The sequence below is a fragment of the Candidatus Methanoprimaticola sp. MG2 genome (genome assembly GCF_047501175.1).
Taxonomy (GTDB): Archaea; Thermoplasmatota; Thermoplasmata; order Methanomassiliicoccales; family Methanomethylophilaceae; genus Methanoprimaticola.
Map to the genome: position 1 here is coordinate 1 of NZ_JBEQWH010000009.1, position 57,671 is coordinate 57,671.

Sequence of the window (57,671 nt, forward strand, 5' to 3'; positions counted from 1 at the left end):
TTTTGAAGAAACAACCAGATTGAATTACAGAATCGAGGAATTAGGAAACACACTATACTGATAGGAAAGTTTTTTATATAAGCCCCTCATTCACGCAATCCTACAAGCCGCCGTAGCTCAGCAGGTAGAGCGTGTGACTGTTAATCACAAGGTCCTCGGTTCAAATCCGTGTGGCGGCGCCATTTCTTCTTTTCAACTGCACACCCATCATGTTCGGCCTTCGATCATCCGACATGTTTTTATGGTCCTCTGCATTGGGAGGGAACATCGGGCTCGTAGCTTAGGCAGGTAGAGCGTCTGGCTCATAACCAGATGGCCGTCGGTTCAAATCCGGCCGGGCCCACCATCCTTCTGACATCAACTGTGAGCGTCATCCGATCCCGAACGGACGTACCTCGCGGACTTCGTGTTCCCGTCCGCCTTCTCGATCAGCCCCTTCTTCCTCATGGTCTGAAGAAGATTCGTCGCCTTCACACGCAACTGTTCGGGCGACAGCTCCTTGGAGTCCCTGGCCGAGAGGATGTCCGCGACGTCGGCCCTCGTGACGGAGCCGTTCCTGTCCAGAAGGGACAGAACCGAATCCTCCTCCGTTCCGGTGACGAACGCGGACAGCACATCCTGTCCGGCACCCGAGGCTATGCAAGGAACGCCTCCGACCACCTCCACGAGACTCCGCCTCACGAGGGACCTGATCCTCTTCTCCGGCACGAATCTCTGCCGGGACAGACGGTCCAGGTCCATTATCGTCCTCAAATCCAGGTCCTCCCTTAGGTCCAGGACCCTGAAGTACGCCCCTGCCCTGATGCCCGAGAACCGGACGGCCACGCGATCGTCCAGGATGTCGAAGTCGGGCATAGAGAACCTGCGGGATGCCTGGGAGACGTACATCGAACGGATGCCCGTGCCCGATGCCGGGATGACCCCCAGACCGGCCATGGCCCCGACCAGGAACTGATTCCTGACAGGACGTGGCTGCGGAGCACCGGCGATGAACGACTCCGGCGACCTGGGCGGGAACGATCCCCTGCTGACCACGGTAACGGACTCGGCCTCCCTCTCGACTATGTCCACGGTCCCGCCGAGCGCGTAGTCCTGATGGGCGATGGCGTTGCGGACCGCCTCCAACAGGGAGGCGTTGCGATACGCGCTGACATGCCTGACATCGTCCCCGGACCCTATCGTGCAGGTCCAGTTGCGGACCATGGACACCGCCTGCGAGGAGGCCAGCAGCATAGGTCCGGCGAACGTCCTCGAATCCTGGACGTTCCCCTCCTGGTCCACGAGCCTCCAGCGCAGGGATACGGTCTGAGGGAGATACCCCACATCCTTCTTCCCCATCAGGATCAGCGATGCCACGGTCACCTTTCCCCTCTTGAAGACCCCGGCACGCGTGAGGAAGGTCTGATCGTCCCAGTCCTGGCTCTCGGCCGCCCGGTCGGGGAACCTCTCGCGGAACACGGCCCGGGCCGCCCGGATGGCACCCAGGTCCAGGGACCTGATGTTCAGATTGTTCACGACGTTCCCCGTCCAATCGTCGTACAGCCCAGGAGCATCCATGGACATACAACGCCACACACAGATATAATCTCATTCCATCTCATTAACTGATACCATCATGGCACCGAAACCCCCGTCCCATCCGTCAATGATTAAATACGAACGCACTCTGGACACACCAAAGGGTGGCCTTGGAGCCACCGGAGAACACGGAGGAAAGATTCGTGCCTGAAATCAAGATCGACATCAAATCACCGGAGTTCATCAGACTCCCTCGTGTACAGAAAGTCCTGACCGCATGCCTTCAGTGCGGATACTGCATCGATGTGTGCGAAGCGCACAACCAGACGCCGTGGGAGTCCGTCACCCCCAGGGGAAAGATCTACTACGTCAAACAGCTCGACGTCTCCGGAGTCGGTGCCATGGACGCGCTCCTCGGAAGGGAGGTCACCCTCAGCCCCGAGTTCGTCGATGCCATGTACAAGTGCACTGGATGCGGGAACTGTGAGGTCGTCTGCCACGCGAAGATCCACCTCGTGGACTTCTGGGAGGACATGAGGGCCTGGATCGTCAAGAACGGTGCCGGACCCCTCTCCGCGCACAAGGGGATGGCCGAGAAGGTCCGCAAGTACCACAACCCCTATGGGGAGTCCCCCGCCAAGAGGGACGCATGGTGGCCCGCGGATGTCGAGAGGGCCAAGGTCCCCGACGTCATATTCTTCGCCGGATGCACCGGATCGTACAGGATGCAGCACATCGCACAGGCGGGAGTCACCGTCCTGTCCCGTGCCGGCGTCAAGATGAACTGCCTCGGCGAGAAGGAGTGGTGCTGCTCGTCGCCCCTCATAAGGACCGGGAACCACGATGCATCCCTCGGATGCGCCGAGACCGTCGTCGAGAAGGCGGACGGGATGGGCGCGAAGGACATGGTCATGACCTGCTCCGGATGCTACAAGACCGTCAGCTCCGACTTCGGAAAGTACTACTCCAAGGTCGGTCAGAACGTCTACCACTTCTCCCAGTACGTCGAGCAGCTGATCAACGACAGGAAGCTTCCCCTGAACAACGAGTTCAACCACAAGGTCACCTACCACGACCCCTGCCACCTCGGAAGGCACTCCGGGGTCTACGACTCCCCCAGGAACGTCATCAAGAAGATCAAGGGGATCGAGTTCGTCGAGATGGAGAGGTCCAGGGAGAACTCCAGGTGCTGCGGAGCAGGCGGAGGATACAAGAGCCAGTTCAACGACTTCGCCACCGCTGTCGCCGTCGAGAGGATCCACGATGCCGAGGAGACGGGGGCCGACGTGCTCATCACCTGCTGCCCGTTCTGCGTCCTCAACCTGACCCAGGGGGCCAAGAAGTGCGGATCCAGCATCAAGGTCATGGACCTGTCCCAGGTCCTCCTCGAGGTCACCGCCCCCAAACAGGCGGAGCCCAAGCCCGCAGAGTGATCTGAATCAAAAGCCGGGGGATGCCCCCGGCACCATTTCTCATTCTCACATGCCCTTTCCAGACCTCTGCCCCGAACTCGTGTCGGCGTTGAATGAGAGGGGCATCACCGAGCCCACCCCGCCGCAGGCGGACGTCATACCGCGCATCCTGAAGGGAGGGAACATCCTGCTGGTGGCACCCACCGGCATAGGGAAGACGGAAGCCGCGATGCTCCCCATACTGAACACCATCCGTTCGACAAAGGGCAGCAGGACAGGTTTCAGGTGCATATACATCACCCCTCTGCGCGCCCTGAACAGGGACATGCTCCGGAGGATGGAGGAATACGGGAAGGCGCTGGGCATAACCGTGGGCGTGAGGCACGGGGACACGTCCCAGGCCGAGAGGAACGCACAGTCCCAGCATCCGCCCGAGATCCTTATCACCACCCCCGAGACACTGCAGGTCCTGTTCACGGGGAAGAGACTCCTGCAGCACCTGAAGGCCGTCGAATGGGTGGTCATCGACGAGATCCATGAGCTCTCCAACACCGAACGCGGGGCCCAGCTGAGCGTCGCACTCGAGAGACTGGCCCTGGTGGCAGGGGAATACCAGAGGATCGGCCTCTCGGCAACGGTCGGGGACCCCCAGCACGTCGCCAACTTCCTGGTTGGCCCCAGGAGACGGGTGGAGATCAGGAAGCACGACACGTTCCGCGAGTTCGACATCCATGTGGAGAGCCCGCCCGCGATGGACGACCCGAAGATCATCGACCGCCTGCAGGGGGATGCGGACATAATCGGGGTCATGGCACATGCCAGGAGGATAATCGAGGCGGGACAGTCCACACTGTTCTTCGTCAATACGAGGGAGACCGCAGAGTGGCTATCGGCGCGCTATCACCTATGGGACGAATCGTTCCCGATAGAGGTCCATCACGGGTCCCTCTCCAAGGAGACGAGGATGGAGGTGGAGGACCGTTTCAAGAGGGAGGACCTCAGAGCGCTGATCTGCACATCGTCCCTGGAGCTCGGGATCGACGTCGGGTCCACGGACATGGTCATCCAATACAACTCGCCGAGGCAGGTCTCGCGCATGATCCAGAGGGCCGGGAGGGCCGGACACCGCGTAGGGGAGAAGATACGCGCGAGGATCCTGGCGACTGCACCGGACGAGGTCGCAGAAGCGATGGTCATAGCCCGGAGATGCGACTCGAAGGAGTTGGAGTTCTGGGAGGGGCGCCCGTGCCCGCTTTCCGTCGTCGCCAACCAGCTGATAGCCATGACCATGTCCGGACAGACGGACATGGACACCGCGTTCCGCATATTCTCGGGCGCATGGCCTTTCAGGGACATATCCAGACAGGAGATCGGAGAGGTCCTGGAACAGCTCCGGTCCATCAAGCTGGTGTTCGTGGACGAAGGTGACACGTTCAAGAGGAGCCGCAAGGGGATGTCGTACTTCTACGAGAACATCTCGATGATACCCGATGAGCGCAGCTATCTCGTGCGCGACATCGGGACCAGGGCGATAATCGGGACCCTGGACGAGAGCTTCGTCGCATCGTTCGCCGAGGAGTACGCCATGTTCATCGCCAAGGGACGCACGTGGCGGATCGTGGAGATGCGCGAGGACGAGCTCCTCGTGGAGGAGGCCAGAGAGGTCGGGTCCGTGCCCAACTGGGTCGGTTCGGACATCCCCGTCCCCTATGAGGTCGCCATGGAGGTGGGCAGGATGCGCAGGCTGAGGAACTTCTCCGACTATCCGTGCGACGACGGATGCGTCTCGGTGGTGAGGAAGTACCTCGACGACCAGGACGAACGCTATGCCATGCCGACCGACAAGAGGGTCACGATCGAGGTCGGGGACCGTCTCGCGATAGTCAACTGCTGCTTCGGGAGCAGGGTGAACGAGACCCTCGGGAAGATATACTCGGCACTCCTGACCGCCCGTTTCGGGGAATCCGTCGGAATGACGGCCGACCCGTACAGGATAATACTCGAACTGCCCCGCAACATGAAGCGCGACGACATCGTCCAGACCATCACATCGGTGAAACCTGGGACCATAGAGGCGCTGTCGAGGATGACCATACTTAACTCGTCCTTCCTCAGATGGAGGTTCGTGTTCGTGGCCAAGAAGTTCGGGATCATCGAGAAGAATGCGGACCACCGCTTCATGAACTTCAGCAGACTGTTCGACCTGCACAGGGACACCCCTGCATACCGCGAGGCCGTCAGCAAGGTCCTGTGGGAGGACCTGGACATACCGAACACCGAGAAGGTGGTCTCTATGATGTCGTCCGGCGACATAGAGGTCGTCCCCGGAGGGATATCGTCCATAGGCCTCGAGGGGATAACCAGGTCCAAGGAGCTCATGCAGCCGGTGCGTGCGGACCACTCCATACTGATGGCCCTGAAGAAGAGACTGGAGGGCGAGACCCTTTTCGCCTCCTGCCTGAACTGCGGGTCTCAGACCAGGTTCAGGGTGGAGGATGCGCCGAAGAGGTTCGTATGCCCCCATTGCGGGGGGAACATGATCGCCGTCCTGAAAGGGTACGAGAGGGAGAACATAAAGCTCGTGAAGCACCAGGAGCTGTCCGAGCAGGAGAGGAAGGACCGTCTCCGCCTGTCCAGGAACGCGAACCTCGTGAACGAGCACGGGAAGCGTGCGGTGATCTGCCTGGCAGGCAGGGGCATAGGCCCGGATGCCGCGTCCAGGATCCTGAGGAGCATCCATGTCGACGAGGACGACTTCTATCGCGACATAATGAATGCCGAGATCCTCTATGCCAAGAACAAGAGGTTCTGGGACTGACCCGGGAACCCGAACCATCTACAGGCATGCTGCGAGATACCGTACGGAACCGGTCGACGGACCGCACGGGACGGAATTCATTTTATCTCGAACGAGCGCATCCGATTACCATGACCCCGAGATACGGACACATGCTTGTCCTATCCGCGAGCTTGATTGCGATGACGCTCATCGTCTCCTTGCCGGTATCCGCATCAGAGGACGCTTTCACGGTGGATGGCGTGGGATATTCGCAGACGGGACCTGCGGAAGTCACCGTGACCGGGGGCGACGGGATCAGAGACCTGGTCCTGACGGATGTCGTGACGCATGATGGCGTGTCGTACGACGTCATCTCCATCGAGGAAGGCGCGTTCTCTGGCGATACGGGACTGCGGTCCGTCACCGTGACCGGGATCCGCACCATAGGCGGAGGCGCGTTCGAAGGATGCACATCGTTGACAACGGCCGAGCTTGGAGAGGGGCTCGTATCGATACAATCGTACGCGTTCGCAAACACCGGCCTCAGGCAAGTATCGTTGCCATCCACGTTGGAGACCCTGGGAGATGCTGTGTTCGGCAACACGGACCATCTCCATACCATCTCCGTGGGGCCATCCAATCCGAACTACAGCTCCGAATCCGGTGCCCTGTATGACATGCGCGATCGGTCTCTGGTCAGATATCCGGTGGCCTCTCCTGCCACATCCTATGCGGTCCCCGCCGGTGCATTGTTCATATCGAACGGTGCGTTCCAGGGAGCTTCGAACCTTGTCTCGATAGACATACCGGGGAGCGTGGTACAGATCGGGGATTCGGCGATGTCCGACTGCCGGTCCCTGTTGGGCCTCGACCTTCCATCCGACCTTGCCGTCATAGGGCACATGGCATTCTCGAACAACGAATCCCTGCGCTCCGTCACCGTACCCGGGTCACTGATGGATGTCGGCGACATGCTGTTCTACCAATGCCCTTCGCTCACGGACGTCGTACTGGGCGAAGGCCTCACGGTCATAACGGCGGACATGTTCGGCGAGTGCCCGTCCCTGACGGGTGTGACCCTGCCTGGGTCCCTGACGATGATCATGGACGGTGCATTCTCATACTGCTCGGCCATGACGGACATCATCATACCTGCCAACGTGTTCGCGATAGGGGAGTCCGTGTTCACCGGATGCCGGAGCCTCCAGTCGATAGACGTGGACCCTGCCAACCAATCGTTCCACTCGGAACAGGGGTCGCTGATCGGTACCCTGGACGGTAGATTCGTCCAATACCCCCTCGGCAACGACGCCGAGGACTACACTGTCCCGTCCGGGGTGAAAACGATCGGGAGCCATGCGTTCTCGGGATCAGCCCTTCGGACGGTGACACTGCCCGAGGGTGTGCTGAACATGGAATCTGGAGCGTTCAGCCAATCTGCGATAGAGAACATCGCCCTTCCGCACAGCCTGTCCGCGATAGGCCCCTACGCGTTCGAACACTGCGAGGGACTGTCCACGATAATAATCCCGGCCGCGGTGTCGAGCATAGGACAGTCTGCGTTCCTCGGATGCTCGTCCCTGGGATCCATCCATGTGGAATGGGCCAACAGGCACTACATGTCCGAGGACGGCGTGCTCTTCACCGAGGACGGCAAGACCCTCGTCCAATTCCCGGGCGGCAAGTCCGAGAAGGTGTATTTCGTCCCGGCGGAGACCGAGGCGATCGAACCATATGCGTTCTCCATGTGCTACGGTCTGATGGCCATCGACGTGGAGGAGGGGAATCCCAAATACTCATCGGCGAACGGCGTCCTCACCGACAAGAGCGGCAGCACCCTCATCCAGATACCTTCGGGAATGGTCGGGGAATACCGCGTACCCGAAGCCATAGGGCACATCCAGAGCCTTGCCATCTACGGATGCTACGACATAAGTCTGACATTCTACAGGGCGGATGTGCAATTCGACGTCATGTCCCTCTGCGTAGGCAACGACATCCGCCAGGCGACGCTCGAGATCCGCGGGCCTTCCGGACTGCAGATCCCGGAATCGGCATACGATGTCAACACGACCGTGGAGCTCAACAAGGATGTCGAACGTGACGATACCGTGAGCATCGCCCTCGGCATAGCCGTCACGCTGTTCGCCCTGGTGACATCCGTGATGCTATTCTCCAGGAGAAGGACATGAGCCTCAACTCCGTTGAAGGGATCATCGGACTGAGACAGTCCTTCCGTAACATCAGGGACAACATCCCGTTCCTTCGCTCCATGGTCATAAGGGACCTCAAAGGGAGATACCAGAGCACCAAGATCGGACTGCTGTGGCACATAGTGGCACCGGCGATTACGGTCGTGCTCATCTACGTCCTGTTCACATCCCTCCGCACGTATCTGGACCCGGACTATTGGGTGTTCATCGTGTCCGGACTGATCCCGTTCATGTTCTTCAGGAACGGTCCCTCCAGGGGATCTACGGCCATCCTGTCCAGATCGGGGATGGTCAAGAAGATGGCGTTCCCGAGGGAATTGGTGGTCATGGCGCAACTCATCGACTCCCTGATATCGCTCTCGATATCCTACGCCATCATGCTCATCGTGGTCCTGATGACCGGACACGATGTGCCCCTGCGCTGCATGCTGTACAGTGTCCCCGTGATCTACCTGTCCGCGGTCTTCGTGGCGGGTACGATGCTCATCGTATCCTCCCTGGCGGTGTACTTCCGCGACTTCCAGTTCCTGATAAACAGCATGGCCAGGGTAATGTTCTGGGTGACACCGGTCATGTTCGCGGCAGAATCCGTCAGCGGGATCATGTCCACGCTCCTGGCGATAAATCCCGTGACATACTACGTCGAATGCTTCCATGCGCTCGTATACTACGGTCGCCTGCCCCAGCCCGAGACCGTTCTGATGTGCATACTGTTCTCGGCGGCGATATTCCTGGTCGGCCTGTTCGTATTCAACCGCCTGAAGGGAAGATTCGCGGAGGTGCTGTGAGATGCGGGACCATATGTCTGATCGGGCGATAGAGGTCGAAGGACTGGTGAAGTCGTTCAGGATCGCGGACCCCGATGGAGACCGTCGTGTCCTGAGCGGTCGGAAGACCGCGGAACACAGGGTCATAGACGGCATGGACCTGTCGGTGGGCAAAGGCGGGATCCTGGGCATCATCGGCGGCAATGGGGCTGGGAAGAGCACCTTTCTGAAGCTTCTGACCGGGATATTGGAACCCGACGAGGGTTCCATACGCATGGACGGGAAGGTCGCGAGCATACTGGAGCTCGGCATGGGCTTCCACCAGGACCTCTCCGGAAGGGAGAACATAGCGCTGAAATGCGGATACTACGGGATGGGGCGGAATGAGACCACCGAGGCCGTAGACAGGATAATCGAATACTCGGAGCTTGGAACGTTCATAGACAGCCCCGTGAAGACATACTCGTCCGGAATGAACGCCCGCCTGGCATTCTCGGTCATGATGTGCGTGGATGCGGAGATCATGATCGTTGACGAGATAATGAGCGTCGGCGACCTCACGTTCTCGATGAAGTCCAAGGGACATTTCAGAAGGATGAAGGATGCCGGTAAGACCGTGGTCCTCACCTCCCACAACATGAGGACCATAGAGACCCTCTGCGACAGAGTGGTCTGGCTCGAATCGGGGAAGGTGAGGATGGACGGGGACCCGACAACGGTGTGCTCCTCATACAGGTTCTTCATGTCCGAAAGCGACGATGTCATCGAGAAGATGGCCCATGCAGGGGTAGCCGATGCGGAATATCGCCATGGGCACACACTCCTCTATCGCGACGGCGATGAGACCTCATACCGTGAATACCTCCAGAGGGCCTCCAAGGGAGGGTGCGCCCCTGCGATGCGCGAGTACGGGGACATCCGCCTGTCCGAGGGGGATGTCGAAGAGGCCGTCCGTCATTACGCCTCTGCGGCATCCCTCAGGGACGCCGATGCGGCCCGCAGACACGCTGTTCTCGAAGGCGGGATGATCGAGGATATCCGCAGACTCGACGGGTTGTATGATGGCCTGGACGGTAGATACGGCCCGTTCCTGAAGTACAACCATGCCCTGCTCCTGCTGAGGGCCGGTACAGGCGGCATGGACGTTGCCAAAGCACTGCAGCTGTTGGAGGATGCGTATGCCCACGGAAGCCTGGATGCAGGCCATCAACTGGCACAGATGCACCTTCGCGGCACGGGCGTACCCCGGTCCATGGACAGGGCCGTATCCATCATGGAGGACGTTGCAAGGAAGGGACACACACGGTCGCAGACGCAACTGGCGCAGATGTTCATGGATGGGGATGCGGTCAGACGTGACACCGCGCATTCTTTCGAGTTCTATCTCATGGCGGCCGAGAACGGGGACCGCAATGCACAATGCAAGGTGGCGGACATGTACCGCGAAGGGATCGGCACCGACAAGGACATGGATTCCGCACGCGAATGGTACCGGATTTACGCCTGCTCCTGTATAGTGGACCAGATCATCTCAGCTGCAAAGGCGGTCGAAGCACCGGGATCGGGATTCGACATGACTGCCGATGAACTGTACGACATGGCGGCGATCACATCCAACAGGAGAGCGGCGAGGCAGATCCGTCAGGCGAGGGCCGGGCCCGTCAGGACGTCCCTGATGAAGGACGAATCCCTCCGGAAGGATCCTGAAAAGGCGTTCAGACTGTTCTCCGAGCTGGCAGCGTCAGGAGATGCGGAGGCCACCCTGGCCCTGGCCATGATGTACAAGGACGGGATCTACGTCGAACCGGACACAGAGATGTACCGCTCCAATGTCAGAACTGCCGCGATGCTCGGCAACAAGGATGCCAAGGCGATGGTGGAGAGATGGGAGAGGCGGAAGGACAGGCGCAAGGCCGCCAAAGCCAACCGCTCTGCGAACGGGAATGACGGGAACCGATCGATCAGACGACCCTGTTGGTCACCGAACCGACGCCTTTGACCGTGGCCGTGACGACATCCCCCGGCCTGATCTCCGAGACTCCCTCCGGGGTGCCGGTTATGAGGATGTCCCCCTCGTCCATCGTCATGTAACCTGTGACATAGGATATCAGAGCAGGTATCGGGAAGATCATGTCGCGGGTATTGCCGCTCTGCCTTACCTCGCCGTTCACGGTCAGTTCCAGGTCGAGGTCCTGCAGGTCGCCGACAGAGCCCACGGACACGGGCTCGGACATCGGCCCGAATGTGTCCATTCCCTTGCTGAGGTCCCATGAGTTCCCTTCGGAACGGGCCTGGGACTGCATGTCCCTGGCGGACACGTCGTTGAAGACGGCGACATGCGAGACATAGGACAACGCATCCTCCTCGGATGCGCCCTTGCAGCGTCTCCCGAAGACCAGTGCGAGCTCGATCTCGTGCTGGACGTTCGTCACGCCCTCCGGGATGACGATCTCGTCTCTGTCCCCGACGATGCAGCTGGACGGCTTCAGGAACACGGTAGGGACCTTCGGCAGGGAAGATCCGAGCTCATTGACGTGAGAACAGTAGTTCCATCCTATGCAGACGATCTTGCCGCACTTCATGTGCGGTCAATCCGTGATCGCCGATATCAAATGAGCGTTGCCGCCCGACAACGGGCCTGGGACATCGGACATCCGGGTCAGAAGTTCCCGCCCTTCGCGACGAAATCGGGCTTCTTCTCTTCCACTTCCGGCTTCTTCAGCGTCTTCCCGGACCTGCCGTAATACCCCTGGCAGACGACATACACCTCGGAGGAAGTGGGCCTGGATGCATCCGGGGAATGGACCTTGACGGACTGGAACCTTGGCTTCAGCTCATCCATGAGTGACTGGAAGAGGTCGCCCATGAACACCTTCATCACGAGCTTCCCCTCTTTCTTCAGGACACGGTCGCACACGTCGACAGCGAACATGCACAGATTGATGGACCTCGCATGGTCCATGGAGTATTGGCCGGCTATGTTCGGGGCCATGTCGGACAGGACGACATCCGCCTTGCCTCCGAACCTGTCCATGAGCTCGATCATGGTGGAATCCTCGGTTATGTCGCCGATGAAGGTCTCGACGCCCTCGATCGGTTTGATGTACCTGAGATCCACCCCGATGACCTTCCCGTTCGGCCATGTGCGCTCCTGAGCCACCTGGAGCCATCCTCCCGGGCAGGCCCCGAGGTCGACGACGCGGTCCCCCTCCTTGAAGATGCCGAAACGGTTGTCGATCTGGATGAGCTTGAAGGATGCCCTGGAGCGGTAGTTCAGCTTCTTGGCGAGCTTGTAGTAGTGCTCGTTCCTCCTCTCGGACACCCAACGGTCATGCAGATCGGCCATGGTGACCTCCATGAATGTTGCGGATATCTATCTTTTGGGTAGCGCCCCGCGGATGGCGGAACGGTAGCCATAATTACGGTGTGGCCATCGCACCTTCGGATGTGGAGCATCGGTAGGATCAGATTCGACAGCAGGACCGTCCTGGGACCCATGTCGGGGTTCACGTCCAGGAGCTACAGGGAGTTCATGGCCGGCTTCGGTCCGGCCGTGGCCGTGACCGAGATGGTCTCGTCCAAGGGCCTGCTCCACGACCCGGTCGCATCCGAGAGGTTCGTCTCCTCCCCCAAGGGGTGCCCGACCGGCGTCCAGGTCTTTGGCGGGGAGCCTGACATCGTGGCCAAGGGGGCTGCGAAGGCCATGGAGATTAATCCGGACCTTCTCTTCGTGGATGTCAATATGGGATGTCCGGTCCCGAAGGTCATCCGCAGCGGATCCGGATCGGCGCTGATGAGGGACCCGCGCAAGTGCGGGGATGTCGTGAAGGCCGTGAAGGATGCCGTAGACGTCCCGGTCACGGCCAAGATCCGTCTTGGCGGGACGGATGAGACGATGAACTTCAGAGAGGTCATAGACGAGCTGCTGAAGGCGGACGTGGATGCCGTCACGGTGCATGCCAGGACGGTGGACCAGCGCTATGCCGGCAGGTCCAGACCGGAATTCATCAGGAACCTTGGCAGGGAGATCCCCGTCCCCCTGATCGTGTCCGGGGACATCTACTCGGCGGACGACGCGCTCAGAGCCATCGAGGTCACGGATGCGGAAGGGATCATGATCGCCCGCGGAGGCGTCGGCAACCCGTTCCTGATCGCACAGGTCAACAGTCTCCTGGACCGCGGGATCGAGCTCCCTGACCCGACGATGAGGGAGCAGTCCGAATGGTGCCTCCACCTCATGGACATGACCATCGACGAGCTAGGCGACAAGATGGGCCTTGCAAGGCTCAGGAGCCTCGTCCCGAAGTTCCTGGCGGGATGCAGATACAGCCGCGAGTACCGCAGGGCGGTGACCGACCCGGGGACGGACTACGAGGGGATGCGTGGATTCGTCGTGAGGATGGCCGACGAGCTAGGCGACGAACGGCGCAGATGCGAAGGCACCGGCCTCCGTCTGGAGGACCGAACGGCGATGAAACCTGCTTAATATCACGCTCTCGCTACACCTGTCAGATGGACCTGTTCGAGATAACCCGCAAGAACATGCTGGAGAGGGAGGCCCCTCTCGCGAGCAGGATGCGCCCCCGGACCCTTGACGAGGTCGTCGGCCAGGAGCACATCATCGGTCCGGACAGACTTCTTTCCCGGGCGATACGCGCGGACCGCATCGGATCCCTGATCTTCTACGGGCCCCCCGGCACCGGGAAGACCACCCTGGCGCAGGTCATCGCCAACACCACCCACGCCCGGTTCGTGCAGATCAATGCGACGACCGCAGGCAAGAAGGACATGGAGGAGGCCGTGCAGAAGGCCAAGGATGCCCTCGGCATGGACGAAAGGAAGACCATCCTCTTCGTCGACGAGATCCATCGCTTCAACAAGGCCCAACAGGACTTCCTGCTCCCGTTCGTGGAGGATGGGACACTCACGTTGATCGGCGCGACCACCGAGAACCCATATTTCGAGGTCAACCGCGCACTGGTGTCCCGGTCCAGGGTGTTCGAGCTCAGACCGCTGACCCAGACGGGTCTGGAAAAGCTCCTCAGAAGGGCCATCATGGATGAACGCGGCCTGGGGAAGATGGACGTGAGGGTGGACGAGGACGCGATATCGTTCCTGTCCGACATGGCCAACGGCGACGCCCGCGCCGCGCTGAACGCCCTGGAGCTGGGTGCCCTCACGACCTCCCCGGGCGAGGACGGCGCCATCGTCATCACCAAGGACATCGCCGCGGAATGCATCCAGAGACGCGTCCTGAACTACGACAAGGACGGGGACAACCACTACGACACCGTGTCCGCATTCATCAAGAGCATGCGCGGGTCGGACCCGGATGCTGCCGTGTACTATCTCGCGAGGATGCTCTATGCGGGAGAGGATGTGAAGTTCATCGCACGCAGGATAATGATCTGTGCCGCAGAGGATGTAGGGAATGCGGACCCACAGGCGCTGGTCGTGGCCGTCGCCGCGTCCGAGGCGGTCGAGCGCATAGGCATGCCGGAGTCCCAGATCATCCTGTCCCAGGCGGCGTCGTATGTCGCCTGCGCCCCCAAGAGCAACTCCGCCTGCAAGGCGATATTCGATGCCATGGACTCCGTCAGGACGGAGCCGACCGGCGGGGTCCCCCTGCATCTGAGGGACTCCCACTACTCCGGTGCGAAGGACCTCGGCAGAGGCGTGACATACAGATACCCGCATGACTACGGGAATCATTACGTAGAGCAACAGTACCTCCCCGATGAGCTGAAGGACAGGAGATTCTACGTACCGTCCGACAACGGATACGAGCGCGGGATCAGGATGTGGCTGGAGAGAATCGGGAAGTACTCCAAGAAGGACTGAGATGAGCACGGCCGAAGCCACCAGGGACCTCAAGGTGATGCTGGGTGACCCGAAGAAGGCCATCCTGGCGATGTCGGGTCCGCTCATAGTCTCGTTCCTGGTGGTGCAGCTGAACAGTTTCGCCGACACCACATGGTGCTCCCTCCTGGGCGTGGCGCCCAACTCCGCCGTGTCGACGATCGCACCGATATACTGGATAATCGCAGGGATAGGGACCGGACTGGGGGTGGGAGCGTCCACTGCCATAGCCAGGCATCTGGGCAGAGGGGAGAAGGACACCGCGGACAGCCTGGTGACCCAGACCATCGCCACCGGGGCGATCGTGTCCTTGATCGCCATCCCGATCATCTATGTCCTGATCGACCTCTCGATATCATTCATGGGCGCCGATGACGTCAGGGACCTCTGCAGGGAATACATAGACCCCATCGTGATCCTTGGGATGCCCATAATCATGAGCGAGGTCATGGCAGGGATACTAAGGGCGGAGGGCGCGGCCAGGAGGAGCACAGTCATGCTACTCGTCGCCGCCCTGCTGAACATCGCGCTGGACCCGATATTCATGTTCGGCCTGGACCTGGGCATAGCGGGCGCAGGCTGGGCCACGTCCATATCCGCACTAGTCTCGACGATGGTCGGACTGTGGTGGTTCGCAAGGGGGACCGTGTACCTGAACATGTCCTTCAAAGGGTTCAGGTTCAAGCCAGACCAGATCCGCGAAATCCTGTTCGTCGGCATCCCCAAGGCCACGGAGTCCTTCCTGATCAGCCTCATGTCCATGGTGCAGAGGATATTCGTCGTCCTCTGTGCGGGAACGGTCGGGGTCCTGCTCTACAACAGCCCGTGGAGGTTCGTATCGCTGGCACAGGTCGTGTCCCAGGCGACGGGCTCTGCGCTCATACCCATCGCATCCGCGGCATTGGGTCAGGACGATGTCGGAAGGGCGGCCGTCGCGAACAGGTACACGGTCAGGCTCACGATGGCGATAATGGTCGTGATATCCGCACTGCTCTTCGTCTTCGCGGACTATGCGGTCATACCGTTCACGCTGTCGGAGTCCATGGCCGAGCTCCGTCCGATGCTCGCGCATGTCCTGAGGATATACGCCCTGGTGATACCGTTCATGGGATTGATCGACATCGGGTCATCGATACTGCAGTCCCTGCGCCTGGCCCAGATGTCCATGGTTCTCGCGTTCCTGAGGAACCTGTTCCTGGTCGTCATGCTGTTCTTCTCCTACACCGTATCGCTCGACGCGCTGTTCTACAGCGTCCTGGCAACCGAGGTGTTCGGGGGACTGTCGATGATCGCCGTCGCGGCGTATGAGTTCAAAAAGAAGACCCGGACGCCTGCCTGAGAGGGGACATCCTAATATCCCCCCTCGGCATTGCTCAGGACGGTTAGTCAGATGAGCGGATGGACGTACGCCAAATCAGGAGTTAACATCGATCAGAAGTCAGAGGCGATCAAGGCTCTGGTGGACGAGGTCAGCTACAAGAGGACGGGACTGGGACAGATGGTCCGCATCCCCGGACTCTTCGCAAGCCTCATAGACTTCGGCGACAGGTACATCACCCTTGCCACCGACGGGGTCGGTTCCAAGCTCATGATAGCGGAGGAGCTCGACAAATGGGACACGGTCGGAATCGACTGCATCGCCATGAACGTCAACGACACCATCTGCGTCAATTCGGAACCCACGTCGTTCGTGGACTACATCGCCATCGATAAGCCCAACCCCCGCATAACCGAGGAGATCGGTAAGGGACTCCAGAAAGGGGCCGAGCTGTCCGATATGGAGATCGTCGGGGGCGAGATCGCGGTCCTGCCCGAGATCATCAACGGAGTGGACCTGTCCGGCACCTGCATGGGATACGTCGAGAAGGACAGGGTCATCACCGGGGAGAACTGCGCCGAAGGGGATCTCATCATCGGACTCGAGTCCTCCGGAGTGCACTCCAATGGGCTCACCCTATGCAGGAAGGTCCTCGAAGGCAACAACATCGCGCTCACGGACCATGTCCCCGGAGTAGACAAGACCGTCGGATTGGAACTCCTCACACCCACGGAGATCTATGTCAGACAGGTCCTGGACATCACCAGGAACCACGAGGTCCATGGACTCATAGACATCACCGGCGGCGGACTCAGGAACATCCTCAGGATGAGGAAAGGATTGAAGTACATCATCTCCGACCCCATCAGGCCCGCGCCCATATTCACCGCGCTGCAGGAGATCGGCGAGATAACCACACAGGAGATCTACCAGACCCTCAACATGAGCATGGGATTCACCATCGTCGCACCCGCCGATGACGCCGAGGAGATCGTCAAGGAGAGCTCCAACGCCAAGATCGTCGGAAGGGTCGAGAAGGGGACCGGCGTCCTATTGGAACCGGACAACATCCTGTACGACCACTATTGATCACAAAGGGGCCTCGGCCCCTGTATTTCTCCACAAGACCGGGGCCGGAAGGCGTTAGGAAAGGGACTGCGTCCCATGTTTGTCACTCGATCGAGTCCTTCCAGTCATCCGAGATGCTCTCATCGCAGCGGACATGCGCGGCCATGTTCTCGACGACATCGTAGGACCTTCTCACGGCCCTACCGTTCGCGGAGTATGTCGCGGCACGGTTACGGTCGATCCCGATGCTCTCCGCAACGGATTCGGCGTCTATGTTCGCTCCGAGGAAGACAAACTCCCATCCGATCCCCCTGCGTGCGGTGATCATCCTCTTCACCGCATCGTAGGTGTATTCCCTGCTGGAATTCTCCATGCCGTCGGTGATGATCACGACCATGGTCTTGGACGGTCTCATGAAGTCCGCCATCCTCTTGTACTTCGCATCCACATCCACGAGCGTACGGCCCACCGCATCCAACAATGCGGTGCATCCGCGCGCATAATAGACCGATGACGTCAACGGCTCCACCTTGTTCAGATCCTCCCCGTTGCAGAGGACCTCATAACTGTCATCGAAGAGGACGGTGGTCACCATCGCCTTTCCCGGCAGCCCCTTCTGCTTCTTCAGGAGGGAATTGTACCCTCCGATCGTGTCCTCCGCGAGAGCGTCCATACTTCCGCTGCGGTCGAGGATGAAGACGAGTTCTGTAACATCGTTGTCAGACATGATCCCTCCTTGAAAGGATGCTGCGCAGACATCCAATCAATTGTCTGATTGCGTTTCATATATAATGTTTTCACCATAAAAACGATGAGAACGGATACGAATGTGTTGATTCGATACGAATCAGATGAGATTCAGCCTTGCGCCGAGGGCACCGCAGACCGCGCCGAGGGCCGTGGCAGTCTCGAGGGAGAATCCCCCGGGCGTTATGTCCAGGTTGTATCTCGGGATCGACATGACGTTCTTGGGGACGCCGTGCGGACCGATGCCGAACAGGAGCGTTATGCTCTGTCCCCTCTCGACCATCCCGACGGTCTCCTCCAGGGAGACCTGCTTCTTGGGATCGGTCCTGCAGGTCGTGAGGATCACCTCGCCGAGCTGCGGCGGGAACCCCTTCCCGGGGTACGGGAAGCAATTGAAGCGTCCGGCCTCCGCCATCTCCATGAAGTTCTTGCCGTTGCCCCCGATGGTTGTCGTCCCTGCGACCCACTCGGCGATCTCCTTCGGCGTACGGGCGTTCTCCGGGATCGGGAAGCCGAAGAGCGCGAGTCCCATGTCATAGGCCCTGGCCAAGTCTCCCGCGCGGGCGATGACGCGCCTGTGTGGTTCCCTGAAGTTCTGGTCGTAGGAATTGTAGAGCCCTATCGTGATCCTTCCGCGTCCCATCGTCTCGTCCTCCTGCGCCCCGCGATCGCATAACGGTCGCCGTCCATGAATATCTCGTACTCGGGATACTCGGACTGGAGACGGACCATCTCGGCCATCACCTGTGAAAGGGTCAGGTCGCAGGTCTTGATGTCTATGAAAACGCGATCCGGTTCCATGCGGAGCTCCTGAAAGTGTTATGGAAGAAAGTCATGGTGCCGTGAGCCGGGCTCGAACCAGCGACTTCAAGATCTTCAGTCTTGCACTCTCCCAACTGAGTTACCACGGCGTGAATCGCCCTTAAGGGCATCCTGTTTATAAGGTTTTTGAGAGGTCGGCACGGTCCGCCGACCTCTCGGGGTCATTCGTCACGTCCCTGACCGTCGTTCCCGGACGTTTCCGTGCCGGTTGCGGCCGGGACCGAGGCGGCCTCCGCCTCGATCTCCTCCTCCTGCTCCTCGGTCATGACCGGCTCCACCGCCACGACCTTGTCATTGTCGCGGAGGTCCATGATCCTGACGCCCTTGGCGTTGCGCCCGGTCTCGCGGATCTCGTCGGTGTTCATGCGGATGATCTTCCCCGATGCGGAAGTTAGCATCAGCTGGTCCCCGACGTTGACCTTCCTGACGGAGACGACCTTCCCGTTCCTGTCGTCGGTCTTGATGGTGATGACACCCTTCCCTCCGCGACGCGTCTTGCGGTAGTCGTCCACGTCGGAGATCTTCCCGTATCCGTTCTCGGACACGGTCAGCAGACGGTCCCCGGGACGTACGACGGCCATCGACACGACGGAATCGCCGGCATTCAGGGTCATACCCTTCACACCCATCGTGTCCCTCCCCATGGCGCGGGCATCGCTCTCGTCGAACCTGACGGCGAGGCCGTCGGCGGACGCGATGATGATCTGCTCGTCGCCCTCGGTTATGGCGGTCTCGATGAGCTCGTCGCCCTCCTCCAGCTTGATCGCCTTGATGCCCCTGGCGCGGACGTTCCCGTACGCGGAGAGGGCGGTCTTCTTGATCAGTCCCCTGCGGGTGCAGAACACCAGGTACCTGTCGTCCGGGAATCCGGAGGCGCAGATCGTGTTGACGACCTTCTCGCCCTCCTCCAGGTCGGACAGCATGTTGACGATTGGCTTGCCCTTGGACTGCCTGCTCCCCTCGGGGATCCTGTAGCCCTTGAGCCAGTGCAGGCGTCCGTGGTTGGTGATGAACATCACGTAGTCGTGGGACGAGGTCACGAACATGGATGCGACGTGGTCTTCCTCCTTGGTCTGCATGGCCGTGAGGCCGACCCCGCCGCGGGACTGCGCACGGTATGTGCTCAACGGGATCCTCTTGATGTAGTTGTCAGCCGAGATCGTGATGACGACCTGCTCCCTGGGGATGAGGTCCTCCTCGTCGGAATCTATCGCGTTGGGATCTATGACGGTCCTGCGGTCGTCCCCGTAGGTGTCCCTCATCTCGCTGAGCTCGGACTTGATGATGGCGAGGACCCTCTCCTCACGGGCGAGGATGTCCTTCAGGTCGTCCATCGTGACGATGAGGTCCTCGTACTCCTGCCTGAGGGTGGTGATCTCCAGCCCGGTCAGCTTCTGGAGTCTCATGTCCAGGATGGCCTTCGCCTGGTCGGAGTCGATGCCCAGGAGGCCCTGCAGCCCGAGGTTCGCCGACTCCGCGTCATCGGACGAGCGGATCAGCGCGATGGTCTCGTCCAGCATGTTCAGGGCCTTCATCAGCCCCTCCAGTATGTGGAAGCGCTTCTCGGCCTGGGCCAGGTCGTACTGGGTCCTCCGGGTGACCACGGTCTTCCTGTGGTCTATGTAGTGCCCGATGAGCGCCCTGAGGCTGAGGGTGGTCGGCTTGTTGTCCACCAGGGCGATGTTGATGATGCCGTACGTGACCTCCATGTTGGTCTTCTTGAACAGGTTCTCGAGGACCACGTTCGCGATCGCGTCGCGGTGGAGCTCGATGACTATGCGCATGCCGTGACGGTCGGACTCGTCGCGCAGGTCTGTTATGCCCTCGATGTCCTTGTTCTTGACGCGCTCGGCGATCTGCTCGATCAGCATGGACTTGTTGACCTGGTAGGGGATCTCGTCGACGATGATCCTCTCCTTGCCGTTGTCCATGTCCTCCACGTGCGTGTTGGAGCGGACCCTGAGCCTCCCGCGTCCGGTCTCGTATGCGGAGCGTATACCGGACAGCCCGTATATCGTGCCCCCTGTGGGGAAGTCCGGGCCCTTGACGAACTGCATCAGGTCGTCCATCGTCGCATCGGGGTTGTCTATCTGGTACACGATTGCGTCGCACACCTCGCGGAGGTTGTGCGGGGGCATCTTGGTGGCCATCCCGACGGCGATACCGTCGGAACCGTTGACGAGCAGGTTGGGGAACTTGGACGGGAGGACCGCGGGCTCCTTGAGGGACCCGTCGTAGTTGTCCACCATGTCCACGGTGTCCTTGTCCATGTCTGCCATCAGGTCGCTGGCCATCTTCGACAGCCTGGCCTCGGTGTAACGCATGGCCGCCGCCGAGTCCCCGTCCACCGAACCGAAGTTACCCTGACCGTCCACGAGCGAATACCTCAGGGAGAACGGCTGGGCCATCCTGACCATCGCCTCGTACGCGGCGAAGTCGCCGTGGGGATGGTACTTTCCCAGGACCTCTCCGACCACGGTCGCGGACTTCTTGTGGGGACGGTTGTACTGGAGGCCGAGGTTGTTCATGGCGAACATGATCTTCCTGTGGACGGGCTTCAGACCGTCGCGGACATCAGGAAGGGCACGGCCGACGATGACGCTCATCGAATAGTCGATGTAGGAGCGCTGCATCTCCTTCTCGATCGGCTGGATTATGAGTTTCCTTTCTCCGTCCATGGTATCACACATCCAGGTTGATCACTTCGTGGGCATGCTCGATGATGAACTCGCGCCTCGGCTCCACGTCGTCGCCCATGAGCACCGAGAACAGCTGGTCCGCCAGGATGCCGTCCTCGATCGTCACCTTCTTCATGATCCTGGTCTCGGGGTTCATCGTGGTCTCCCACAGCTGCTGGGGGTTCATCTCCCCGAGTCCCTTGTACCTCGAGACGTTCGCACCCTGGCCGAGTTCGGCCATGGCGGAGACCATCTCCTCGTCGTTGTAGGCGTAGATCTGCTTCTTCCCCTTGTAGACCCTGTACAGCGGGGGCATCGCGATGTAGACGTGTCCCGCCTCGATCAGGGGCTTCATCTGCCTGTAGAACAGGGTCAGCAGCAGGGTCCCGATGTGCGCGCCGTCCACATCCGCATCGGTCATGATGACGACGTTGTGGTAGCGGATCTTGGACACGTCGAACTCCTTCCCTATGCCCCCTCCGATCGCGATGGCGAGGTTCTTGATCTCCTCGTGGTCCAGGAGCCTGTCCGGCCTGGCCTTCTCCACGTTGAGGATCTTCCCCCTCAGCGGGAGGATGGCCTGGAACTGCCTGTCCCTCCCCTGCTTGGCGCTTCCCCCTGCGGAGTCCCCCTCGACTATGTACAGCTCGCATTTGGACGGGTCCCTCTCGGAGCAGTCGGCCAGTTTCCCGGGGAGGCTGGTGGTCTCCAGGACGCTCTTCCTGCGGGTGGCGTCCCTTGCCTTCCTGGCGGCCTCCCTGCCCTCGAAGGCGGACACCGCCTTCTTGACGATCAGCTGGGCCACCTGCGGGTTCTCGAGCAGGAACTCGGACAGCTTCTCCCCCATGAGGGCCGATACGGCACCCTGGGCGATGCTGCTACCCAGCTTCGCCTTCGTCTGTCCCTCGAACTGGGGCTCGGGCATCCTGACGCTGATGATGGCGGTCAGACCCTCGCGGACATCGGACCCCTCGAGGGTCATGTCCTTCAGCAGGTTGTTCGCCTTGCCATAGTCGTTTATCGTCTTGGTGAGGGCGGTCCTGAACCCGGTCAGGTGCGTCCCTCCCTCCGGAGTGAAGATCGTGTTGACGAAAGAGTCTATCTCCTCGTTGTACCCGTCGGTCCACTGGAGCGCGATGTCGATGACGACGTTGTTCTTCTCGCCCTCGAAGTGCATTGGAGAGGGGTGGAGGGGCGTCTTGGACCTGTTCAGGTATTGGACGAACTCGGAGACCCCTCCGTCATAGTGGAACCTCTCCTTCCTGCCCGTGCGCTTGTCCTCGAAGTTGATGGTGGCCTCCTTGTTCAGGAACGCCTGGTTGCGGAACCTGTTCTGAAGGGTCGTATAGTCGAACGCCACGGTCTCGAACATCTCGGGGTCCGGCCAGAACGTGATCGTCGTGCCGTGACGGTCAGAATCCCCGATGACCTCGACGGGCCCGTCGGGGATTCCGATCCTGTATGTCTGCTGGAAGCGCTTGCCCTCCCTGTCCACGGTGGCGATGAGCCGCTCGGACAGTGCGTTGACGACGGAGACCCCGACCCCGTGCAGACCACCGGAGACCTTGTAACTGTTCTGATTGAACTTCCCCCCGGCATGCAGGTCCGTGAGACACATCTCGAGAGCGGACTTGCCCTCCTCCTGGTTCATACCGGTCGGTATACCCCTGCCGTCATCCGTGACGGATATCGAACCGTCCTCGTTGATCACGACATCGACCTCGGTCGCGAATCCCGCCATGACCTCGTCGATACCGTTGTCCACGACCTCGTACACCATGTGATGGAGACCGCGGGAGTCGGTGGACCCGATGTACATCCCCGGCCTTTTCCTGACCGCCTCCAGACCATGGAGCGCGACGATGCTGTCCGCGTCATAGTCCTCTTCGGCCTTGTTGAAATTCCCATCCATAGAAATCCTCTGGTTGACCGATGGTTTCTTTATATAAATAGGCGCGCGCACGCGTATACACGCGCGCGAGGGGATGCGTGACGAATCTAATTCCGTGTGTATGCCGCAGTCGATTCCTGCATATGGATCGGAACATCGGCAACGGACGGGGCCGTGATGTACGGCACATGCCGGGACGGATGGCTCCCCTTGGGACGCAGTCCGCACTACGACTCTTTTTAGAACATCCGCATGATATGGGGAGCGATCCCAATGAGTACGATCATGGAGCAGGCCCGCAGGGGCGAAACAACGGATCTGATGCGGAAGATCGCGGAGAAGGAAGGAGTCAGTCCCGAATTCATCCGCAACGGCATCGCTTCGGGACGCATCTGCGCCCCGCACAACCCAGTCCACGACGCAGAGCCAGCGGCCATAGGCGAAGGACTCTCCATCAAGATCAACGTCAACCTGGGAACGTCCAGGGACATCGTGGACCTCGATTCCGAGATCGAGAAGCTGAAGGTCGCGATGAGATACGGTGCCGACGCGGTCATGGACCTGAGCACCGGCGGGGACATCGACGCCATACGTGCCAGGCTTCTGAAGGAATGCCCCGTGATGATGGGCTCCGTCCCGATATACCAGACCGGCCTCACCGCCGCCAGGAAGAACGCCGTCGTCGAGATGACCGAGGACGACATATTCAACGGAATCGAGAAGCATGCCAAGGACGGTATGGACTTCATGACCGTCCATTGCGGGATCACCCGCGAGACGGTCGGATGGCTGAGGAAGAGCCCCCGTCTCATGGACGTCGTCTCCAGAGGAGGGTCGTTCCTCACGGCATGGATACTCCACAACGATGAGGAGAATCCGCTCTACAAGAACTACGACTACCTGCTGGAGATGGCCAGGAAGTACGAGTTCACCCTGTCGTTGGGCGACGGGTTCAGGCCCGGATGCATAGACGACGCGACCGACCAGGCCCAGATCTCCGAACTGATGACCTTGGGACACCTCGTGAGACGCGCAAGGGATGCCGGGGTCCAGAACATGGTCGAAGGGCCCGGCCACGTTCCGCTGGACCAGGTGCCGATGAACATGCAGATCCAGAAGAGGTTCTGCGACAACGCGCCGTTCTACGTCCTCGGACCGCTCGTGACGGACATCGCGCCCGGGTACGACCACATCGTCGGAGCGATCGGCGGAGCGGTCGCAGCACAGTCCGGGGCGGACTTCCTATGCTATCTGACGCCTGCCGAGCACCTTTCCCTGCCGGATGTCGACGATGTCCGCGAAGGGGTCATCGCATCGAAGATCGCGGCCCATGTCGGCGACCTCAGCAGAGGGATCGGGAGGGAGCGCGACACCAGGATGGCCAAGGCCCGGAAGAACCTGGACTGGAACACCATGTACGACACATGCATAGATCCCGAGAAGGCCCGCAGATACAGATGCAGGGGCTGTACCGAGGAGAGCGAGGGGTGTTCCATGTGCGGTGACGTGTGTGCGATCAAGATCGTCAACACGTACATGCGGAAGGAAGACGGGAACCACGACTGCTGATCCCACAGCACGGACGGGAGACCGTCCGAAACACCCTTCCCTCTCTCGGAACAAACTGATTGGTGGAGAAATGGAGCCACTGGAGGGGATCGAACCCCCGGCCTACGGTTTACGAAACCGCCGCTCTACCGCTGAGCCACAGTGGCACTGAGAATCGCGATATATTCCTTCTATTTAAATGGCCTGCACGAGCCGCTCAGGTCATGCGATTATCGTCCTCGAGCACGGGACGTGCCTCGAAGCCTGTATCTGGGGAACATGTCCCTGAACACGACGGCATCCTTCTCGATCAACGGGGACTCGCAGATGAACGTGCACTCCTGCTTCGAATCATCGAGGACATTCGCCAGAAGCTGCAGATCTGGCTCTTTGGTCTCCAGAGGCAGATGGGAGATCTCACCCTTGTCGCCGTACTTTATGCAGCTGATATGGAAGTGGGCCACATCCCCACAGAGGCCGAAGAACTCGTCCGTGAGGTCGCGCATATCCTGCTCCGTCCTGAGGGACCCGTGGCCGCGTGCGTGGACGTGAGCGACATCCAACACCGGACGGACGCCATCGACCGAATCCATCACCTGGGCGATCTCCTTCAGTGTCCCGAACTGTCCGAGCTTCCCCATGGTCTCCACGCCGAGGATCACGTCCCGGATCCCCTCGTCGTCCAGGACCTCCTTGCTCCTGTTCAGTCCGTCGATCACGTTGCCTAGGGCGGTATCGGGCGACTTCCCGTACGATGCCGCATGGATCACGATGATGTACGCGCCGAGATTGTGGGCGGCACGGGCCGTGGAGGTGACATAATCGACGCTCTTGTCCCTCTTCTCCTGCTCCTCCGAGTTGAAGCTTATGAAATACGGCGCATGGCAGCTCAGCCTGATGTCCAGCTCCTTCGCCTTCCTGCCGATCTCCTGCGCCCTTTCTTCACCGATGCGGGCACCGCGGACGAACTCCACCTCCAACGCGTCCAACCCGAGGCCTCTGGTGTACTCCAGGGCTCCCTCCGGCTTCTTCCCGGCAGCGGGATAGCCCGCAGGTCCGAATCTCATGGCATCCTGATGCCCGCATAGTTATTTTATGGCGACGATTCCCCCAGCATGCGCATGGAGCTCGAAGTCTCGCTGGATCCGACCCTCGGATGCGGACAGGCCCACAGATGGAGGAAGGACGGGGACTGGTGGACCGGCGTGCTGGGAAACGAGATAGTCCGCCTGAGACAGACAGAGTACGGCGCGGATGTGGAGGGGTGCTCCGACAAGGCCGCACTCCTCGAGTATTTCCGCTCCGGCGACGACCTGCAGGGCATAGTCTCGGAGATATCCGAGAGGGACCCCTATGTAGCATCGCTGTCCTCCCAATGTCCCGGGCTCCGCATACTCAAACAGAACCCGTGGGAATGCCTGGGGACCTATCTCCTGGCTACGAACGCCAATGTCGCGAGGATCGGCAAGATGGTCGAATCCGTGTGCGAACTGTGCGGGAGGGACCTCGGAGGAAGGCATGCGTTCCCGACGCCAGGGGAGATCCTCGACCGTGCGGAGCTCATACCGTCTTGCAGGCTGGGTTTCCGCGAGAACAGGTTCATAGAGCTGGCTCAACGCACGGAGGATGGGGAGATCGACCCGTACGGGATCGCGTCCATGGAGTATGAGGAGTGTATCGGTGCGCTCATGGAGATAAAAGGGGTGGGTCCGAAGGTGGCCGATTGCGTGGCGATCTTCGGATGCGGACACCTCGATGCGTTCCCGGTCGACGTCCGCATAGCGCAGATAATGGAGAACATGTACGGCGTGAAGGGCTCGTACAAGGTCGTGTCCCGGTATGGGCGCGAGAGATTCGGCAGATACGCGGGATACGCCCAGGAGTTCCTGTATCACAGCAAGTTCATAACGGGACCCGGAACGTCGTCGGTCGAGCGATACGACCGGGGAAGCGACGTCAGAGGCACTTCGGGGGCATCGTGCCGGTCTCCGACCGGTAGATCTCCGCGAGGAGCCCGATCTTCTTGACGGTCCCGCAGAGGGAGCACATCTCCCGGTCGAACTCGGAGTCCTCCTCCGCGATCCTCCTGGCGGACTCCCTGACCTCTGCCAGGAACTGATCGTACATCTCCGCCGAGGAATACTCGCCGCCGCGCTTCTTTGTCAGATACTGGGATATGGCCGCATCGGTCACACCGAACCTGCGGGCGACCTCGGCCTGCTTCATACCGTATCCGGACACGAGCTCCCTTGCCACCTCTCTGCGGATTAGCGGCAGGACCTGCCACACCACGATCTCGCAAGGTATCTTCATCGTCCATGGGATGCGATGACCCTATTAAAAACTTTAACCCCGTTAACTCACGCACCGAGGTTCAGCTTGGAATAGAACTCCGAGACGTCCCAGTCGTCGTCATCCCTCTCCCTCTGCGACTCCAGTCTGACACCGGCGGCCTGTGCGGCCTCCTTGAGGATCCTGGATGCACGGTCGGACCCTTCGAACTCCTCGACCTTCGCGCCGGACACGCACACCTTCCCCTTGAACGAGCCGATGATCTCCGGGCCGCGCATGATCACTGCCTTCGTGCTCCCGCAGTGCGCACGTATGTGCTCGCGCAGGTACAGGCTGAGGTTGTCCTGGGTGTTGAGGACGAATGACTCGCCGAACCCGATGTGCCTCTTCCCGACGTCCGGGGACAGCATCCATCTCAGTGTGGGGTCCCCCTCCATGAAGAACCCCTTCTTCACCACGCCGTCGTTCTCCAGCTCGGCGAGGACCCGCCTCGCCTCCGACATCCTGCACTCTATGAAGAGCGAGAAGAGGTCCGCGGTGAACGAGCCGAATCCCTTGAAATGCTCGGCGGCCACACGCTTCAGCGCATCGAAGCGGTCGATGCCCGCATCCTTCACCTCGACGTACCTGGAGTCGAGGTCCTGGCCTATGACCGTGCCGCGGACGAGCTCGTTTATCGCCTCGGACGTGACCTCCTGCGAATAGGGGGAGTTCGAGAATATCTCCTTCCTGGAGATGGGCTGGTCGCGCCTCACGATCCCCAGGACGCTCTTGGCGGGCTCGGACATGACGATGGCCTTGGCGGAACGGTACAGCCCCGCGGTCTCGGGGGTCGCGTACCCTATGAAGGACGGCATCAGCGCGATCTTCAGGGCACCGGTCCCGTCCAGCTGCTTCTTCAGCGAGGACGTGTCCCGGACACGAATGGGCAGCTCCTGCTCCCCTCTGATGTATCCGCGCGAGTTCAGGAGGATCGCGGCCGTCCCCTTCCAATCGGTCTTGGAGACGCCCTGCCTCCGGATGGCCATGCTGATCAGTATGTCCTCGGACACCGTCCAGGGCTCGAACCTCCCCTTCGCATAGAACCCGTTTATGAGATGGTACCCGTTCGACAGCAGGACGTCCGCGACCTGGTCGTCCAGCTCGGAAGCGTCCTTGTTCAGGATCTCGCGTATGCGCACTATCTCCATGCCCTTCTGCCGGTAGAATCCCATCATCCGGTCTATCGCGGCGAGGACCTCGGGGAGCATCGACGGATCGTCCATGTCCATGCCGCGTATGTCGATGACCCCTGCCATCTCCCACATCTCCATGGCCCCGACCACGGTGTTCCCGCGGACGATCGGGTAGATCCACTTGTCCCCGTAGCGCGAGGTGATCTCCGCCCACTTGGACCCCAGGTCCGGGTCGGACAGCGTCAGGATCCGGAGCGGGAACTCCTGCTCCGGGACATCGTCCAGGCGGGGGATCTCATCGGACATCACCAGCATGGGCGTCTGACCCTCGCCGACCAGGATGGTCTCCGCCCCGATGTCGGATGCCACGGCCTCGGTCTCGTCCGCGGACACCCCTGTTATGAACCTCATGGAGCCTGCGGGGACCGGGCCGTATCCGCGTATCGCCCTCTCGGTGAGCGTCCTGAGCGCATCGTCCCCGGGCACGTCGGGCGTGTACGGCGCGTACGTGTTCTCGGTCCCCCAGTCCTCCTTGTCGTCGAAGTCGCGCACCACCATCAGGGAGCGGTCTATCCTCATGACGGCCTCCTTGGCGGCCTCCTTGTCCATGCCGGTGGCCGCCAGGATCTGCCTGAACGTGGCGCGGCCGCTGCGCTCGATGACCTCCATGACGCGCTCGTCCCCCGGCTGCGTCTCGTCGTTCCGCATCGTGGCGAGCCTCGCACCATCCTCGCGGAGCACGAACCGCACCCTTCCGCGGACGAAGCGCCCGAGGAGGATCTCCCCGGACCTGCGCATCTCCTGCCATTCCGAGAGATCGAAGCCGTCCACCCTCTGGAAGACGTCCAGCTCGCTGCCCGCGCTACCGTAGAACTCGAAGTACTCGCGTATCGACGAGAACCTCTCGCCCTTGGAGAGCCTGTAGCGCTCGACGGTCTCGTAATCATAGACGTTGTCCTTGCCGGCCTTCAGGCGCATGTAGTCCAGCTTCAGCATGTACTGGTCGTTCTCGGAGATCAGGAACTTGCCCTTGACGACCTCCTCCTCCGCGCACAGGGATTCCAGGGACGTCTTCGCCTCGGAGTCCTCCAGCGACAGCGCGTACGCCACCTCCTGGACGGTTGCGGGAGCGAAGCACTCCAGGTAGCGCAGGACTATGCGGTCGATCGCGGAGTCCCTGTCCATGTCGGGGACGTCCGCGCGGGAGAAGTACCATCTGTTGTTGCCGGTTATCCCCGCCCTCGTCACCAGGTACATGGACTCGAGCTTCCTGACGGACCTGAACACGGCGTCCTCGCTGACCTCCAGGTCCGCGGTGACCTCCGAGAGCAGGGTCCTCTCGCCTATCCTCTCCAGGACGGCCTCGTCGACGTCGTTGAGCTTCCTCTCCTTCCTCGTCGCGGCCGCATAGAACGGTATCTCCGAACGTGTCATGACGTGGGTCTCGTCGAGGAAGACCGTGCCCAGCACGCCTTCGTTTATTAGGTCGCGGACCCAACCGTCCACGGTGGCCTTGTCCTCGTCCGCGTACGCGTAGATGTTGCGCCCCCTCTGCCTGAGCGCCTGCAGCGGCCCCGTGGAGGCAAGGACCTTCGGGACGTCCTCCTTGCAGAGCGCCCTGGGGGGCTTCTGTGAGAAGTACGGGATGATCTGGTCCTCGGTGAACTCGAACTCGGACACGGAATCCCCCAGCGCACGGTACAGGACCTTGCGGTGGAGCTCCCTGAGCAGTGCGGACCTGTCCTCCATGAGGACGATGTCCGAGAATCCCGACAGGATGGCCGAATGGGCGAACGGGGACGGCGTCCCGGTGAAGCGGATGACGTCCACCTTCATGCCGCCGGAGCGTATCATGTCCAGGACCACCTTGGCATTCTTGATGTCCATGTCGTCCTCCAGGACCTCCCTGTACGTCTCCTCGATGACCGGGACGTTCTCCATGTCCCCCAGGGCCTCCAGGAGGTACGTGGAGCGGATCTGCTGCCTGTTGACCGATATCGGACGGCCCATGTAGTTCCTGAGGATCATGAAGCTGCGTGACGCGGTGTGCCTGAACCTGAGCTTGAAGATCTCCGAATCGCGGATGGCCTTGCGGAGGATGGGGTCGATCTCGTCCGGGCCGACCATCGCAGGAACCGTAGAGGGGTCGATCTTCCTGGGAAGTCCGAGCATGAAGCTGTCGTCGGAGATCGTTATGGAGACGTTCGACCCTATGGCCCCGGTTATCCTGTACGCATACGCCCTGGACAAGGCGTCGTTGACCCTGCGGCCGAACGGGAAATGGAAGACCAGCTTCTGGTTGCCGGAGGGGTCGATGTACTCCTCGATCGCCAACCTCCTGCAATCCGGGATGAACCCCGCGACCGCGTCCTGCTCCCTGAAATAGGACAGGATGCTCCTTGCGGAGCCCTCGTCCACATCGAAGTCCCTGGATATGCTGGCTATCGCATCGGGGTCCTTCTCCCTTATGATGTCCTCCATCTCGCTCCTGAACTCCGCTATGTCCATCGACAGGTCGAAGCTCCTGGGAAGCATCTCCCCCGCCCATGACGGGACGGTCGGCTTCCTTCCGCTGGCCTCCTTGACGTATGCGGTCATGCCCTTGGAGCGGACGAACTCGAACGAGCGCCCGCCCAGAACGAAGACGTCCCTCGGGGACAGCCTCTCCACGAACTTCTCGGAGAGCTCCCCGGCGGTGCTGCCGTGATTTGTGACCACCCTGTAGTTGGCCTCCTCCGGGATGGTCCCCAGATTCATGAAGTAGATCATGCGGGAGCCTTTCCTCTTTCCGAAGTTGGCCTCCTCCGGGTCGTACCAGATCTTGGAGTACACGCCTTCGAAATCATCCTTGCTGCCCAGGTACCTGAGCACCTGCGTGAACGACTCCTCGGAAAGGTTGCGGTAGCAATAGGATCCCTTGACCAGCTCGTATGCCTCGTGAGCGTCCCACTTCTTGTCCAGACTCATGCCCACGACGGTCTGGGACAGGACATCCAGGCAGTTCTCCGGGATGCCGACCCGGTCTATGTCCCCGCGATGGGCCGCCCTGCACATGACGGCGCACTCCACCAGGTCGTCGGGGTCGAACACCAGGAGGCGCCCCTTGGCGACCTTCCCGAAGCTGTGCCCGCTCCTGCCGATCCTCTGGAGGCCTTTTGCGACGGACTTCGGCGACCCGATCTGGCACACCAGGTCCACGGACCCGATGTCTATCCCGAGCTCCAGCGATGTCGAGGAGACGACACAACGGATCTCCCCGTGCTTGAGCCTCTCCTCCACATCCAGCCTTATCTCCTTGCTGAGGGAGCTGTGGTGGACCTCGATGCTGTCGAGCCCGCGCTCCTTGAGCTTGTAGACGACGCTCTCGGCGCCGGACCTCGTGTTCGTGAACACCAGCGTGGTCTCGTGCTGGTCCACCAGGTCCTTCAGCATGTCGTACATCATCGAGTTGACGATGTCCGATGGGAGAGCGGTCATGTCTGTGGCGGGACATATCACCTTGAGGTCCAACTGCTTCTTGGACCCGGACTCTATCAGCGCCACGTCGCGACAGGACCCGTCGGGGTTGCATCCCACGAGATAGGCCGCGATCGCCTCGATGGGAGCGAGAGTCGCCGACAGGCCTATGCGGACGAAGTCGTTCTCGCAATGGTTCCTGAGCCTCTCCAGGGTCAGCGACAGGAATGCCCCTCTTTTGGAGTCGCATATGTCGTGGATCTCATCCAGGATCACCCACTCGACGTTCTTGAAGGACTCGCTGAACTTGGGCGCGGACAGGATGAGGGCGAGACTCTCCGGCGTCGTGATGAGGATGTGCGGAGGGTGACGGACCATCTTCTGCCTCTCGTTCTGCGGCGTGTCGCCGGAACGTACGGCCACACGTATGTCCGGGACGTTCATCCCACGCTCCTCCGCCAGCTCGCGCATCTGGGCGAGAGGCTCGTTGAGATTGCGGTTGACGTCGTTCGCCAGTGCCTTGAGCGGCGAGACGTAGATGCAGTACACCCTCTCCTCCAGGGTCCCCTCCCTGGCGTAACGGGTGAGCTCGTTGATGATGCTGGTGAATGCCGTGAGGGTCTTTCCGGACCCGGTGGGCGACGAGACGAGCACATTGCGCCTCTGATGTATGACAGGTATGGCCTTCGCCTGAGGTATGGTAAGATTGTCGAACCTCTCCTCGAACCACGTTGAGATAAGAGGTTCCATCTGAGACATTACCTCGTCCTTGGTGTATGTCCTATCTACTTTCTCAAGCATCTCGACCACGAATGGGACGCCTAAGATGGATGTTATAATAAGTGTTTCCCAGCGACGGATAGCGTGCATGTGACGGCACGCGTCCCGAAGCTTCATTGGGTACCATTAATTAGGTGCTTTCCGATAGATGCCAGCATGAGGCGTGATGTCCTGGTCGTCCTCGCGGTCGTCGTGGCCGCAAGCATTCTGTTCGCGCCCTGTGCGCTGGAAGATGCGTCTTCGGCGAAGGAGGAGCCCGATCCCCTGCCGGTCACGACTTTCACCGTGTACGGGTATGTGTCGAACATCTCGGACCACGACAAGAACGTCCCCCTCGGCGATGTGTCCGTGAGCCTCATGGACAAGAACGGGGACCTGATCGAAGGGACCGTCACATCGGAGGACGGCAGGTTCGAGTTCACATACGACCTGAACGACTGCGACCCGGGATACATCTTCTTCGACCTTCCGGGCTACACCCCCAGGGCACTGCCCGACTCCATGGAGTTCACGGACGATGCCAACACGGTCTCCTTCGACATCTCGGAGATCACGCCTGACGAGGAGGGGAAATACCCGCTGAGCGGGGACTGCTACTCTGGCAAGGCCGTCGGAATGGCGATCACCAACGGAACGCTGTTCGGCACCGTCTATGGGATAAATGGCAACAACACGTTCGAGGTCGAGGGATCCGTCGTCACGGCGATATCGGCCAACGGGATACGTTACACCGCCAACACGAATTCCGCAGGGTATTTCGAGATGACAGTCCCATACGGGACCTACTACATCTCGGCCACATGCAGCGGGTTCCAGAACTCGGAGACGATATTCGTCTCCACATCGGAGGCGTCCGCCATCTCCATCACCATGCAGGAGAACGAGTTCGGGATAGAGTTCCTCGGGGGAATCGATGCCCCGCATGCCCTCCTGGGAATCAGCATAATGCTGATAATCGTCGCATTGGCCGTGAGCCTCGCGATCGTCCACAGATCCAGGACCGAAGGGTCGGAGATCGTCGTGATAAACGACCTCGAACCCCTCGACAGTGACGAAGACGACTCGATCGAGCATCCCTGACGAGCGACCGGGACACGTTCTCATACAAGCTGTTCCCGTCGGCATCGATGGCCACGATCAGCGGGCCGAGTCTAGAGGTCTCGAAGCTCCAGAGGGCCTCGGCCATGCCAAGGTCCTCCCACTTCACCCCGGTGCATCTCCCAAGACCCTCGGCCAGGGAGACGGCTGCACCGCCGGTGGCGGCAAGATAGACGCATCCGCACTCCTTCATGGCCTGGACGACCTCGGGGGACATGCCCCCCTTGCCTATGATCGCACGGATCCCGAACTCGCGGATCATCCTGGGCTCCAGCACGTTCATCCTCGCGGATGTCGTCGGACCCGCGGCGACCACCGCCCATCCGTCATCCATCCTCCTCATGATTGGCCCGCAATGGTAGAGGACGCACCCGTCGAGTTCGCACGGAGTCTCCTTCCCCTCCGACCTCAGCTCGAGCGCGCGGATGTGTGCCTCGTCGCGTCCCGTGACCACCGGCCCGGTGACGAACACAGTATCCCCGAGCTTGAGGGACCGGACCGCATCCTCGGAGAGCGGCGATACCAGATTTGTCACAGAACCGCCCCCTGCGCGTAATCGACACCGTTCTCCGTTATCTTGGCGGAGGCGCGGCGGGTCGCCCAGCACCCCATGTTGACCGCTACGGGGAGACTGGCAGTGTGGCAGTTCGCCTTCCTGATCCTGACCCCCAGACAGGTCGTGTTGCCGCCGAGCCCCATCGGACCGAGGCCCGATGCGTTCAACCTCATGAAGATCCTCTCCTCCATGTCCTTGAGCACGGGGTCGGGATTCTCGACATCCAGAGGGGTGGCGAGCGCCATCTTGGCCATCTCCGCGCATGTGTCGGACATCCCTCCGATGCCTACGCCGACCACGGTGGGAGGACATGGCCTGCCCCCTGCGTTCAGGACGGAATCGACGATGAAATCCTCCACGCCCTTCACGCCTTCCGCTGGATTCAGCATGCCTACCCTGGTCATGTTCTCCGATCCGGCACCCTTGGGCAGGACGGTTATCTCGGTGAAATCGTCGTCCGTTGGGATGAAATGGATCATCGGCATGCCCGGACCCAGGTTCCTCCCGTCGTTCTCCCTGGTCAGGGGATCGACGGTGTTCGGCCTCAGGGGGATCTCGGAGGTCGCCCTCTCCACGCCCTTGGAGATCTCCGTAGCGATGGACGAATCGAACCTCCCCCGGACGTAGAACACAGGTATCCCGGTATCCTGGCACATGGGCTTTCCCATGTGTTCGGCCTTCTTCAGATTGTCCATTATGGCACCGATCTGGGTATAGGCCACAGGGTTGGTCTCCCACATGCCTGCGGCCTCCAGGGCCCAACCGACATCCTCGGGAATCCTCGTATTGGCCAGGCGGAGAAGGTTGACGACGACCTGGTCCACCGGCTCGGGCAACTTGATCATGCCCGGTTAACGGAGGTCGCCATATTTGGAACGTACCGTCACGGCACGTAGTATAGGGCGTCGTCGATGGTCACGACCTTGACGGTCTCCCCGATCTCCGCACCCTCCGGGACACGGAGGTCTACCGTCGAGTAGTTGGACGGGCTGAGGACCTGTATCTCGGAACCGGATGTACTGACGACCGTCGCCTCCCTCAGGTCGGAGGACCTCTCGTAGAGCTTCACGTCGACCATGTCCGCACGGCGCACGGCGCGGTCCCTGAAGTCGCGCAGGTCCGTGAGCCTCCCGCCGTTGCCGTTCACGCGGGTGAGCTTGCAGTGCTTCCCCTGGAACACGACGACGTCCCCGACCTTGTAGTCCGGAAGACGTACCAGATACGTGAGACGGTACATGTCCTGGCCGTCCGTGGTCTGCCCCACCAGCTTGGGGGACTCCTTGGTCTCGGCACAGAACGCCTCGGCGAGCTCCTTGGCCAGGGACTTGCCCAGGGCTATGGACGACAGGTAGACGTCCACGCCTCCCGCCACGAGCTCCATCTTCGTTATGAACAGCTGTCTGTTGTTCGCGGCCTGCCTGGCGACGGAGTTCTCGGTCATGGCGAGGGTCGCCTCCTTCATCTCGTCGCTGAGCTTCCCCGAGGCGGTCCTTATCTGGAGTATCGCCTCGTAATAGCTGCCCAGCTGTCTGGAGCAGCGTCTGCAGACCGTGTTCTTTATCCTCACTATCGTGGAGGCCTCGCCCTCCGACGGGTAGCCCATCACGTCGCACTCCGCGTGGACGCCGACCACGTACGTGCGGGGATCCTGCTCCTCCATCGTCGTGGACACGCCCACGACGTCAGCGCCCTTCACCGCCATGAGGGAATCCACGGCGGCATCCTGGATCGCTATGTCGGGATCCTTGCGGACCCACCTGCCCGCGATGTCGTACTCATGACAGTTGGTGCACACGTGGAGGTCCACGTGATGGGGCAGGTCGATGAGCTTGCGCCCCGCGAGCCAGCAGTCGATGCAGAGCCCGTCTATCGACTCCTCACACTCCGCCCCGCACTTGACGCAGAAGTTCACATCAACACCGCCTGAGCATGCTTGATGCCCCCGATGTCCATGACGGAATCCGGGGACACGAAGCCCTCGCGTATGGCTATGGCCACGACCTCGTTGCCCGTCAGGTTGATGATAGTGGCGATCTTCAGGCGCTCCACGAACGCCTCCTCCGGAAGCGATTCGCCGACATAGAAGTCCCTGTGGACGGTCATGCAGGCAGATCCCTCGCGGAAGGTCTGTCCGACGATGTCCTCGTCGCATGCGGCGACGATCCTCTCATCTCCGTGTGTATGGATCCTTACGTACATGTTCATGCCAACTTGTAGATCCCTGCGGGACTCTTGTATATCTCTCCGGCATCGCTGAGCTGCTTCAGGGCACGGGTCACATCGGAATCCTCCAGGCCCTGACTGGCCCCGTGCTGCATGAGCTCGTCGGAGTTCAGACCGTCGATCCCGAACTCCCTGAATATGGAGCGCACCACATCAATCTTGTTGCGGTCCTTGGAACTTATCCCCGTGGCGATCTTGTCTATGTCGAAGCCGCCCTCGTCGTTGCCGGCGATCCTCCTCAGATAGTCCTCGACGAGGTCCACGGCGCGGTTCGCGTCCATGTCCGTCACGGTGGTGCTCAGCCTCATCTTCGCCGATGCCTCCGAAAGGCGAACGAACGCCTCCAGCTGCCTGGCGGTGATCGGCACCGAGTTCCCTCCGTTGCCCATGCTCCTTATCCTCAGGAAACTGGATTCGATGATCCGCTTGGCGTCATCGGTCATGATCGGCGTGATCCTCTTGGAATATGCGACGTACTTCCTCAGCATCTCCTGCTCGTACACGGGACGGATGCTGTCGGTCATGTCCAGGACCTTCTTGGGGTCTATGCCGGGGACGACGTCCCCCTCGTGCATCATCCTGACCTGTCCGCGCTGATGGGCGTTGAGGATGTGCTCCGTGATGGCCGTGTCCTTCTTCTTGTCCGGCTTGTCCGTGAGGACGAATATCAGGTCGAAACGCGACATGAGCGCAGGTGGCAGCTCGATCTGGTCCGCGATCGACGACTCCTCCTCGAACCTCCCGTACTTGGGGTTCGCCGCCGCAAGCATGGAGCACCTGCACTGGAGGGTCGCCGTGATGCCCGCCTTCGCGACGGAGATCCTCTGGGACTCCATCGCCTCGTGCAGGGACGACCTGTCCTGGTCGGTCATCTTGTCCAGCTCGTCGATGCAGGCCAGTCCCTTGTCCGCGAGGACGAGGGCACCAGCCTCGAGGGTCCATCTCCCGTCCCCGAAATCGTCCCTGACCGCAGCGGCGGTCAGACCTGCGGCGGAGGCGGACTTCCCGGAGGCGTATATGCCGCGGGGCGCGAGGGCGCTCATGTACCTCAGAAGCTGCGACTTGGCCACTCCCGGGTCTCCGATGAGGAGGATGTGCATGTCGCCCCTCATCACGGTCCCGTCGTCCATCTCCTTGTGACATCCTCCGAAGAGCTGCAGGGCGATGGCCTTCTTCACCGCATCCAGACCGTAGATCGAGGGGGATATCGAACGGACGATGTTCTCATACAGCATCGGGTCGCGCGACATCTCGAGGATCTTCCTCTCGTCCTCGTCCGTGATGGTGATCTCATCATACTCGTGCTGTTCGAACTCCACGGAGATCACATCGAGGTAGATCTCGAAGACCGTCGTCTTGTCCCTCTCGGTCTTCTCCGCCGAACGGAGTATCCCATTGAGCGTTATCCTGTTCCCCGCTGTGACCTCCCCGGCTATGTCGTCCTCGACGTATCCGGTGATCCTCTCGGGCTGGGCCCCGCCCCTGAGACCTTCCGGGCTCTCCTGGATCTCTATCTTCTGGGTGTCCTTGTACACGGAGGCCTTCTCGTCCAGGTTGAAACGTGTGGACTGCTTGTTGCACCCGCCTTCCGGGTTGTTGCACATCATGGGCTCCTTGAGGAGCATCCCCGGCTGCTCGACCCATATCTCCGAGCCGCAACGGGCGCACCTGAACAGGGCGTAGGTCATCCTGGGCCTGACGGTGGTGACCTTCCTGGCCAGACCCTCCACCGCGACCAGCTTGCGGAGGTGGTCCGCCCTGAGGTTGCGTATGTCCACCTTGGCATCCCTCGGAAGGTTGTATATCCTGACGTTGATGGTCTCGCCGGGACGGCTGATGCTGGGGACGAGTGACATGGCGGTCTTGCGGGCTATCTCGATGCAACGGTCCGGCTCCTCCAGGACGAACATCGCGAAATCGACGCTCACCATGTTTATGTCCGCATAGTCCACCCTCACGCTCTTCTTCTGAGGGAAGTTGTCCGCTATGCAGGAGATCATTATGCGGTACTTGTCCTTGGAGAACACGTCGTTCCATGCGGCCTGGATGTCCTCATCCTGATAGTTGGATGTCATTGCTGCGCCTCCCCGGAGCGACACTCCTCGTCGACCCACCAGACCCACCCGCCGTGGTCCATCGAGATCCTCCCCTTGATGAGCCCCTGCTTCTTGTACTTCATGAACGTCTTGGCCAAATCGTCGGGACATCTGTATCCGAATGCCTGCTCCAGCCTGTCCGTGGCCTCCTTGGTGGTCACCGTATCGTCCCCCAAGGCCCCCCATATCATCCCGAGAAGGTCATCTCCGCTCATACCTTCGAACCATGCCCACATCTAAGATAAAGGTATGTCTGTCGCTCATATGCCCGCCGTGATATCGCGACGATACCGGAAGACGGCCGGATCGCGGCCGTCCCGGATGCGGTCGCCGATCGCGCACCGCATGCTGAATGGATCCCATCGGATCCTGAATGAGAATCCGCACCCATTTTATAGATGCTAAGCGGTCGCCTGGACGAGGTTACTGTAATGGCAGCCAAAGTTAACGAGTCTGAGTGTGTTGCGTGCGGCGCTTGCGTCGACGTCTGCCCCGAGGGAGCTATCACCTGCGACGACATCGCAGTCATCGACGCTGGAAAATGCGTTGACTGCGGCGCTTGCGTCGACGAGTGCCCCTCCAGCGCCATCTCCTGCTGAGATCCGCTGATTCCCGCTCGCATAACGGGCGGGAGAAACCCATTTTTCTTGACAACTTTGTAAAACGGACGTCAGTCCTGTCCCTCGTCGCCCGGACGATCGCCGATTATGGAATCCAGATACTCCTGCTGGACGCGGACCACCCCTGTGCTGTCCTTCTCCCGGGAGTAGTCCTCCAGGAGGTTTCCGTTGAGTCTCATGAACTCCGGGGCCCAGTTGAACCTTCCCAGGAACGTCTCCGCCTGCTCCTTCTGACCCAGTATGTACAATGCCGCCATTACGGCCTCGGCACTGTTGAGCTCCATCGGACGGCCCCAGTTTATCGGATTCGCGGCCAGGAGATATGGTAACGCCCTCTCCTCCACACGCTTCATGCGCGGGAACTTGTCGATGTTCGTCCAGGTGAGGTCCATCACGACGAGACCTTTCCTGGCGTGACCTATGTCCGCGGGGGACAGTGCCCGGTCGGAGAACGGCGAGAGGACCACGGAGCCCGAAGGTATGGCGCCCAGGGTCTTGGCCTCCTTGCCCAGACCGAACTTCAGCATCCGTTTGGCCGTGCACTTCTTCGGATCGCACTGGCACTCGTCGTAGACTATCACCGGGATCATACGACTACCAGGGACCTGAGGCTCTCGGGATCGGCCATGTTAGCCTCCACCCACGCCTTCACCTCATTCATGGAGGCGACGTACTCGTTGAAGAGCTCCAGGTCGTCGGTCGCGGTGTATTCCGAACGCTGCCTGACCTCTGCGAGGAACTGCCTGCCCTTCCAAGGGGTCTTCCCGGACCATTCCTCGAATGTGGGCCTGTCCATGTAGACGACGACGTCGTAGTCCTCGTCCTCCCTGAGGAAATCGCGGTCCTTGAAATCCTTGGAGATCTGCCGCCTGATGTCCTCCCCGCTGGCATACATCGAGGAAACCATCTCGCAATCGAGGATGTCCTTCTCCGGTCCGGCACTGTACAGCTCATACATGTCATCAAAGAGTTGCCTTGCGAAGTACTCGGCGATCTGAGATGCGAAATCATTCTTCGCCTCGACGAAAAGGACGCGCATTTTCGGCTTGGATTCCTTCTTCTTGAACATGCAGATCGACCCTGTCCATGCCTGTCACATTGATAAATGATTCTTCCCGGCCCCTACCGCAGACCGGACATATACGACCGAGGCGGCATAAGAGTTAAAGGAACGCTCGCCCATGGACTGCATGCCACGGTGATGATCGTTTTTTCGAGCTGAACGCTGATGATAGACGGGCGAGCTGAGTGGCATACCCCTCATTCCGGGGAGATCACCAGGGCCTCTGACCGCTGTGAGATATCAAATACTCGTTGTACTCCTTGGTCGTGATGTACGCATCGTACATCCCATACACCCATAGAGCCAGAACGCCAATCGCCGTAACAATGACATACGGGAAGAGCACGGCGCACACGATGGCCCCTATCAGGATCCAGAGCCCTTTCGTGACCTTGCCCGCGTACATATGACCGAGGCCGGGAATCAACAGGGAGAGGATCAGCGCGAGCCCCTCCGACTTCTTGTTGAACATTATAGCGGTGTTCGGGTCGACATTGCCGCCGGAACCGAACCCGTTGGAGGAAAAGCCGCAGTCGGGACAGAACCTAGCACCTTCCGGCAATTCCTTTCCGCAATTGGGACAATACATCCTCTACTCCCGATACCGTCTCACCGTGCCACGTTTAAGGCTGTACCCACATCTTTCCAAACGGGAAAGAACCAAATATAGTAGCCCTGATGATTTTCGCATGACCTCGCTTCAAGTGGCCCTAGATCTGATGCAGCTGTCCAGAACCGTCCCTATCGCACACGAGGCAGTGGACGGGGGAGCGGACTGGATCGAGGCGGGCACACCGCTGATCAAGAGCGAAGGTGCGGAGGCGGTACGTGTCCTCCGCAAGGAATTCCCGGGCAGGATGATCATAGCCGACACCAAGACCATGGACACGGGATCGTTCGAGGTGGAGATAATGGCCAAGGCCGGTGCGAACATCGTCACCGTCCTCGGGCTCGCGGACGATGCCACCATCGAGGAGGCCGTCATGGCCGGAAGGAAGTACGGTGCGGAGATCATGGTCGACATGATCAACGTCCCCGACAAGGTCGCACGCTCCAAGAGGGTCGAGGAGCTCGGAGTGGCATACATCTGCCTACACATGGGGATCGACAGCCAGATGAGGGGCGAGGAGCCCCCCATAGACATTCTCAGGAGGATCGTGTCCGAGGTCTCGATACCCGTCGCGGTCGCCGGAGGCATCACAGCCGAGAACGCGGGAGAGTACGTCGAGGCAGGGGCATCGGACGTCATCGTCGGCGGAGCCATCCTGAAGACCGAGAACATCGCCGAGGCCGCCAGGAACATCAAGAAGGCCATGTCCGGCGCCAAGGTGGACACGGACCTCGCGAAGAAATACGGTGAGGAGGACCTGTTCGAAGCGTTCAACAGAGTCTCCACATGCAACATATCCGATGCGTTCCACAAGCAGGGGGTCATGTTCGGGATCCTCCCCCAATCCCTCGCCCACAGACAGAAGATGGTGGGGAGGGCACTGACCGTTCAGACGACGAACGGGGACTGGGCGAAGCCCGTCGAGGCTGTAGACCGCGCCAAGGAAGGCGACGTCATTGTCGTCGATGTCGGCGGCGCGCCGGTCGCGGTCTGGGGGGAGCTTGCGTCCCATTCCGCCATGGTCATGGGGGTCAAGGGGATCGTCATAGACGGAGCCGTCAGAGATATAGATGACATCAGGGACCTCGGGTTCCCCGCATTCTCCCGCACGGTGGCACCCTGCGCCGGAGAGCCCAAGGGATATGGAGGCATAGGCATCGAGATCACCGTGGGCGGGCAGAGGGTCCGCACCGGGGACTGGATCGTCGGCGACGAGAACGGCATCGTGGTCATACCGAAGGAATCGGCCGTCGAGGTCGCCAACAGGGCCCTGGACGTTCATGAGAGGGAGAACAGGACCCGCGAGGAGATCGAGAGGGGTTCCACACTCTCCAAGGTCAACGAGCTCGCCAAATGGGAGCCCGTACAGTGAACCTCTGAGAGAACAATCATCTAATGACCTCCCTCTCCGGCATCCGGAGAGGGAGGTCGTTTTCCATCGGACCTCTGAAGGAATGGTTCAGAGGTGCTTTATCCCGTTGATCTCCTCGTCAAGGGCCTTGAGCCTGGCGATCCTGTCGGGGGTCGTGGGATGGGTCCTGAAGAGGTTGACGAGACCCCTGGCCTTCTTCATTCCGAAGGGCGAGGATATCCACACGCTCTCATAGGACGGGTTGTCGTAGTTGTTGGCCTTGGTCGTGCATCCGCTCTCGATCTTCGTGAGGGCGCTCGCCAGGGCCATGGGCTTCCCGGTTATCCTCGCCCCGGACTCGTCCGCGAGGTACTCCCTGTTCCTGGACACGCCCAGTTGGACGAGCATGGCCGCGATGGGCAGGGTTATGTCTGCGATCAGGGCTATCACGAGGGAAAGCCCGTTGTTCTCATCGTTGCTGAACATCGAGGACCAGACGGCCACCCTGGTGACGTAGGCCACGAGGGAGGCCATGGTGGACGCCACGGACATCACCAGGATGTCCCTGTTCTTCACGTGGGACATCTCGTGTGCCATCACACCCTCGAGCTCATCGTCGGTCAGCAGGCTGAGCAGGGGCCTGGTCGCCACCACGGCGGCGTTCTTGGGATTCCTGCCCGTGGCGAAGGCGTTGGGCATGGGGACGTTGGATATCCCGACCTCGGGCATGGGAAGCCCCGCCTTCAGGGCTATGCCCTCGACTATGCCGTACAGCCTCGGCTCCTGCTCGCGGGTGACGAGCTGGACCTTGTTGGCCCTGAGGGCCATGCCCTTGGAGAAGAAGTAGGCGTAGAAGTTGAATGCTATCGAGATGACGAGCATCACCGCCATTCCGATCATCCAATTCTTGAAGAGATAGCCTACGAGCCCTCCGATGACCACGAGTATCAGGGTCATCGCTGCGAACATCGCCGCGGTTCTGAGACGCCAGTACATTTTAATCACCCCTTCTTTATCTGAACTTCTATATAAAACTAATACAATGAACTTCGCTCCGGCTCACAGCTCCAGCATCATCCCGGCGTAGAAGTCGTCGACACCTTTCAGACCGAAATGGGCCCTCAGGTTGGTCATCCCGTCACGTCCCGTACAATGGTTGAGATGAAGGTCCGTGCAACCGTATGACTCGAACTCCAGGGCGTACTGCTCGGCCACAGTCTTCTTCCTCTTTTCCAGCAGGACCGCTCCCACGTACGTCTTGACATCGAACCCGAACTTGGAGCGGAATGCCGACAGCTGGGGCCCCGGGCCGTTGACTCCCCGTCCCGACACGACCGCCGTCTGCTTCCCCCTCACCACGAGGAACGACTCCCCGTCGATCTGGGGGGACACCAACACGCCCGGCACGACCTCCAGCCAACCGTCTATGTCGTGGAGGGTCGCCTTGGGACGGTTCTCGTCCGAGAGTCCGACCTGGAACGACATGAACCCGGATTTCTTGGAGTACAGACCAGCGGGGGCGTACACGTCCACCGGCGACGTGCGTGCCTCGAGGAGGCCGTTGATCGCCCTGCAGTTGTCGGGACATGCCTGGGAGATGACAACGGCATCTATCGACTCGGGGTCGATCTCGAGATGCTCCATGTTGTGCATCAGATACCTGTCCCTCAGCCCGGTGTCGAAAAGGACCCTCTTCCCGTCGGCCTCGACGAGGACCGAGAAGCCCTTGGCGCCTATGAGCTGCGTGTCCACCACGGAGCCCTCGTCATATACGCTCAGTATGCTTGCCATTATTTCATCTCCCGTAAAGTGAATCTGGTATGTCCCCGCAGATCCGGTGTATGCTCTCCGTCGGGACCTGCCCGTTGGCCAGCCATGCCTTGACCCTCTTGGGGACGGTCGTGACCGCCATTATCGCCCCGGGCTTGAGCGGGTCGTCTATGTAATCGGTCTCGATCATGAAGCGGTCTGTCCCCTTGGAGATGGCCTCGCGCGTATTCGTCTTGGATGCGGGTATCGACGGCATCACGCCGTGCGTCTCCTCCGGTGTCACCCATGGAGGGGATGAGTGCTTGACCACCCTACTGCGGTCGAGGCCCGCCATGTCCGCGATCTCGGCCAAGGAACGGTCCGTATACTCCTCGGACTCGCAATGTATGATGACGGGGCAGTCGACCTCCCTCGCAAGCTCCATGCCCCTTAGCAGCACCCTGTTGGATGCGTCCCGTATCTCCCGGGACACCGGGAAGTGCGGACGCCCGATCTCGCCTATCGCGACGGCCCTTCCCTCCGCCACGTCACGGGCCGCGTCCTCCATCCCGCGGACCATCATCTCCTCGGCCCGCTCCAGCCCGTAGGCTTCGGCGAGGGGGACCATGAGCACCGGATACGGTCCGACGGCGATATTGATCCTCAGGCTCGTAGCCTCCCTTGCGCGCTGTGCCAGCGCATAGGTCACCTCGTACGATTCGGCAAAATCGCCCCCCTTGTGGATGGGGACCTCCGAATAGGGGAGCGTGACCAGGGTCAGTCCCGTGCCTCCCGCCGCCTCGAACTCCTTCAGGGCATCGACGTTGCGTCCGGAGGGGGACATATGGATATGGTTGTCGTAGACGGGCACCTGCTCGCTCATCGACACCCCATACGCTCATGTTGAAATAAGAGACTCCCTCGATCCGTCGGGCGGTACGAAGGATCGACCCCGCGAGAGGGCGATGGTTGCTGCCTGCATCCAGATTAAATATCACCGTCTCCAATGGTTCGTACGATGGATTCGAACTCCCGCTTCATGCTCAAGGCGTTCAAGAAGTACTACCGGACGGACGGTCCTATAATGCCGGACCGCTTCGCGCGCAGGGAGTTCGGTTTCATGTTCTTCGACAAGAACTTCGTCCAGAGGCACCTGTCCTTCAGCGCCCCCGACGAGCTGAGGCGTTACATGCAGGGGAACATACCCGCACACAGCTACTACTCCACATCGTACTACCGCAGGCCTAACGCGCCGGTGATGGACGACAAGGAATGGCTGGGGGCGGAACTGATCTTCGACCTGGACGCCGATCACCTGGACGGCGCCAAGGAGATGACCTATGCGCAGATGGTCCTGCAGATCCGCGAGGAGATGAAGCACCTCGTGGACTCGTTCCTGATGGACGACCTCGGGTTCTCGGAGGATCAGATACACATCACGTTCTCCGGAGGGAGGGGATACCATGCGCACGTCCGCACCCCGGACATCATGGAACTGGGCACGCATGAGAGAAGGGAGCTCGTGGACTACATCACATGCTCTGGCCTGAACATAGACTGGGTCTTTCCCGTGAACCGTGTCCCGACATCAAGGGTGGCGACCGGGAGCGGCATGCGCACCAATGTCGCGAAGGACCGCCTTATACCCCCCGCGGATTCGGGAGGATGGCGGAAGAGGATGCGCGTGGGCCTCATGGACGTGGTCAACGATTTCTGCGACACGGAGGATGCCAAGCTCCTGAAGCGCGAATACCCGAGCATCAAGGGCAGCGACAGCAAGAGCATATACAAGGCCCGCGACGAGCTCGTCAGAGCCAGAGGCGTCCTTTTCGAGAAAAATAACATGGCCATGCTGTCCACCTCCACCCAGAACATGCTCGTCAAGATCATGAAGGAGGATGTGGCGTACCGCCTGTCGGGAGAGGTCGACGAACCGGTCACGGCGGACATCAAGAGACTCATACGCCTCCCCGGATCGGTCCATGGGAAGAGCGGACTCAGGGTGACCCCCATCACAAGGCAGGAGCTCACCGACTTCGATCCACTGCAGATGGCCGTCCCCGACGCGTACTCCGACGACCCTGTGAAGGTCACGATGAGGAGGCCCGCAGACCTCGACATCAAGGGAGAGCGCCTCTCCCTCAAGGGCGAGACAGAGGTCCCCGAGTTCGCCGCCGTGTTCCTGATCGGAAGGAAGATGGCTGATTTCGGCTATCTGTCGGAAGAATCCCAAAAACAGAAGCTGTTCTGACCATCTGGCACATTTGGATTTCAGCCTCGGGTGCCGTTCCTCTCCTCTTCCTTATTATAATAGAACGGGCGAATGGTTTATTAGGGGGTTGCGTTTGCCGAATCCAAGGTAATCACAATGAAAGCATTCCGCATCACTGGAACCTATGCAGACCCCAGAAAGACTCAGCCCTTCTCCATCGAGATGGCAGCCGAGGACGAAGCCGCCGTCAAGGAGAAGGCCCTGTCCACCATCGGAAGCAAGCACAAGCTCAAGAGATGGCAGATCGACATCACCGAGATCACCGAGCTCTCCGCCGACGACGTCACCAACCACGTCGTGAAGTACCAGATCGGTGAGTGATCGTGGACGACAACGAGCTCCGTCAGGCCCTGGCCCTGATGGATGCGTACAAGGAGAGGGTAGAGGCGATGAGCCGCCAGGTACAGGTCCTTCGCGTGTCCCTCGACGAGGTCAACCTCGCCCTTGAGTCCGTCAAGGCATTCAAGGATGCGAAGGAAGGGGATGAGATCATGGTGCCCGTCGGCGCCTCGTGCTACATCCCCGTGAAGGTCACCGGCAACAGGACCGTCGTGACCGGAATTGGGTCCGGGATATCCATCCAGAAGACCTCCGAAGAGTCCATCGACTACCTCGATGCCAACTCTGCAGAGATCTCAGAGGCCCTCAAGAAATCCGTTGATGCCTTGAACGAGGCCCAGCAGAACCTCACGGCGATGTCCGAGGCGGTTCAGCAGGAATATGCCGTAAGGCGCCAGAACGCAGGAATACAGCAGTGAGGCGGTAAAAGATGTTCGAGTCCCTGAAGTCGAAGATGAAGAACCTGTTCTCCAAGGGCGAGAAGCTCAAAGAAGAGGATGTTTACGAAGCGAAGGAACCCGAACATCAAACCGTCCCTGATGTACCCGCACCCAAACCCGCCGAAGCCCCTGTCGCTCCCGAACCGAAGACAATCGAGGAGGTCGAGCCCGTCAAGACTGAACCGGAACCTGTGAAGGAGGAGCCGAAACTCTCCAGGAAGGAGATGATGAGGCTCAAGAAGCAAGAGAAACAGGAGGCCAAGCTCAAGGCGAGATCCGAATCCAGCGATTCCCCCATAGGGGACTCCGGGAAGAGGATCAAGGAAGACCCACTGGATGAGATCCTCGACGAGCTGGAAATCATACTCCTTGAGGCGGATGTGGCATATCCCGTCGTGGAGGAGATCAAAGCAGGCGTCCGCGAGAACCTCGTCGGCAGGAAATACGACCGTTCCTACACCCTGGAGCAGGTCGTGGAGCATGCCATACGGGACGCTGTCCGCGACGTTCTCAAGATCAACGAATTCGATTTCGATGCCTGGCTCTCCGAGCAGAAGAGACCTACGGTCATAATGTTCGTCGGGATAAACGGCACCGGCAAGACGACTGCCATAGCCAAGATAGCGAACCGCGTCATGAACAACGGTCAGACAGTGGTGCTGGCCGCATGCGACACATTCAGGGCAGGAGCGATCGAACAGCTCACCATACATTCCAACAATCTCGGATGCAAGATCGTCAAACAGGAGCATGACTCCGATCCGTCCGCAGTGGCCTTCGATACGATAGAGCATGCCAGGTCGAAGAGGAAGGATGTCGTCCTGATCGACACCGCCGGAAGGATGCAGACCAACAGCAACCTCATCGAGGAGATGAAGAAGATCGTCAGGGTCGCCAAACCCGACCTCAAGGTTTTCGTCGGAGACTCCCTTGCCGGAAACGATGCGATAGAGCAGGCCAAGGTGTTCGACCAGGCCGTCGGCATAGATGCCATCATCCTCACCAAGATAGACACCGACGCGAAGGGCGGTGCCGCATTATCCATAGCGCACACGATCAACAAGCCCATAGCGTTCGTGTGCAACGGTCAGGAATACGGGGACATCATCAAGTTCGATACCGAATGGATGATAGACCGTCTGTTCAGCGACGAGTGATCACTGCAGGCAGAGCCTGTGCATCAATGTCGCATAGACCTTGGTGTCAGTGATCATGTTGGACATCACGACATGCTCGTTGGGAGCATGGAGAGTCCCTCCGCCACATTGCCAAACATATGCATCGAATCCTTTCTGACGGAAGAAGTTGGCACATGTGCCTCCTCCGATGCCCACACCGACAGGTTTGGAGCCGGTGACTGATTCCACAGCATCGACGAGGGCCTTGAAACCTATTGAGTCCATCGACGAGGGCTTTCCAGCCACATGCCTCTCCACCACTTCCACGGTTATCTTGGCACCGGTCGACTTTTCGTACATCGCCGCGATCTCCTTCGCACATCCAACCACATCATCGATATCATACATTGGAAGGAGACGGATGTCCATGCAGAACTCGTCATAGCCTGGTATCGTGTTCACGTTCTCCACGGTCGCAGGCCTCTTAGTGGGTTCGAAAGTGGAGGTCTTACCGACGAAACGGTCATCGGAATCACCGAAATGCTTGGAGAAGCTCTCCATTAGGTCCATCAGGAGAATGGTGGAGACACGATATGCATTGATCCCCCTGTCCGGAGTGGAACCATGGGTTGTCTTCCCTTCTATCATGAAGCGGATCCACAGCATCCCTTTCTCTGCCACTTCGATCTGGACTCCACCCGGAGATCCCCAATCAGGGACCATTATGATGTCATCGACATCGAAATAACCATAATCGAGCAGATACTCTATGCCCATCTTACTCGTGGTCTCCTCATCTGCGACATAGGCTATCCCGATGGACATCCCCTGAAGGTCCTGATCCAGAAAAGGTCTGGAAGCGAACATCGAGGATATGACGGATTGCCCATTGTCCTCCGTGCCCCTGCCGAAGATGCACCCGTCTTTGTACACGCCCTCATAGGGAGGCGTGTCCCAAAGGTCGGGGTCACCTGCCGGAACGACATCCATGTGTGCCACTATCCACACGGTCCCTTTCCTTCTCCCATTCTTCCTCGCAAGGATGTTGGGTCTCATGATCGTGGGATCCGAATCGTCCGGAACGTCCACTCTTTCGACAGAATCGAAACCAACGAGCTTCGACATGAGATAATCGGCCTTCTCACCTTCCCCGATACCGCCGTTTATAGGCGACAGGGCAGGATAACGGATCATCCCAATCATCGTCTCGATCATCTCGTCCGTGCATGCATCAATCTCATGCAGGACTGTCTCGAGGGACTTCATATCCAGTAATCCTTCACGTCATTGATAGAATTTCCTGTCACGGATCATCTGGAAAAAAGATATCACCAACGCTGGATGGAAAAAGAAAAATCGACCATGATGGCCCCCCAGTGTAAGAGGGCCATCGGGTCTGTTTGTTCGGTTTTCGATGATAGGTCGGATCACTCGCTGCGTACGATCATCGTGACCGCATTTCCTCCGCCAAGACAGAGTGTGGCCAGTCCGGTCTCCTTATTCCTGTCCTGCAGAGCATAGATGAGAGATGTGAGGACACGGGCTCCGCTGCATCCTATCGGGTGTCCGAGAGCCACTGCCCCTCCGTTGACGTTGAATTTATCATCGGGAACGTTCAGGTCCTTCTTGACTGCACATGAAGCGGAAGCGAAGGCCTCGTTGTGTTCGAAGAGATCGATGTCATCGATGGTCATCCCGGCCATATCCAGAACATGCCTGGTCGTGGGTATGGGAGCCTCCATGATGTATTCGGGCTTCACACCCCTCTCGCCATAGGCCACTATGGATGCCATAGGCTTGTACCCGTGCTCCTCCGCCCATTTCCTGGAAGTTATCACAAGTGCGGATGCACCGTCGGAGAGCTGCGAGGAGTTCCCCGCCGTGACCTGTCCGTCCTTCTTGAAGACAGGTTTGAGCTTTCCCAGGGACTCCATGGTCGTGTCCTCCCTGATCCCCTCATCGTTCTCGACGATGATGTCCCCCTTCTTGGAGTGAATGGTCACGGGAAGGATCTCCTTCTTGAACTTGCCCTCCTTCGTTGCCTTCGCGGCCTTGAGATGGGATTCCATGGAGAGTCTGTCAGAGTCCTCCCTCGTGACATTGAACCTCTCCGCTACGATCTCACCGGTGAATCCCATGTGCTGATCATTGAAGATGTCCCAGAGACCGTCATGGACCATGGAATCGACGACAGTCTGGTTGTTCATCTTGTATCCCCATCTTGCACCGGGCATTAGGTAAGGCGCATTGGACATGCTCTCCATCCCTCCGACCACCAGTGCTTCGTACTGCTTGGCCTTGATGGCATCGGAAGCGAGCATGGCAGCCTTCAATCCCGAGCCGCAGACCGCATTGACGGTGAACGAACCGATCTCCACGGGGAGCCCCGCACCTATGGCGGCCTGTCTGGCAGGATTCTGTCCGAGCCCCGCACCTATGACGTTTCCCATTATGCATTCCTGGATATCGGTGGCCTGGACACCGGCACGGTCGATGGCCTCTTTCACGACCATCGCACCAAGCTCGGTCGCTTTGAAACCTGCAAGTGCTTTCCCGTACTTTCCTATAGGAGTCCTTACAGCGCTGATAATTACTGCCTCGTCCATTGGATATTCCCCTTCTGGACTTTGCATCCTGCGTACATTATAAAAGGGTGTCGATACTCAACTACGACCATTGACGAACTCAACAGGTTGAACGACACCCATTCTCTTGAGAGGCTTCGAAAGATGACGCCTTGCTGCGGTCGGAGGCTCATACCATCCGGGAACCATCTGCCTGCGCACCTGACCCATCACAGGCTCGAAGGAATGGGTCTTGCACTTCTTGCATTTGAATTTCCCACCCTTCCCTGTGGACTTCATGGTCCTGGAACATATCGGACAGATGGGATTGGAGATCTTGACCGATTCAGGTCCCGCCGATATAACATGGATCTTCTCGACATTCAAGGTCCTCGGAACATCCCTCAATTCCCCGATGACCTCGACCTCATCACCTTCGTTCAACCAATCCAGAACGAAACGGAACTCCTTGGAAGGTTCATAGGCGGCACATGATATGAGACCATGCGATGTTTCGACATCGATGATCGTGTGACCTCCCTCGATATGTCTGGAACGGGATGCCACATTCCCTCTCAAGGCATACGATTGGTCAGGGACCAATGCTTTGGGGTTCTTGATTATATGATCGTCCGTTCCCTGATTGGTCAGGAAAACCACCCATCTATCGATGGGTTCCGTCCTTATATCCTTCGAAGCCTCGATCAGATCATCCTCGGAATCTCCACGAAGACCGTACATGACAGGACAGGGAGTCATCGGGACCATGGCGACCTTATGATATCTGGGCTCCCAGGAATTGAATGTCGAACCATACCTGGAATCCATCATCCCTATGCTCTCCGGATCGAAGATCCTCTCGGTTCCCCATCTGTCCCTGGGCCTGTATGTGAGAAGTTCGAACGTACTGTCCCTGGGCCTCCAGGCCATGCCGCATACGCATCCGATCAATCCGCGCCCCTGACGTATCTCGAATGTCAATCCGCCTATCCTCTCGATCTCCGGATCGATAATCTCACGGTCGAGGATCGTCCTAACACCTTTCCAATAGAATTTCTGTGAAGGCTTGACCTTGGATATCAACAGCCCAGGATCGGAGAAATCAGGATCATGGTTCCTCTCCACTATCGGGATTATCCTTCTCCTCAGCTCCTGAGGGTCAGGTTCATAGTCTGTACAACTGTCGAAGCAGAACAGCTCCCTGTCACCGATCATCCCTATGAACCTCTTGGGACCCGAACCACGACCGAAGCGCATGACGAGGGAACCATTACCACGGGTCTTCCAGGGAGTAGCGGGATTGAGACGGACGAGACGGGGATTGCCTATGAGGTCCAGGTCATCCAACTCTCTTATGATCTCGGTAGCGAGGAATGTTGTACAATTTCCACGCATGGAATCCGTATCATCCACAGATATGTACATTATCTCTCCAGATTCCGAACATTCGCATGTCAGGATGGATGCACATCCATCAGTCCAGATATATCAATTGCTCCACGAAGAAGATCCTACCATCTTTGGAGAAATCTCCGATGACCCCATAGTATCCAAGTTCCATCGGAATATCAGATGAGAAACACCTGATATCCGAATCACGGGTCTCCAGAATGAATGTGAAACCATTATCCCCCTCGTTCACATCGACCACTATGCCCGTATGCTCGGGTGAAAGGAGATCATCATCGGATCCTATACAGAAGAACAAGACCAACAATACGACGGCGAATCCCAGAACAGCATACCTGACCTTGGACATGCTGCAACTCTTATTTGTTCAGGATAAAAAGAAGAGGGTGTGCGTCAACACTTACTTCCGTCGGAAAACGTGAAGGCCGCATCCAACCCCCCCACCCCTCCATTTCCACTGGAACCGAAAAACAGAGTACGGGTGATTTCGAGATCGTATCATATGGTGCCGAGAATGTACAAAACTCCAATGAATGCAACGATTCCAAGCACGCAAGCACCTATTACAAGCCATCCTTTCATTTAGGAAACACTCCTGATATTGATTCTCGAACATCGTTCAAATATAAAACGAATTTAGAGAGAGTGCTCAGATTCTTTTCGAAATTTCCAATGGAAACAAAGGTTTGGCAAACACTTATATGGATTATGGGTTTCAGTGGAAACAGAGGTTGTCTGATGGCTGGAGAAAACAAAAACGAAGCGAACATCTTCACACAGTACATCAAGAGCAGACATAGCCTCATCAAGAATTCCAAAATTCTTCAGACAACATACATACCGGACAATCTCCCTCATAGAAAGGATAAGATCGATGCGATCGTGGAGATCCTCGCGCCTGCCCTGAATGGTGACAAACCATCTAACATCCTCATCATCGGAAAGACCGGAACTGGAAAGACCGCTGTGATGAACTTCATAGGGAAGGAATTGAGAAAGGCGGATCCTCAACAGGAGAATGTCCATTTCATCTACATCAACTGTGAAGTGAACGACACTGCATACGGTATCCTATACAGCATTTCCAATCAGATCATCAATAACATCGAGGAAAATAAGATCCCATTCACAGGTTGGAGTCTGGATAAGATCCTTGCGACTCTGACTGAGATGATAGATAAGGAGAACAAGGTCTTCATAATCGTTCTCGATGAGATCGACAGGTCCATTCAAAAGAATGGTGACGATATCTTCTATTATCTCACCACGATAAACGAAGTGCTTCAGAAATCGAGGGTATCCATCATCGGGATAACGAACAATGCGAAATTCACCGAACTTCTTAGTCCTAAGATAAAGAGCAGACTCGGTGAAGAGAAGCTGGTATTCCCTCCATATAATGTGGAACAATTGAAGGACATCCTTTACAACAGAGCTGACATAGCTTTCGATACCGGAGTGTTGGATGATGATGTCATTCCATACTGTGCCGCTCTTTCTGCGCAGGAGATGGGAGATGCTAGAAGGGCCCTTGAACTCATGAGGATCTCGGCGGAGATCGCGGAGAGGCAAGGGGATCCCAAGATCACTTCCGCTCATGTGAAATCCGCTAGGAGTAAGATCGAGGTCGATGCGATAGTCGAGGTCATCAAGACATTGACCATCCAATCGAAGATCCTTCTCCTAGGTATCATAAAGAACACCGAGAAAGGACTTCCGACGATGACCACAGGAGATACGTACGCGGCTTACAAGTCCGTCTGCGAATGCATCGGTCAATCACCTCTGACACAGAGGAGGATCACTGGACTCATTCAGGAATTGGATATGCTTGGGATAATCCATGCTCGCATAAAATCCACAGGTAGGACCGGTCGCACAAAGGAGATAGAACTCTGCATTCCAAGGGATCTCATCGAGATGGTGAAATCCGACGATCTCTTCAAGGATTACAAGCCTCCGACACAGCGCACTCTGATGTGAGGCATCCTTTTTTCGGTTCCAGTGGAAATGGAGGGGTGGGGGGGTTACCTCCTTCCGATCCCCTTCGAGAGACCTATTCTGTCCTGGATCTGTCTGTTGAATCTGTTCATGTAGATCAGATCGACGAAGAACAGTATTGAGAATATCGTGATAAGAGCCATTATGAGGGAAGGGAGACTGTTGGGGACATGGGAAAGGTTCTCGTTCCCGTTCATCATCAGTTTCACCGTACCTATCCAAGGGATCTCGAAAACGGCTACGGACTTTATGTTCTCCAATGAGATACAATGGTCTATGATGCCGCTGGATTGATCGAAATTGGGATTCGTCACAGCGTTGTCTCCCATGGTAAGGTATCCGCTCTTCTTCTCGAGGTCATCGAGGTTCACATACGGGGTCTTTCCGTATATGTCGTGGAAGTAGAGGGTCCCTTTGAGATCGTCGGGGTCTGTTCCCTTGATCAATTTGCCATCGGTTCCCAGGTATTCGCAATGCCACTGACCTTCGATGTTCCTCAATTCTGACGATGACCATTTCCCATTCTCATAATCCAGCCATATTATGGCACGATGGATCACCGGGTTGTGTCCGTCCCTGTTGTATATGATGACCGAGCCGTAGTTCTCGAAGGAGCTGTGTCCTGTGCTCAGACCTTCCACATAGCTCTGTATGTCCGTTTTCGAAGGATCCCTGACGACGACGATGTCTCCTGTGTCTATCACACCTATGGAGGATCTGTCGTTATCATGCTGCATGCTCTCTGAAACCACGGAGCTGAACGGTACGGTCGATCCCGTGTATGCTATGAGGGCACAATATCCGCCTCCTATAACCACAGCAAAGATCCCGATGGTCAGAATGAGCTTCTTGGTCTCCTTTTCCACGTTCCTGTATGGGTATGTATTAGATAAATAGGATAGGCGGACCTGCAGGGGGTATATACTTACTAAATTAGTATGTTACAAACATGTTTCACGTTCTCTTCTTTAATATGAAGTGCACGATATCGATAGCATGGAAAGACCCAGCAATGACGAGTATTTCATGGAGATGGCACAACTGATCTCTACGAGGTCCACATGTCTCAGGAGGAAGGTCGGAGCTGTCATCGTGAAGGATAAGAGGGTCCTTTCCACCGGGTACAACGGATCTCCCAAAGGGACCCGTCACTGTGAGGAGCTGGGTTGCATAAGGGAGCAGATGGGCATACCGTCTGGCACTAGGCATGAGCTCTGCAGGGGAGTCCACGCGGAGCAGAATGCGGTCACTCAGGCGGCCTATTTTGGAGTCAGTGTCAACGGGGCCACGATCTATACGACCACATTCCCGTGTTCTATGTGTGCGAAGATCCTCATCAATGCGGGCATCAAGGAGATCGTCTATGACGAGGGTTATATCGATGATCTCTCCCACAGTCTCCTCAAGGAGACGGATGTCCTGATTCGTGAGTATCATCCTTCCAGTTGATTTCTGTCTAGAAAGGCACATTGTCTGGCTGTTCCCTTTCTAGAAAAGGGGTTAGCATTAAGTATGGCAAAAAGATACGAACTCCCAGGGTCGGGGAGTGTTGAATTTGAGCCGAACTGACATACTTTCGGAAATAAAGAAAGCGGAGGCGGATGCAGATGCCAAGGTTGCACAAGCTGAGGCAAACAAGAAGTCCGCCATCGCTGAATCCCGTAGGGATTCTGTAAAGAAGATTCAGGACGCTGAGGCTCAGATGCGCAGCTCTTACGAATCCGCCATCGCCAAGGAGAAAGAGGCCCTTGATTCCAAGCGTGACTCCATGCTTGCCACTGGCAAGCAGGAGGCTGCAAGGATCGAGAGCTCTTCCAAGGCGAAAATGCAGGAAGTCAAAGATTTTCTCAATGAAAAATTCGAGAGGACCATAAATGTCACTTCCTGAGTCGATGAGTAGGATTGTGATCGTGGGAGCCAAATCCCATATCGATGAGGCCATCGAGGCCATCTACGATGTGAAGGCTATCCACCTGATCGATCATACCGTCGGCGCGGATGATGGTTTCTCCCTCGGAACTCCTCGTCCGTATTCTTCTAAGGTCTCTGAGAGGCTTTTGAAGGTACGTGCGATGGAGAAGGGATTGGGAATCGCGAAAAATGCGAAGACCCAGCCCATTTCTGAGGAAGAGATCAAGAGCCAGATATCATCTGACAGCGTCGAACTTGCAGAGACGGAGATCAATGCCGTCTTTGACAAGAGGAATGATCTCAATCAGAGAATCACCGATTTAAACGCTACGAAGAAGAATCTTGAGCTTCTTTCCGACATGCCGATCGATCTCGAGCTTTACTCCGGATACAGGAGCATAGTCTCGTTCGTCGGTACCGTTGTCGAGGATCCCACCGCCATGCTTTCCGGCATGGACTGTGAGATCTTCACATCCTTCGACAAGAAGAAAGGCAACGTCATCGCCGTGTTCGCCAAGGTCGCAGACAAGGACGCAGTCCAGTCTGTCCTTTCCGAGAACGGCTTCTCTGAGATCGCCGTTCCCAAAGACACCGGGTCCGCAGCCTCCGCCCTTGCCAGGACGGACCGTGAGATCCAGGACGCCGAGGCGGAGATGGAGAATGTCTCGAAAGAGCTGGAGAGTCTTCTGGAAAAACACAAGGACTTCCTCAGCGCTTCCGAAGAGGAGCTGTCTATCCAGGTCCAGAAGGGAGAGATCCCCGTAAGGATCGCCAACAGTGAGTACACCTTCGTCATCGACGCATGGGTTCCCACTTCCAAGGTCGAGACCGTCAAGACGGAACTCGAATCCAAGGTCGAGGGCATCTACGTCGAGGTCGAGGAGACTCGCGGCAGGAAGATGGCCGAATCGGAGGCAGCAGAGCCGAGGTTCAAAGACGCTCCGACTAAGTTCAACAATGGAAAAGTCGTGAAGGAATTCGAGTATCCGACCAAGCTCGTGTCGGTGCCCAAGTATCAGGAGATTGACCCTTCCATCCTGATCGCAATCTTCCTTCCGCTGTTCTTCGGACTCATGGTCGGAGATGTGGGATACGCCATCCCGTTCATAATCCTTGGAGCGTATGGACTCAAGGTCACGCATCACAAGGATTGGCGCGCTATCGCTACAGTGCTGTTCTTCGGAGGCATCTGGGCATTCATTTTCGGACTGTTCTTCTTCGGAGAATGTCTGGGAATGCACTTCGTCACGTCGCATCACATGTTGTCTGTGGAGTATTCCTGGCAGATGCTGCTGGGTCTCGACAACCTGCCTGCGATCTTCGGAGGTATTCTGCCTTACGAGACCGGTGTCGGAAAACTGTTCCACGTCGGATTCCTCCTCAAGCTGTCCGTGTACATCGGTATCGTTCACCTGATGATCGGATACTTCTGCGCACTGTACAACAAACACATCCAGTATGGATTTGCCCACGCGTTCAAGGAGAAGGGAGGGTGGATCTTCGGATTCATCGGACTCGTTCTCGTATGTTACGCACTCGCAATGTTCCTGATCTATGGGCAGGACATGTCCGAACTGATGCCGTTCCTTCTGATCGGTGCGGTTCTCATCGTCGTCGAAGTGATCATGAACATCAAACACGAGGGAATCCAGGCTGTTCTCGAACTGCCCGGAATCGTAGGAAACATCCTTTCGTATACTCGTCTGGCTGCTATTGGTATGTCCAAGGCCGGTATGGCCCTGGCTTTCAATTACATAGCTCTGGGAATGGTCGCAGGTGTCGAGATCGTCACCGTCGGCGATGTTAGTACAGTGACTAACACGTTCGGTGTCATGGACATCATCGGTCTGCTCCTTTTCGCCTTCCTGCATCTCATGATCTGGACTCTCGCTATCCTATCTGCGGGTCTCCACGGTCTCAGGTTGCA

49 protein-coding genes, 4 tRNA genes and 1 pseudogene (1 of these 54 running past the window's edge) are annotated in these 57,671 nt (G+C 58.7%); 24 read left to right on the top strand and 30 right to left on the bottom strand.

Features of this window, described 5'->3' with window-relative positions; genetic code table 11:
* Nucleotides 1-106: 106 nt before the first annotated feature.
* Nucleotides 107-182, top strand: a tRNA-Asn gene (locus tag V5D86_RS07355).
* Between the two features lie 87 nt (nucleotides 183-269).
* Nucleotides 270-346, top strand: a tRNA-Ile gene (locus V5D86_RS07360).
* Nucleotides 347-357: 11 nt separating this feature from the next.
* On the opposite strand, the gene V5D86_RS07365 is transcribed toward V5D86_RS07360, so the two are convergent.
* A complete protein-coding gene (locus tag V5D86_RS07365; RefSeq protein WP_414596039.1) occupies nucleotides 358-1,557 on the bottom strand; it encodes a hypothetical protein in 1,200 nt (399 codons plus the stop codon).
* Between the two features lie 164 nt (nucleotides 1,558-1,721).
* Between V5D86_RS07365 and V5D86_RS07370 the strand changes: the two genes are divergently transcribed.
* From V5D86_RS07370 to V5D86_RS07390, 5 genes are all read left to right on the top strand, one after another.
* Nucleotides 1,722-2,951: a (Fe-S)-binding protein gene (locus V5D86_RS07370; RefSeq protein WP_414596040.1), complete on the top strand. Its 1,230-nt coding sequence runs from the start codon at nucleotides 1,722-1,724 to the stop codon at nucleotides 2,949-2,951.
* A 49-nt stretch (nucleotides 2,952-3,000) separates the two neighbouring features.
* Nucleotides 3,001-5,748, top strand: coding sequence for a DEAD/DEAH box helicase (locus tag V5D86_RS07375; RefSeq protein WP_414596041.1), 2,748 nt, complete (start codon nucleotides 3,001-3,003; stop codon nucleotides 5,746-5,748).
* Nucleotides 5,749-5,858: 110 nt separating this feature from the next.
* The gene (locus tag V5D86_RS07380; protein WP_414596042.1) at nucleotides 5,859-7,901 is read left to right on the top strand and encodes a leucine-rich repeat protein; all 2,043 of its coding nucleotides are present in this window, start codon (nucleotides 5,859-5,861) and stop codon (nucleotides 7,899-7,901) included.
* Complete coding sequence (locus V5D86_RS07385; RefSeq protein ID WP_414596043.1) at nucleotides 7,898-8,710, top strand: ABC transporter permease; 813 nt, start codon at nucleotides 7,898-7,900, stop codon at nucleotides 8,708-8,710. Before V5D86_RS07380 ends, V5D86_RS07385 begins: the two co-directional genes overlap by 4 nt.
* A 1-nt stretch (nucleotide 8,711) precedes the next feature.
* Nucleotides 8,712-10,688 (top strand): ATP-binding cassette domain-containing protein, encoded by a 1,977-nt coding sequence (locus V5D86_RS07390; protein WP_414596044.1) that lies wholly within the window; start codon nucleotides 8,712-8,714, stop codon nucleotides 10,686-10,688.
* On the opposite strand, the gene V5D86_RS07395 is transcribed toward V5D86_RS07390, so the two are convergent.
* Nucleotides 10,651-11,271: a fumarylacetoacetate hydrolase family protein gene (locus tag V5D86_RS07395; protein WP_414596045.1), complete on the bottom strand. Its 621-nt coding sequence runs from the start codon at nucleotides 11,269-11,271 to the stop codon at nucleotides 10,651-10,653. The genes V5D86_RS07390 and V5D86_RS07395 overlap by 38 nt on opposite strands.
* 77 nt (nucleotides 11,272-11,348) lie before the next feature.
* A complete protein-coding gene (locus V5D86_RS07400; RefSeq protein WP_414596046.1) occupies nucleotides 11,349-12,035 on the bottom strand; it encodes an RlmE family RNA methyltransferase in 687 nt (228 codons plus the stop codon).
* A gap of 99 nt (nucleotides 12,036-12,134) precedes the next feature.
* On the opposite strand from V5D86_RS07400, the gene V5D86_RS07405 reads away from it, so the two are divergent.
* The 4 genes from V5D86_RS07405 to purM are packed head-to-tail and all read left to right on the top strand — an operon-like array spanning nucleotide 12,135 to nucleotide 16,955.
* Nucleotides 12,135-13,175 carry a tRNA dihydrouridine synthase gene (locus V5D86_RS07405; protein ID WP_414596047.1) on the top strand — a complete coding sequence of 347 codons (1,041 nt, stop codon included), beginning with the start codon at nucleotides 12,135-12,137 and terminating at the stop codon, nucleotides 13,173-13,175.
* A gap of 26 nt (nucleotides 13,176-13,201) precedes the next feature.
* Complete coding sequence (locus V5D86_RS07410) at nucleotides 13,202-14,530, top strand: replication-associated recombination protein A (RefSeq protein WP_414596048.1); 1,329 nt, start codon at nucleotides 13,202-13,204, stop codon at nucleotides 14,528-14,530.
* Nucleotide 14,531: 1 nt separating this feature from the next.
* The gene (locus tag V5D86_RS07415) at nucleotides 14,532-15,887 is read left to right on the top strand and encodes an MATE family efflux transporter (protein WP_414596049.1); all 1,356 of its coding nucleotides are present in this window, start codon (nucleotides 14,532-14,534) and stop codon (nucleotides 15,885-15,887) included.
* Nucleotides 15,888-15,938: 51 nt separating this feature from the next.
* The gene (gene purM, locus V5D86_RS07420) at nucleotides 15,939-16,955 is read left to right on the top strand and encodes a phosphoribosylformylglycinamidine cyclo-ligase (RefSeq protein WP_414596050.1); all 1,017 of its coding nucleotides are present in this window, start codon (nucleotides 15,939-15,941) and stop codon (nucleotides 16,953-16,955) included.
* An 82-nt stretch (nucleotides 16,956-17,037) separates the two neighbouring features.
* Here purM and V5D86_RS07425 read toward each other — a convergent pair whose 3' ends face one another.
* The 6 genes from V5D86_RS07425 to gyrB form a co-directional block, all read right to left on the bottom strand.
* Complete coding sequence (locus tag V5D86_RS07425; protein WP_414596051.1) at nucleotides 17,038-17,661, bottom strand: vWA domain-containing protein; 624 nt, start codon at nucleotides 17,659-17,661, stop codon at nucleotides 17,038-17,040.
* A gap of 120 nt (nucleotides 17,662-17,781) precedes the next feature.
* Entirely contained in the window at nucleotides 17,782-18,324 is a 543-nt protein-coding gene (locus tag V5D86_RS07430; RefSeq protein ID WP_414596052.1) for a DUF531 family protein, read from the bottom strand.
* Entirely contained in the window at nucleotides 18,300-18,482 is a 183-nt protein-coding gene (locus V5D86_RS07435; RefSeq protein WP_414596053.1) for a hypothetical protein, read from the bottom strand. The genes V5D86_RS07430 and V5D86_RS07435 overlap by 25 nt, the downstream gene beginning before the upstream one ends.
* A gap of 34 nt (nucleotides 18,483-18,516) precedes the next feature.
* Nucleotides 18,517-18,592 (bottom strand) — tRNA-Phe (locus tag V5D86_RS07440).
* Nucleotides 18,593-18,664: 72 nt separating this feature from the next.
* Entirely contained in the window at nucleotides 18,665-21,181 is a 2,517-nt protein-coding gene (gyrA, locus tag V5D86_RS07445; protein WP_414596054.1) for a DNA gyrase subunit A, read from the bottom strand.
* Nucleotides 21,182-21,185: 4 nt separating this feature from the next.
* A complete protein-coding gene (gene gyrB / locus V5D86_RS07450) occupies nucleotides 21,186-23,093 on the bottom strand; it encodes a DNA topoisomerase (ATP-hydrolyzing) subunit B (protein ID WP_414596055.1) in 1,908 nt (635 codons plus the stop codon).
* Between the two features lie 252 nt (nucleotides 23,094-23,345).
* Here gyrB and thiC point away from each other — a divergent pair, with 252 nt between their 5' ends.
* Nucleotides 23,346-24,641 carry a phosphomethylpyrimidine synthase ThiC gene (thiC, locus tag V5D86_RS07455; RefSeq protein WP_414596056.1) on the top strand — a complete coding sequence of 432 codons (1,296 nt, stop codon included), beginning with the start codon at nucleotides 23,346-23,348 and terminating at the stop codon, nucleotides 24,639-24,641.
* A 71-nt stretch (nucleotides 24,642-24,712) separates the two neighbouring features.
* Here thiC and V5D86_RS07460 read toward each other — a convergent pair.
* Together V5D86_RS07460 and V5D86_RS07465 are read right to left on the bottom strand one after the other, a co-directional pair.
* Nucleotides 24,713-24,787: transfer RNA gene (locus V5D86_RS07460), tRNA-Thr, on the bottom strand.
* A gap of 63 nt (nucleotides 24,788-24,850) precedes the next feature.
* Complete coding sequence (locus tag V5D86_RS07465) at nucleotides 24,851-25,687, bottom strand: TIM barrel protein (protein ID WP_414596057.1); 837 nt, start codon at nucleotides 25,685-25,687, stop codon at nucleotides 24,851-24,853.
* Between the two features lie 54 nt (nucleotides 25,688-25,741).
* Here V5D86_RS07465 and V5D86_RS07470 point away from each other — a divergent pair, with 54 nt between their 5' ends.
* A complete protein-coding gene (locus V5D86_RS07470) occupies nucleotides 25,742-26,647 on the top strand; it encodes a DNA-3-methyladenine glycosylase family protein (RefSeq protein WP_414596058.1) in 906 nt (301 codons plus the stop codon).
* On the opposite strand, the gene V5D86_RS07475 is transcribed toward V5D86_RS07470, so the two are convergent.
* Together V5D86_RS07475 and V5D86_RS07480 are read right to left on the bottom strand one after the other, a co-directional pair.
* Nucleotides 26,577-26,933, bottom strand: a complete 357-nt coding sequence (locus V5D86_RS07475) for a transcriptional regulator (protein ID WP_414596059.1) — start codon at nucleotides 26,931-26,933, stop codon at nucleotides 26,577-26,579. The two genes, V5D86_RS07470 and V5D86_RS07475, sit on opposite strands and share 71 nt — an antisense overlap.
* A gap of 47 nt (nucleotides 26,934-26,980) precedes the next feature.
* Nucleotides 26,981-32,344 carry an ATP-dependent helicase gene (locus V5D86_RS07480; protein ID WP_414596060.1) on the bottom strand — a complete coding sequence of 1,788 codons (5,364 nt, stop codon included), beginning with the start codon at nucleotides 32,342-32,344 and terminating at the stop codon, nucleotides 26,981-26,983.
* 594 nt (nucleotides 32,345-32,938) lie between these two features.
* Between V5D86_RS07480 and V5D86_RS07485 the strand changes: the two are divergent.
* Nucleotides 32,939-33,187: pseudogene (locus tag V5D86_RS07485) on the top strand (carboxypeptidase regulatory-like domain-containing protein); the annotation flags it as partial.
* A 73-nt stretch (nucleotides 33,188-33,260) separates the two neighbouring features.
* Here the strand turns inward: V5D86_RS07485 and V5D86_RS07490 are convergent.
* From V5D86_RS07490 to V5D86_RS07515, 6 genes are read right to left on the bottom strand one after another with little or no spacing between them, the layout of a single operon-like run.
* Nucleotides 33,261-33,956, bottom strand: a complete 696-nt coding sequence (locus V5D86_RS07490) for a FumA C-terminus/TtdB family hydratase beta subunit (protein WP_414596061.1) — start codon at nucleotides 33,954-33,956, stop codon at nucleotides 33,261-33,263.
* A complete protein-coding gene (locus tag V5D86_RS07495) occupies nucleotides 33,953-34,822 on the bottom strand; it encodes a fumarate hydratase (protein ID WP_414596062.1) in 870 nt (289 codons plus the stop codon). The genes V5D86_RS07490 and V5D86_RS07495 overlap by 4 nt, the downstream gene beginning before the upstream one ends.
* Nucleotides 34,823-34,860: 38 nt before the next feature.
* A complete protein-coding gene (locus V5D86_RS07500) occupies nucleotides 34,861-35,889 on the bottom strand; it encodes a 60S ribosomal export protein NMD3 (protein ID WP_414596063.1) in 1,029 nt (342 codons plus the stop codon).
* A complete protein-coding gene (locus V5D86_RS07505) occupies nucleotides 35,886-36,182 on the bottom strand; it encodes a DUF424 domain-containing protein (protein WP_414596064.1) in 297 nt (98 codons plus the stop codon). The genes V5D86_RS07500 and V5D86_RS07505 overlap by 4 nt, the downstream gene beginning before the upstream one ends.
* Complete coding sequence (locus V5D86_RS07510) at nucleotides 36,179-38,275, bottom strand: minichromosome maintenance protein MCM (RefSeq protein ID WP_414596065.1); 2,097 nt, start codon at nucleotides 38,273-38,275, stop codon at nucleotides 36,179-36,181. Before V5D86_RS07510 ends, V5D86_RS07505 begins: the two co-directional genes overlap by 4 nt.
* A complete protein-coding gene (locus V5D86_RS07515; protein ID WP_414596066.1) occupies nucleotides 38,272-38,511 on the bottom strand; it encodes a hypothetical protein in 240 nt (79 codons plus the stop codon). The genes V5D86_RS07510 and V5D86_RS07515 overlap by 4 nt, the downstream gene beginning before the upstream one ends.
* 216 nt (nucleotides 38,512-38,727) lie before the next feature.
* On the opposite strand from V5D86_RS07515, the gene V5D86_RS07520 reads away from it, so the two are divergent.
* On the top strand, nucleotides 38,728-38,895 hold the full coding sequence (locus tag V5D86_RS07520; RefSeq protein WP_414596067.1) for a 4Fe-4S binding protein: 168 nt from the start codon (nucleotides 38,728-38,730) through the stop codon (nucleotides 38,893-38,895).
* A 71-nt stretch (nucleotides 38,896-38,966) separates the two neighbouring features.
* On the opposite strand, the gene V5D86_RS07525 is transcribed toward V5D86_RS07520, so the two are convergent.
* The 3 genes from V5D86_RS07525 to V5D86_RS07535 form a co-directional block, all read right to left on the bottom strand.
* Nucleotides 38,967-39,506: a DUF367 family protein gene (locus V5D86_RS07525; RefSeq protein ID WP_414596068.1), complete on the bottom strand. Its 540-nt coding sequence runs from the start codon at nucleotides 39,504-39,506 to the stop codon at nucleotides 38,967-38,969.
* Entirely contained in the window at nucleotides 39,503-39,985 is a 483-nt protein-coding gene (locus tag V5D86_RS07530) for a low molecular weight phosphatase family protein (protein WP_414596069.1), read from the bottom strand. Before V5D86_RS07530 ends, V5D86_RS07525 begins: the two co-directional genes overlap by 4 nt.
* Nucleotides 39,986-40,190: 205 nt before the next feature.
* Nucleotides 40,191-40,568 carry a zinc-ribbon domain-containing protein gene (locus V5D86_RS07535; protein ID WP_414596070.1) on the bottom strand — a complete coding sequence of 126 codons (378 nt, stop codon included), beginning with the start codon at nucleotides 40,566-40,568 and terminating at the stop codon, nucleotides 40,191-40,193.
* Between the two features lie 100 nt (nucleotides 40,569-40,668).
* On the opposite strand from V5D86_RS07535, the gene hxlA reads away from it, so the two are divergent.
* Nucleotides 40,669-41,961: a 3-hexulose-6-phosphate synthase gene (gene hxlA / locus V5D86_RS07540; protein WP_414596071.1), complete on the top strand. Its 1,293-nt coding sequence runs from the start codon at nucleotides 40,669-40,671 to the stop codon at nucleotides 41,959-41,961.
* A gap of 87 nt (nucleotides 41,962-42,048) precedes the next feature.
* Here the strand turns inward: hxlA and V5D86_RS07545 are convergent, their stop codons facing one another.
* The 3 genes from V5D86_RS07545 to V5D86_RS07555 all read right to left on the bottom strand — a co-directional run bounded on the left by V5D86_RS07545 (nucleotide 42,049) and on the right by V5D86_RS07555 (nucleotide 44,572).
* Nucleotides 42,049-42,936, bottom strand: a complete 888-nt coding sequence (locus V5D86_RS07545; protein ID WP_414596072.1) for a zinc metalloprotease HtpX — start codon at nucleotides 42,934-42,936, stop codon at nucleotides 42,049-42,051.
* Nucleotides 42,937-42,999: 63 nt separating this feature from the next.
* Complete coding sequence (locus tag V5D86_RS07550) at nucleotides 43,000-43,731, bottom strand: MBL fold metallo-hydrolase (RefSeq protein ID WP_414596073.1); 732 nt, start codon at nucleotides 43,729-43,731, stop codon at nucleotides 43,000-43,002.
* A 4-nt stretch (nucleotides 43,732-43,735) separates the two neighbouring features.
* The gene (locus tag V5D86_RS07555; protein ID WP_414596074.1) at nucleotides 43,736-44,572 is read right to left on the bottom strand and encodes a TatD family hydrolase; all 837 of its coding nucleotides are present in this window, start codon (nucleotides 44,570-44,572) and stop codon (nucleotides 43,736-43,738) included.
* A gap of 135 nt (nucleotides 44,573-44,707) precedes the next feature.
* Between V5D86_RS07555 and V5D86_RS07560 the strand changes: the two genes are divergently transcribed.
* The 4 genes from V5D86_RS07560 (at nucleotide 44,708) to ftsY (ending at nucleotide 47,897) form a co-directional block, all read left to right on the top strand.
* Nucleotides 44,708-45,940: a DNA primase small subunit domain-containing protein gene (locus V5D86_RS07560; protein WP_414596075.1), complete on the top strand. Its 1,233-nt coding sequence runs from the start codon at nucleotides 44,708-44,710 to the stop codon at nucleotides 45,938-45,940.
* A 117-nt stretch (nucleotides 45,941-46,057) separates the two neighbouring features.
* Nucleotides 46,058-46,282 (top strand): 50S ribosomal protein L18Ae, encoded by a 225-nt coding sequence (gene rpl18a / locus V5D86_RS07565; protein ID WP_414596076.1) that lies wholly within the window; start codon nucleotides 46,058-46,060, stop codon nucleotides 46,280-46,282.
* Between the two features lie 2 nt (nucleotides 46,283-46,284).
* Nucleotides 46,285-46,719 (top strand): prefoldin subunit alpha, encoded by a 435-nt coding sequence (pfdA, locus tag V5D86_RS07570; protein WP_414596077.1) that lies wholly within the window; start codon nucleotides 46,285-46,287, stop codon nucleotides 46,717-46,719.
* An 11-nt stretch (nucleotides 46,720-46,730) separates the two neighbouring features.
* Complete coding sequence (ftsY, locus tag V5D86_RS07575; RefSeq protein WP_414596078.1) at nucleotides 46,731-47,897, top strand: signal recognition particle-docking protein FtsY; 1,167 nt, start codon at nucleotides 46,731-46,733, stop codon at nucleotides 47,895-47,897.
* Here ftsY and V5D86_RS07580 read toward each other — a convergent pair whose 3' ends face one another.
* The 4 genes from V5D86_RS07580 to V5D86_RS07595 form a co-directional block, all read right to left on the bottom strand.
* Nucleotides 47,898-49,124, bottom strand: coding sequence for a M20 family metallo-hydrolase (locus tag V5D86_RS07580; protein ID WP_414596079.1), 1,227 nt, complete (start codon nucleotides 49,122-49,124; stop codon nucleotides 47,898-47,900).
* 161 nt (nucleotides 49,125-49,285) lie between these two features.
* Complete coding sequence (locus V5D86_RS07585; protein ID WP_414596080.1) at nucleotides 49,286-50,464, bottom strand: thiolase family protein; 1,179 nt, start codon at nucleotides 50,462-50,464, stop codon at nucleotides 49,286-49,288.
* Between the two features lie 57 nt (nucleotides 50,465-50,521).
* Nucleotides 50,522-51,847, bottom strand: coding sequence for a DUF1743 domain-containing protein (locus tag V5D86_RS07590; protein WP_414596081.1), 1,326 nt, complete (start codon nucleotides 51,845-51,847; stop codon nucleotides 50,522-50,524).
* 49 nt (nucleotides 51,848-51,896) lie between these two features.
* The gene (locus V5D86_RS07595; RefSeq protein WP_414596082.1) at nucleotides 51,897-52,181 is read right to left on the bottom strand and encodes a hypothetical protein; all 285 of its coding nucleotides are present in this window, start codon (nucleotides 52,179-52,181) and stop codon (nucleotides 51,897-51,899) included.
* Between the two features lie 389 nt (nucleotides 52,182-52,570).
* Between V5D86_RS07595 and V5D86_RS07600 the strand changes: the two genes are divergently transcribed.
* Entirely contained in the window at nucleotides 52,571-53,815 is a 1,245-nt protein-coding gene (locus tag V5D86_RS07600) for an ORC1-type DNA replication protein (RefSeq protein ID WP_414596083.1), read from the top strand.
* 44 nt (nucleotides 53,816-53,859) lie between these two features.
* Here V5D86_RS07600 and V5D86_RS07605 read toward each other — a convergent pair whose 3' ends face one another.
* Nucleotides 53,860-54,699 (bottom strand): S26 family signal peptidase, encoded by an 840-nt coding sequence (locus tag V5D86_RS07605; protein ID WP_414596084.1) that lies wholly within the window; start codon nucleotides 54,697-54,699, stop codon nucleotides 53,860-53,862.
* A gap of 130 nt (nucleotides 54,700-54,829) precedes the next feature.
* Between V5D86_RS07605 and V5D86_RS07610 the strand changes: the two genes are divergently transcribed.
* The 3 genes from V5D86_RS07610 to V5D86_RS07620 all read left to right on the top strand — a co-directional run.
* Nucleotides 54,830-55,282, top strand: coding sequence for a deoxycytidylate deaminase (locus tag V5D86_RS07610; RefSeq protein ID WP_414596085.1), 453 nt, complete (start codon nucleotides 54,830-54,832; stop codon nucleotides 55,280-55,282).
* A 106-nt stretch (nucleotides 55,283-55,388) separates the two neighbouring features.
* Complete coding sequence (locus tag V5D86_RS07615) at nucleotides 55,389-55,721, top strand: hypothetical protein (RefSeq protein WP_414596086.1); 333 nt, start codon at nucleotides 55,389-55,391, stop codon at nucleotides 55,719-55,721.
* A gap of 4 nt (nucleotides 55,722-55,725) precedes the next feature.
* A protein-coding gene (locus V5D86_RS07620; protein WP_414596087.1) for a V-type ATP synthase subunit I crosses the window boundary here: on the top strand, nucleotides 55,726-57,671 show its 5' portion. The gene runs 109 nt beyond the window's last position; the window shows 1,946 of its 2,055 coding nt (coding positions 1-1,946); it begins with the start codon at nucleotides 55,726-55,728; the stop codon falls past the right edge of the window.

What these genes read in the sequence shown, in the direction of transcription:
- V5D86_RS07495 (WP_414596062.1), bottom strand. Translation starts at nt 34,822, where the DNA reads ATGATCAAGTTGCCCGAGCCGGTGGACCAGGTCGTCGTCAACCTTCTC.
- V5D86_RS07585 (WP_414596080.1), bottom strand. Translation starts at nt 50,464, where the DNA reads ATGGACGAGGCAGTAATTATCAGCGCTGTAAGGACTCCTATAGGAAAG.
- V5D86_RS07610 (WP_414596085.1), top strand. Translation starts at nt 54,830, where the DNA reads ATGGAAAGACCCAGCAATGACGAGTATTTCATGGAGATGGCACAACTG.
- V5D86_RS07520 (WP_414596067.1), top strand. Translation starts at nt 38,728, where the DNA reads ATGGCAGCCAAAGTTAACGAGTCTGAGTGTGTTGCGTGCGGCGCTTGC.
- V5D86_RS07560 (WP_414596075.1), top strand. Translation starts at nt 44,708, where the DNA reads ATGGATTCGAACTCCCGCTTCATGCTCAAGGCGTTCAAGAAGTACTAC.
- V5D86_RS07535 (WP_414596070.1), bottom strand. Translation starts at nt 40,568, where the DNA reads ATGTATTGTCCCAATTGCGGAAAGGAATTGCCGGAAGGTGCTAGGTTC.
- V5D86_RS07550 (WP_414596073.1), bottom strand. Translation starts at nt 43,731, where the DNA reads ATGGCAAGCATACTGAGCGTATATGACGAGGGCTCCGTGGTGGACACG.
- V5D86_RS07375 (WP_414596041.1), top strand. Translation starts at nt 3,001, where the DNA reads ATGCCCTTTCCAGACCTCTGCCCCGAACTCGTGTCGGCGTTGAATGAG.
- V5D86_RS07395 (WP_414596045.1), bottom strand. Translation starts at nt 11,271, where the DNA reads ATGAAGTGCGGCAAGATCGTCTGCATAGGATGGAACTACTGTTCTCAC.
- V5D86_RS07510 (WP_414596065.1), bottom strand. Translation starts at nt 38,275, where the DNA reads ATGACATCCAACTATCAGGATGAGGACATCCAGGCCGCATGGAACGAC.
- V5D86_RS07530 (WP_414596069.1), bottom strand. Translation starts at nt 39,985, where the DNA reads ATGTTCAAGAAGAAGGAATCCAAGCCGAAAATGCGCGTCCTTTTCGTC.
- V5D86_RS07425 (WP_414596051.1), bottom strand. Translation starts at nt 17,661, where the DNA reads ATGTCTGACAACGATGTTACAGAACTCGTCTTCATCCTCGACCGCAGC.
- gyrA (WP_414596054.1), bottom strand. Translation starts at nt 21,181, where the DNA reads ATGGACGGAGAAAGGAAACTCATAATCCAGCCGATCGAGAAGGAGATG.
- V5D86_RS07545 (WP_414596072.1), bottom strand. Translation starts at nt 42,936, where the DNA reads ATGTACTGGCGTCTCAGAACCGCGGCGATGTTCGCAGCGATGACCCTG.
- V5D86_RS07480 (WP_414596060.1), bottom strand. Translation starts at nt 32,344, where the DNA reads ATGCTTGAGAAAGTAGATAGGACATACACCAAGGACGAGGTAATGTCT.
- V5D86_RS07505 (WP_414596064.1), bottom strand. Translation starts at nt 36,182, where the DNA reads ATGAACATGTACGTAAGGATCCATACACACGGAGATGAGAGGATCGTC.
- V5D86_RS07385 (WP_414596043.1), top strand. Translation starts at nt 7,898, where the DNA reads ATGAGCCTCAACTCCGTTGAAGGGATCATCGGACTGAGACAGTCCTTC.
- gyrB (WP_414596055.1), bottom strand. Translation starts at nt 23,093, where the DNA reads ATGGATGGGAATTTCAACAAGGCCGAAGAGGACTATGACGCGGACAGC.
- thiC (WP_414596056.1), top strand. Translation starts at nt 23,346, where the DNA reads ATGAGTACGATCATGGAGCAGGCCCGCAGGGGCGAAACAACGGATCTG.
- V5D86_RS07525 (WP_414596068.1), bottom strand. Translation starts at nt 39,506, where the DNA reads ATGATCCCGGTGATAGTCTACGACGAGTGCCAGTGCGATCCGAAGAAG.
- V5D86_RS07380 (WP_414596042.1), top strand. Translation starts at nt 5,859, where the DNA reads ATGACCCCGAGATACGGACACATGCTTGTCCTATCCGCGAGCTTGATT.
- V5D86_RS07435 (WP_414596053.1), bottom strand. Translation starts at nt 18,482, where the DNA reads ATGGAACCGGATCGCGTTTTCATAGACATCAAGACCTGCGACCTGACC.
- ftsY (WP_414596078.1), top strand. Translation starts at nt 46,731, where the DNA reads ATGTTCGAGTCCCTGAAGTCGAAGATGAAGAACCTGTTCTCCAAGGGC.
- V5D86_RS07515 (WP_414596066.1), bottom strand. Translation starts at nt 38,511, where the DNA reads ATGAGCGGAGATGACCTTCTCGGGATGATATGGGGGGCCTTGGGGGAC.
- V5D86_RS07580 (WP_414596079.1), bottom strand. Translation starts at nt 49,124, where the DNA reads ATGAAGTCCCTCGAGACAGTCCTGCATGAGATTGATGCATGCACGGAC.
- V5D86_RS07400 (WP_414596046.1), bottom strand. Translation starts at nt 12,035, where the DNA reads ATGGCCGATCTGCATGACCGTTGGGTGTCCGAGAGGAGGAACGAGCAC.
- V5D86_RS07600 (WP_414596083.1), top strand. Translation starts at nt 52,571, where the DNA reads ATGGCTGGAGAAAACAAAAACGAAGCGAACATCTTCACACAGTACATC.
- V5D86_RS07430 (WP_414596052.1), bottom strand. Translation starts at nt 18,324, where the DNA reads ATGGGACGCGGAAGGATCACGATAGGGCTCTACAATTCCTACGACCAG.
- purM (WP_414596050.1), top strand. Translation starts at nt 15,939, where the DNA reads ATGAGCGGATGGACGTACGCCAAATCAGGAGTTAACATCGATCAGAAG.
- V5D86_RS07365 (WP_414596039.1), bottom strand. Translation starts at nt 1,557, where the DNA reads ATGGATGCTCCTGGGCTGTACGACGATTGGACGGGGAACGTCGTGAAC.
- V5D86_RS07415 (WP_414596049.1), top strand. Translation starts at nt 14,532, where the DNA reads ATGAGCACGGCCGAAGCCACCAGGGACCTCAAGGTGATGCTGGGTGAC.
- V5D86_RS07465 (WP_414596057.1), bottom strand. Translation starts at nt 25,687, where the DNA reads ATGAGATTCGGACCTGCGGGCTATCCCGCTGCCGGGAAGAAGCCGGAG.
- V5D86_RS07595 (WP_414596082.1), bottom strand. Translation starts at nt 52,181, where the DNA reads ATGTCCAAGGTCAGGTATGCTGTTCTGGGATTCGCCGTCGTATTGTTG.
- V5D86_RS07475 (WP_414596059.1), bottom strand. Translation starts at nt 26,933, where the DNA reads ATGAAGATACCTTGCGAGATCGTGGTGTGGCAGGTCCTGCCGCTAATC.
- V5D86_RS07410 (WP_414596048.1), top strand. Translation starts at nt 13,202, where the DNA reads ATGGACCTGTTCGAGATAACCCGCAAGAACATGCTGGAGAGGGAGGCC.
- rpl18a (WP_414596076.1), top strand. Translation starts at nt 46,058, where the DNA reads ATGAAAGCATTCCGCATCACTGGAACCTATGCAGACCCCAGAAAGACT.
- V5D86_RS07390 (WP_414596044.1), top strand. Translation starts at nt 8,712, where the DNA reads ATGCGGGACCATATGTCTGATCGGGCGATAGAGGTCGAAGGACTGGTG.
- hxlA (WP_414596071.1), top strand. Translation starts at nt 40,669, where the DNA reads ATGACCTCGCTTCAAGTGGCCCTAGATCTGATGCAGCTGTCCAGAACC.
- V5D86_RS07405 (WP_414596047.1), top strand. Translation starts at nt 12,135, where the DNA reads ATGTGGAGCATCGGTAGGATCAGATTCGACAGCAGGACCGTCCTGGGA.
- V5D86_RS07555 (WP_414596074.1), bottom strand. Translation starts at nt 44,572, where the DNA reads ATGAGCGAGCAGGTGCCCGTCTACGACAACCATATCCATATGTCCCCC.
- V5D86_RS07590 (WP_414596081.1), bottom strand. Translation starts at nt 51,847, where the DNA reads ATGTACATATCTGTGGATGATACGGATTCCATGCGTGGAAATTGTACA.
- V5D86_RS07470 (WP_414596058.1), top strand. Translation starts at nt 25,742, where the DNA reads ATGGAGCTCGAAGTCTCGCTGGATCCGACCCTCGGATGCGGACAGGCC.